We start from the raw sequence: 57384 nt of genomic DNA, 5'->3' as shown, positions 1-57384 counted from the left end.
CTCCCCCCTCGTGGAGATGTCCGGCAGGACAGAGGGGGGCGCGAAGGATCGCGACGGAACATTCCCTCGCATCAAAGGGTCACGCCATGAAAGAAATCTCCTGCAAGCTGCTGGTCATCGGCGCCGGGCCCGGCGGCTACGTCTGCGCTATCCGTGCCGGCCAGCTCGGCATCGATACGGTGATCGTTGAAGCCGGCAAACCGGGCGGCACCTGTCTCAATGTCGGCTGCATCCCGTCCAAGGCGATGATCCATGCGGCGGAAGAGTTCGAGAAGGTCGCGCATATGGCCGGCGGCAGCAGTCCGCTCGGCATCTCGGTAGCAGCGCCCGTGCTCGATCTCGGCAAGACGGTTGCGTGGAAGGACGGCATTGTTAGCCGGCTGACCGGGGGCGTTGCCGGGCTACTGAAGAAGGCCAAGGTCAAGACCGTCTATGGCTGGGCGACGTTCCGCGACGGCAAGACCGTCGCGGTCGAGACCGAGACCGGCACCCAGATCATCCGCGCCGAAACGGTTGTGATCGCCACCGGCTCGGCGACGGTGGAACTGCCGTTCCTGCCGTTCGGCGGCCCGGTGATTTCATCCACAGAAGCGCTGGCTCTCGGCGAGGTGCCGAAAAAGCTCGCCGTGGTCGGCGGCGGCTATATCGGGCTGGAACTCGGCATGGCGTTCGCCAAAATGGGCGCCGCGGTGACCGTGGTCGAGGCGCTGCCGCGCGTGCTGGCGCAGTATGATGCGGAACTGACCCGGCCGGTGGTGAAACGGCTGGCCCAGCTCGGCGTCGAGGTGATGCTTGGCGCCAAGGCCAAGGGGGTCAAGGGCGACGCGCTGCTGGTCGAGACCGCGGACGGCAAGAGCACCAAAATCGCGGCAGACAAGATCCTGGTCACGGTCGGCCGCAAGCCGGTGACGGAGGGCTGGGGCCTCGATCAGATCGATCTCGACATGGCCGGCAAGTTCATCAAGATCGACGACCAGTGCCGCACCTCGATGCGCGGCATCTATGCCATTGGCGACGTCACCGGCGAGCCGATGCTGGCGCACCGGGCGATGGCGCAAGGCGAAATGGTGGCCGAGATCGTCGCCGGCCACAAGCGCAGCTGGGACAAGCGCTCGATCCCGGCCGTCTGCTTCACCGATCCGGAGCTGGTGACGGCAGGGCTAACGCCGGAGGAGGCGAAGGCTTCAGGCGAAATCAAGATCGGCCAGTTCCCCTTCGCCGCCAACGGCCGGGCGATGACGAAACTCGGCGAGGACGGGTTTGTTCGTGTTGTCGCCCGCGCGGACAACCATCTGGTGCTGGGCATCCAGGCGGTCGGGCAAGGCGTGTCGGAACTGGCGGCGGCGTTCGGCCTGGCGCTGGAAATGGGCGCGCGGCTGGAGGATATCGCCGGGACCATCCATGCGCATCCGACGCAAGGCGAAGGCTTCCAGGAAGCGGCGCTGAAGGCGCTGGGCCACGCGCTGCATATTTGAAGTGCGCTTACCCTCCCCCTTGTGGGGAGGGTCGATCGCGGAGCGGAGCAGGGTGGGGGTCCTCGCCGACCGTCGGCGCTCACCCCCACCCCGTCTCGCCATCTCCGCTTCGCTCCGATTGCGCGCCGACCCTCCCCACAAGGGGGAGGGTGAAGTAGCTCAGCTCGCCAGCCGGCTCACCATCTCGTGCTGCGCATAAGCGCGCCCAAAACGATTGGCGAGAAACGCATCCAGCGCGATGTCTTCCTGCTTGACGAAACCGGTCGCCGGCAAGGTGCCGTCGGCCAGCATGTCGAGCACGGCGCAGATGCCGGAGGCGGTGGTGATCTGGATTGCGCTGCGCACCTGGCTGCCGATGCGCTGCGAATAGATCTTGTTGGCGTAGGTTTCCTGCAGCAGGCGGCCATTGCGGCGGCCCGAGACGGTGACGAAGACGATGACCACGTCCTGCAGCGTTGCCGGCAGGGCGCTCTCGAAGATGTCCTTCAGCACGTCGCGGCGGTGGCGCAGGCCGAGATCGTTGAGCAGCGCCTTCATGATCGCCGCGTGGCCGGGATAGCGGATGGTGCGGTAGTTCAGCGTGCGCACCTTGCCCTTCAGCGTCTCGGCCAGCGTGCCGAGACCGCCGGAGGTGTTGAAGGCCTCATAGGTGACGCCGTCGAGCGAGAACTCTTCGCGCTCCTCCAGCGGCGGCACCTCGATCAGCTCGCCCTCGACGATCGCCTCGCAGGGTTCGCAATATTCGTTGATGACGCCGTCGGTGCTCCAGGTCAGATTGTAGTTCAGCGCATTGGACGGGTATTGCGGCAGCGCGCCGACGCGCATGCGAACGCTTTCCAGCGTGTCGAAGCGGCTGGCGAGATCGTTGGCGACGATCGAGATGAAGCCCGGCGCCAGGCCGCATTGCGGAATGAAGGCGCTGTTGCCCGACTTGGCCAGCTCCTTGACGCGGCGGGTCGAGACGACATCCTCGGTCAAATCGAGATAGTGCACGCCGGTGGCGGCGGCCGCTTCGGCGATGCGCGTGGTCAAATGGAAGGGGGCGGCGCTCAGCACGGCGAAGGCGCCGGCAAGGGCGGCCTCGAGTGCGCCCGGCGCTGCGATATCGAGCTCCAGCCCCTCGACGCCGGCGGGAAGTTCGGCCGCGGCAAGCTGCGCCGCCGCGCGGTCGATAACGGTGACGTGGTAGTCGCCGCTGTCGGCGAGCATGCCTGCAATGGTGGAGCCGATCTTGCCGGCGCCGACGACGATGATTTTCTTCATGACCTTGCCCCTCGTGAAAACTCTTTGGCCCAGACCGCCGCGCGGTGGACGCGATGCCTTCAAGAATCGCAGCTTGCCTGTCGAAAGGAAGCGTGGGATCGTTCGAAATGAACCCTGCAATTGAACGATACGCCGACGAGGTTCGTCGAAATGCTCAGTGACGCCGAACAAAAACTGCTTTCCCTGCTGCGCGCCAATGCCCGCGCGTCGACCACTGAGCTGGCGCGCCAGCTCGGCGTTTCGCGCACGACGGTGCAGTGCCGGATCGAGCGGCTGGAACAGCGCGGCATCATCACCGGCTATGGCGTGCGGATGGCGCCGGACTACGAGCAGGGGCTTGTGCGGGCGCATGTGCTGCTCACCGTCACGCCCAAGCTCGCCGACAAGGTGGTGCGGGCGCTGCAGGCGCTGCCGCCGGTACGGACGCTGCACTCGGTGAGCGGCAATTTCGACATGATCGTCATCGTCGACGCGCCGTCGATCAGGGATCTGGATGCGTTGCTGGACGAGATCGGGGCGATGGACGGGGTCGAGCGGACGTCGTCGTCGATTATTTTGTCGACACGGATCGATCGGTAGGTGGAACGCATGAGCCGCTAATCTCCCCCGCAAGGGGGGAGATCAGCCTTCGCCTTGGCTTTCGCCAACCTCCAAATCTGAGCTTGCTCCCTAAGCCCGCCGCCTTTCCGGCCCGCTATCCAGCCACGCCACATCCTCCGCCGACAGCTTGATATCCAGCGCCTTCAAACTGTCCTCCAACTCGTCCAGCGTGCGCGGGCCGATCAACGGCACCGACGGAAAAGGCTGCGCCAGCACATAGGCGAGCGCGATGTGGATCGGACTTTTGCCCAGGCGCTGCGCCAGCTCGATGGCGCGGTCGCGGCGGCCGAAATTTTTCTCGGAATACCAGACCCGCACCAGCTCCTCATTGTCCTGCTTGTCGCGGCCGGCGCGGTCGGTGAAGAAGCCGCGGCCCTGGCTCGACCAGGCGAAGTTGGGCATCTGCCTTTTCGTCAGCCAGGATTTCCAGTCGTCGGTGGACGAGGTGATGCAGCCGGCCCAGATCGGCTCCAGCATCTCGGCCAGCGAGAAATTGTTGGAGAGCACGCCGGGCTTCTGCTTGCCGGTGCGCTCGGCATAGGCAATCGCCTCGTCCATGCGCGCCATCGTCCAGTTCGAGCCGCCGAACGGGCCACGGATGCGGCCGGCCTTGACCTCGGCGTCCATCGCATCGACGAATTCGCCGACCGGCACATCGGGGTTGTCGCGGTGCATGAAATAGAGGTCGACATGGTCGGTCTGCAGCCGGTCCAACGACTGGGCGAGCTGCTTGCCGATGACATCGGGATAACAGAGCGGCGAGTGCGCGCCCTTGGCGATGATCACCGACTGCTCGCGCACGCCGCGATTCCTGAGCCACTGGCCAAGCAGCGTTTCGGTGTAGCCGGCGCCGTAGACATAGCCGGTGTCGAACAGATTGCCGCCGGCCTCGAAGAAGGCGTCGAGCAGGATTGCGCCCGACGAGAAGGTGCGGAAATCCTCGAAGCCGAGCGCCACCACGGAGGCCGGCTTCGACAGGCCCGGAATCTTGCGCTTGCCGATGGCGGTGCCGCCGGTGCGCAGCGGGCGGCCCGAAAGGGTGTTGGTTCGCTTAGCCGGCTTTTCGATTTCATATTCGAGCCCTACGGCAGCGCGCCATTTGTCGAGCACACGCAGCGTGCCGAGACTGTCGGCCCAGCCCATGCCCGGCCAGGCGAATTCCTGTTTGCCGGCCAGGATCGCCTCGCCGGCGGCGTCGACCTCAAAGGAATAGAGATGGCGGGTTTCGTTGAGGCTGATGGTCTCGCGCGTGTCGTCGGCGAGAATTACATCGATCCGGCCAGGGCCGCCATCGCGGTTGCCGCCGCCGGCGAACCAGAAATCCGGCACCTCGATGCGGCCCTTGGTGCCGAGGATGCGCAGGACATTGTCCTGTTTGAGCGAGATGCTGCAGGATACCTCGGCAACGATTCCACCGGGAAAATGCAGCAGCGCCGAGGCCCATTCGTCGACGCCGGACTTGCCGAGATGGGCGGTGCCGACAACCTTGTCCGGCTCGGCGAAGGGTTTGCCTGTGGCAGCGCCCGCGATCAGCCGCACCATGGAGACGGGATAGCCGCCGACGTCGAGAATGCCGCCACCGGCGAGATCGTTGGCGTAGAGCCGGTGCTCGGGCATGAAGCCCGGCATGGCGAAGCCGAAGCTCGACTTGATCAGCCTGACATCGCCAATGACGCCCGACTGGATCACCTCGACCAGCTTCGCCGTCTGCGGGTGCAGGCGGTACATGAAGGCTTCGCCGAGGAAGGTGCCGGCCTTGCGCGCGGCATGGATCATGGCGTCGGCCTCGAAGGCGGTCAGCGCCAGCGGCTTTTCGCACAGCACATGCTTGCCGGCTTCCGCCGCCTTGATTCCCCATTCGGCATGGCCGGGATGCGGGATGGCGATATAGACGGCGTCGACCTCGGGGTCGGCGAGCAGCGCGTCGTAACCGTCGAGGATGCGGGCGCCGGGAAACGTCTCGGCCAGGCCTGCCTTGCCGGGATTGCGGGCGCCGAGCGCCACGATCGTGCCGGTGCGCGAGCCTGCCACGCCGCGGGCGAACGCTTTGGCGATGTCGCCGGGCCCAAGTATCCCCCAGCGGAGGGGCGCGGTTGCAGTCATGATCATTCTCCTTGCAAGGCTGGAAGCGCTCAGCGCAGCCGCTGGCCGTCTTCATCGAACAGATAGGATTTGCGGATGGACACGGTGATCTCCTGGGTGTCGGGGACCTTTGCCGCGTCGCGCTGGATCACCAGGTCTTCGCCATGGGCGGTCCTGGCATAGATGAAGCTGGTGCCGCCGAGATGCTCGACCACGTCGATGCCGACGGTGAGGTCGGCTTCGCCTTCGCCGCCATTGCCGAAATGTTCGGGCCGCACGCCGACAATGACCTTGGCTCCTGTTTCTGGCACGGCGCCGGTCAACGGTTGCATAATGCGGGTCTTTTCCTCGCCCGCCAGCTCGACGGTGACGCTGCTCGTGTTGCGCCCGACGACGCGGCCCTTGATGAAATTCATCTTCGGCGAGCCTACAAAGCCGGCGACGAACTGGTTGTCGGGATTGTGGTAGAGATCGAGCGGCCGGCCGATCTGCTCGACATGGCCACCGCGCAGCACGACGATCCGGTCGGCCAGCGTCATCGCTTCGGTCTGGTCGTGGGTGACATAGATCATCGTCGTACCGAGCTCCTTGTGCAGGCGCGAGATCTCGACCCGCATCTGGACGCGCAGCTCGGCGTCGAGATTGCTCAACGGCTCGTCGAACAGGAAGACTTGCGGTTCGCGCACGATGGCGCGGCCGATGGCAACGCGCTGGCGCTGGCCGCCGGACAATTGCCTCGGCCGCCGCGCCATCAACTCTGTGATGCGCAGGATTTCGGAGGCCCGCTTCACCCGCCGCTCGGTGTCCTCCTTGGGGTTGCCGGTCATCCTGAGGCCAAAGCTCAGATTCTGCTCCACGCTCATGTGCGGGTAGAGCGCGTAGGACTGGAACACCATGGCGATGCCGCGCTCGGCCGGCTCGACATCGTTCATCACCTTGCCGCCAATGGCGATCTCGCCGCCGCTGATATCCTCCAGCCCGGCGATCATCCTGAGCAGCGTCGATTTTCCACAACCCGACGGGCCGACAAAGACGACGAACTCGCCATCGGCGATATCGATGTTGGCGCCATGGATGATCTCATAGACACCGAAGCGTTTTACGACATTGGTGAGGGTGACTGCCGCCATATCGCTGTTGTCCCTACTTGACGGCACCGGCGGCGATGCCGGCGATGAAATGGCGCTGCAGCAGCACGAAGACGACCAGCATCGGTACGGTCAGCATGACGGCGCCGGCCATGATGCCGCCCCATGAGACCTTGGTCAGGCCGATCAGCGTGCCGAGCGCCACAGGGGCCGTCATCGCGCCGGGCTGGCTGTTGATCAAAAGCGGCCAGAGATAATTGTTCCACGAGGCGAGGAACAGGATGATGGCGAGCGCCGCCAGCATCGGCCGCGCCAGCGGCAAAGCGACGAACAGGAAGATACGCCATTCCTTGACGCCCTCGACACGTGCCGCGTCGAAAAGGTCGGCCGGCATCATCGAGAAAGCCTGGCGCATGAACAGCACGCCCAGCGAATTGAACAAGGGTGGCACGATCAGCGCAATCCAGGTGTTGGCGAGCTGGAAGTCGCGCGCCACCATGATGAATTGCGGGATCAGCACCACCGCATAGGGCAGCGTGATGGTGCCGAGGATGATCGCCACCACCGCGCCCTTGCCGAAGAACTGATAGCGGGCGAGCGCCCAGCCGGCCATCGAGGTCAGCAGCACCGAGAAGAAGGTGTAGGTCACCGCCACCGCCACCGAAATGCCGATAGCGCCGACGAAATTGGTGTCGCGCTGCAGGTTGTTGAAATTGTCGACGAAATTGCCGTGCGGCAGAAGCTCGATGCCGGGGCTGAAAATGCCGTTGTCGGGCATGGTCGAAAACACCACCATCATCCACAGCGGAAACAGCCAGATCACCGCCAGCGGTGTCAGGACCAGATGCAGCAGGACGCTGCGGCCGAGCCGGCGTTGCGACAGCGAACTCATTTCGGCTCCCCTCTCATTTCGGCTCTCGTGTCAGCCACAGCTGCACCAGCGTGATGGCGATTGCCAGCCCCGCCATGGTGTAGGCGACGGCCGAGGCGTAGCCGAAATTGAGCGAGCGAAAACCCTGGCGGTAGAGCAGCAGGCCAAGCGTCTCGGTGCCGCCGCCGGGGCCGCCGCGCTCCGTGATCAGGAACGGCTCGGTGAACAGCTGCATCGTGCCGATGATCGACAGCACGGCGCAAAACACGATGACCGGCTTGAGCAGCGGCAGCGTTATGTAGAAGAACTGCTTGAGCTTGCTGACGCGGTCGAGCGTCGCTGCTTCATAGACGTCCTCGGGGATCGACTGCAGGCCGGCGAGCAGGATGATGGCGTTGTAGCCGGCCCAGCGCCAGGTTACCGCGATCATGATCAGCGCCATGGCCGGTGTGACGTTGGAGAACCAGTCGATCTTGGCCAGGCCGACGCCGGCGAGGAGCTTGTTGATGATGCCGAAATCCAGGTTGAACATCAGCCGGAACACGGCGGAATAGGCGACCTCGCCGACCACCACCGGAGCGAAGAAGGCAAAGCGGTAGAGGCCACGTGCTTTCAGCAGCGGCGAGTTCAGCAGCACCGCCATGATGATCGCCAGCGAGATCATCACCGGCACCTGGATGACGAGGATGAGCAGCGTGTTCTTCAGCGCGTTGAAGAAAGCGGGGTCGCCGATCAGGCGGCCCCAGTTGAACGTCGGCGCAAAGCGCCAGGGCACCGTGCGCGTCGCCTGGAAGGAAATCATGAACGAGGAGATGATCGGCCACACCCAGAAGATGGCAAAGATCAGAAGGTAGGGCGTAAGGAAGCGATAGGCCGTGGCGTTCTGGTAGCGCATGGTTTCCTCCTCCTTCCTCTTTCCCGGTTGATATCCGGCGTGTTGTTAGCCGGCGGACGCCGCCGGCAATTGGCGAACTGTTGGGCGAGAGCGTCCCTTTCCCCGCCACTATACGGGGAGAGGATGCCGGCAGGCAGGTGAGGGGCAGCGCCAACAGTCCGGCAAATTGCCCTATATCTGGCCCGCCAGCATCACCGCCTTGGTCACTTGATCGGCAGTCCCGTCGCCGAAGCGATCTGGCTGGCGGCGTCGTCGAGGGCGGCCTTGGCATCGGGATAGCCGCCGCCGAGATATTTGGTCTGCACGGCGCGCATGATGATTTCGGCGTCGCTCTGGAACGGCGTGCCGCGGCTCGGCACCACCTTGGGCAGCGTGGCGAGAATGTCCTTCCACACTGCCTGGCCGCCCCAATAGGGCAGGCCCTGCGAGACGTAGGGGTCGTCGAGGGCCGAGATCAGTGACGGCACCAGGCCGAAATCCCTGAGCATGGTGATCTGGCCTTCATTGGTCTCGAGCGTGTATTTCAGATAGGCGTAGGCGGCCTCCTTGTTCTTCGAGGCTGAGGTGATGGCGAGCGACGAGCCTCCGAGATTGGCGGCGCGCGGGCCGTCGGCGGTCAGGCTCGGCATCAGATAGACACCCCATTTGCCGTTTTCGCCGGCGGATTCGGTGCGGATGGTGCCCTCATACCAGCCGCCATAGACCTGGGTGGCGACGGTGCCGGCGGTGTTGTTGGTGATCTTGGTGCCCCAGTCGGCCGACGAGATGATGCCGGCGTCCTTCATGTCCTTGATCTTGGCCAGCGTGTCGACGCATTTCGGCTGGTTGACGGTGATCGACTGCCCATCGGCGGCGAAATAGCCGCAGCCCTGTTCGTTGGAAATCATGCGGAAGAATTCGGTGTCGCCGTTGAAATCGGCATTGGTCATGGTGACGCCGGGATTGGCGGCCTGGACCTTCTTGCCGGCGGCGATGAAATCGTCCCAGGTCTTGATCGAGGCCGGATCGACGCCGGCCTTCTCGTAGAAGTCGCGGCGGTAGAAGGCGGCTACCGGGCCGGAATCCCACGGCATGGCATAGGCCTTGTCGCCGACCTCCAGTTCGGTGCGCTTGAAGTCCGGGAATTTCTTCTGGTCGTCGGCGGTGTAGCCCAGCGTGTGCAAATCGACGAAGCAATCGGGGAACTGGCTCCAGTAGTTCTCGGCCTCGCCGTTTTCGATCGAGACGATATCGGGCAGGCCGACGCCGCCGGCCGCACAGCCGGCGATCGACTTGTCATAGGTCGGCTGGTTGCCGAGATCCTGAACGGTGACCTTGACGTCGGGATACTGTTTGTTGAAGCCGGCCACCGTAGCCTTCAGCGACGAAGCGGCGATATTCCAGCTCCAGATCGTAATTTCGCCGGACTGCGCCAAAGCCGGGGCTGAGCCCAGGCCAAGCGCCAGCGCGGCACAGATCAGTGTCGTGCGCATTGAAATCCTCCCATTTCATTTGCTCTCTCTTCGCGAGCATGGCTAGACTAGGCGGCGCGGAAGGCTTGTCCCTGACAACGGGAATAAAAGATGGGCGGAAAGTAAGATGCCGGAACGGCCGTTTTACCAGCCTGGCGCCAGCAGCGTCGAAGGCCTGCCGATGGCTTTGCAGATGTTTCACAACCATCCGCTGGTGATGCTGAAGCCGCACTGGCATGCCCAGGTCGAGGTCAATTTCATCGTCCGCGGCAGCGTGCATTACCGCATGAACGAGCACGAGATCTCGCTGTCGGCCGGCGACATGTGCCTGTTCTGGGGCGGGCTGCCGCACCAGATGGACGATCTCTCCGACGACGCCATCTATGCCGGCGCGCATCTGCCGCTGGTGCATTTCTTCCGCCTGCATCTGCCGACGGATGTCCGCCACAGGCTGATGACCGGCGCCACGCTGGTGACATCGGCGACCGACCAGGCCGACCATCACAATTTCGAGCGCTGGAACCGCTATTTCCGCTCGGGCGATGCGGCGATAACCGAGCACGCCGTGAACGAGCTGCTGCTGCGGTTGGAGCGGGTGCGCTTCGAGCCCTACCGGCTGGTGCCGGAAACCGCCATCGGCCAGGAACCCGGCGGCCCGTTCGACCAGCAATCGCTGCGCAATGTCGGTCGCATGTGCGACTTCATCGCCGAGAATTTCCTCTACGACATAGACTGCGTCGACATCGCGGCGGCGGCCGACATCCATCCCAAATACGCCATGAGCATTTTCAAGAAATCGACCGGCATGACGCTCAACGAATATATGAATCTGCTGCGGCTGAGCTACGCGCAGGCGCTGCTGATGCATGAAGACGCCAATGTGCTGCGCGTCGCCATGGATTCAGGCTTCGGCTCGCTCAGCGCCTTCAACAAATCCTTCCGCAAGCTGGCAGGGATGTCGCCCTCGGATTTTCGCCGGGGTGCGGTGGGCCGATAGGTTCAACGATCATCTTGATCAACCCGCAGCCGTTCCGGGTGGAACATGTGCAAGGCTAATCGCGACCGCCTTTGTCGGATGCGATCATCAACTTGGAGAAAGTTGTCAGCGACTTGGCGTTTCATGAGCGCCTTCCCCCACTCCGTCGCTGCTTCGCTCGACGGAGTGGGGTCGACCTGGCTCTGGCGTTGTCATTTCAAGCCGGGACCGGTGCCCTCCGCCCGAGGAAACCCGACAATTACCGCCAGCCCAGGCCGGCGATCCTCCAGCGCAATCGTTGCACCATGCAGGTCGGCGATGGCCCGCACAAGGCTGAGGCCCAGGCCGCTGCCGGGCGTGGTGCGGCTGGAGTCCAGCCGGTAGAGCCGCTGGAACACTTTTTCGCGCTCCTGCGCCGGGATGCCGGGGCCATTGTCGGCGACCTCAGCCAGAATGCGGTCGCCTTGCCGCCGCACCGATAGAAGGATTGCCGTGCCATCGGGGCAATGCCGCAGCGCGTTCTCAACCAGATTGGCAAACAATTGCGTCAGCAGGTCGCGGTCGCCGTGGACCAGGCATGGGGTGCCGTGGACGATCGTGGCCGACAGCGACTTGCCGTCATCCTCGGCGACACCGGCGTAGATTTCGGCAATGGCATCGATGACGCCGGTGAGGTCGAGATCGACAAAGCGCGACTTGCGGGCGCCGGCCTCGATCTGGGCAATACGCAACAGCGCATCGAAAGTATCGTTGATCTGCAGGCTTTCCCCACGTGCCTCCGCCAGCTCATCGGCAACGGCCTCACCCCGCGCGGTCCTGTCGGCCGCAGCTTCCAAAATCATCTGCAGCCGGTTGAGCGGCGTCTTCAGATCATGCGCGATGTCGGCGCTGACCTGGCGCATGCCGTCCACCAGCGCCGCCAGCCGCTCCAGCGCGGCGTTGACCTGGCGCGAGACGCCGTCAATGTCGTCGCCATTGCCGAGCAGTGGAATGCGGGCGTCGAGCCGGCCGTTGGAGACATCGTCCATGGTGGTGGCAATGCCGTCGAGGCGACGCTGCACACGCGACGCCAGCAAGGCGCCGCCAGCCACCGCCAGCCCTGAAATGATCAGGGTGGCCCAGCCGAAGCTCATCAAAACGATGCGTTCCAGCTCCTCGGTTTCGGAGAGCGAGAAGGCGATTGTCAGGCTGTTGGGCCCGACCGAACCGGTCCAGGCGCGGTACATAGTGTCCGGCGCAACGCCTGGCAGGGAAGCGGCAAAATCCGAAAAGCCATCGGGAAGGTCGGCGGCGGTGAAATTCCCGGCCAGGCGATTGCCGGCGGGATCGGTGAGCGAGAACAGCTGTTCCTTGCTCGGGCTGAGCGCGGCGTGGCTGTCGACTGCCGAAACCAGATCCTCCCGGTCGTTTCCGGCATAGGTCACCGCCACGACCGAATAGGTCTCCTTGACCGACTGGTCGAGCTGCTCGGCAAGATCCGCGCTCATCAGCTGGTAGACGATGGCGCCTGACAGGATGAAGGCGAGCACGAACAGCAAGGCGAAGGTCAGGGCCAGCCGAAACGGCGTGCTGCGCAGCAGGCGAGAGCCTGTCTCAGTCATAGTTCGTTTCAGTCATGGCAAGCTTCAGTCATGGCAAGTTTCTGTCATGCCGCGCCTCAGTCGTGAACACTGTAGCCAGTGTTGCGCACGGTGTGGATCAACGCGGTTTCGAACGGCCTGTCGATCTTGGCGCGCAGCCGGCTGATATGGGTTTCGACGACGCTGGTCTTGGGGTCGAAGTGAAAATCCCAGACCCGTTCCAGAAGCATGGTGCGGGTGATGACGCGGCCCTCGCCGCGCATCAGCACTTCGAGCAGGCTGAATTCGCGCGGCTGCAGGTCGATCGCCTGGCCCTGCCTGGTGACGCGGCGCTGGATCAGGTCCATTTCGAGGTCTGCGATGCGCAGCGTCGTCTTCAGCTCCTGCACCGCAGGGCGACGGCCGAGCGCGTTGATGCGGGCGAGCAGTTCGGAAAAGGCGAATGGCTTGACGAGATAGTCGTCGCCGCCGGCCTCGAGCCCTTCAACCCTGTCGTCGACGCCGCCGACCGAGGTCAGAAAGATCGCCGGCGTGCGCACGCCCGCCGCCCGCACCGCCTTGATCATCGACAGGCCGTCGAGGCCGGGCAGCATGCGGTCGACGACGATCACGTCATAGGCGTCGCGTGTCGCGGCAAACAGCGCGTCGCGGCCATCGCGCCTGAGGTCGCAGATATGGCCTGCCTCGCCAAGGCCCTTGACGACATAGTCGGCGGTGCGTGGGTCGTCCTCGACAAGGAGAAGTCGCATCGTTGTTCCGATCGTTGGCGATTGAGCAGTTCCCGGCTCTCGAACCTTATCCGGTTGCGACAACAGGTCGACCACCAAGCACCCAGCCTTGCGGCTTTTTCTTGGCGGCAGATCGCTCCGCTCAGCAGGTTGCTCAAAGGGACATTGACACTCGAAAGCTGCGCTCTAGCGTGCGACACATCCGGTTACGCAATCATTAGGCTAATCGAGTCAGGGGACAAGAAATGACGACGATTGCCGATGTCGCGCGCCATGCCGGAGTGTCGGTCGCAACCGTCTCGCATGTGATGAACCGCACGCGCCATGTCGAGCCTGAGACGGCCGAGCGCGTGCATTCGGCCATCGCCGCCTTGCGCTACAGCCCGAACACGCTGGCGCGCAGCCTGAGGCGCGGCGAGACCAAGACCATCGGCCTGCTGCTGCCGGACAATTCCAACCCGTTCTTCGCCGGCGTGGCGCGCCAGATCGAGGATGCCGGCTTCCTTGCCGGCTATACTGTGATCCTGTGCAACTCCGACGGCAGCGCCGAGAAGGAGGAGCGCTACCTCCAGGTGCTGATGGCCAAGCAGATCGACGGGCTGATCTTCGCCGGCTCGTCGGATCATGCGCGGGTGTTCTCCAGCCTTCTGCCCGGCGTCCCGGCGGTGCTGCTCGACCGCGAGATCCATTCGGTCAATGTCGATTCGGTGCTGGTCGATCACGATCATGGCGGCTATCTCGCCGGCCGCTATCTGGCCGGGCTCGGCCACGAGAAGATCGGCGTCATCGGCGGCCCGCGCGATTCCAGCTCCAGCCCGGCCCGCCTGCGCGGCTTCGCCAGGGCGCTGCAGGAAGCCGGCCTCGACCTGCCGCCGGCCTCGGTGGTGGATTCCGACTACCACTTCGCCGGCGGCCGCACGGCGATGGAGCGGCTGATGGCGCAGGCGCCGGGGATCACGGCGCTGTTTGCCTGCAACGATCTGATGGCCATGGGCGCGCTGACAGTGCTGCGCGGGCGCGGATTGCGGGTCCCCGGCGACATGTCGATGATCGGCTTCGACGACATACCCTATGCCGTCACCACCTGGCCGCCACTGACGACGATCGCACAGCCGGTCGAGAAGATCGGCACGCGGGCGGTCAGCCTGCTGCTCGAGCGGGTTGCCGAGCCGGCGGCGCATTCGCGCCGCGAAGTGCTCACCCCGGTGCTCGTCGAACGGGAGAGCTGCGCGCCGTTGCGCGGCTGAAGCCCCTCAGGCGGCTGCCGGCTGCAGCGCTGCCCTGAGCAGCATGCCGAAGAGGTCGCGCGGCTCGTCGGGATCGGCGAGCAGGTCGAGCTCCTCGTAGAGGCCGGTGGCCTGAAGCTGGTCTCTGATATAGCGCAGTGCGGAAAAATCCTCGGTGGCGAAGCCGACGGAATCGAACAAGGTGATCTGTTCCGCCGTCTTGCGGCCTTCCGCCTTGCCGGTCATCACCTGCCACAACTCGGTCACCGGATGGTCGGCGTGGAGCTGCTGGATTTCGCCCTCGATGCGCGTCTGCGGCGAGAACTCGACGAAGATGTCGGAGCGCAAAAGGATGTCGCGGTGCAGTTCCGTCTTGCCGGGGCAGTCGCCGCCGACCGCGTTGATGTGCACGCCGGAACCGACCATGTTGTCGGTCAGAATGGTGGCGGACAGCTTGTCGGCGGTCACCGTGGTGATGATGTCGACTCCTTCCACAGCATCCTGGCCGGTGGCGCAGATGGTGATGTCAAAGCCTTTGCCGGCGAGGTTGCGGGCGCATTTTTCCGAAGCCGAGCGGTCAATGTCGTAGAGCCGCAGCCGGTCGATGCCGAGCAGCGCTTTGAAGGCGACAGCCTGGAATTCGGACTGGGCGCCATTGCCGATGATGGCCATCGAGCGCGCGCCTTTCGGCGCCAGATATTTGGCCGCGACAGCGGAGGTCGCCGCGGTGCGCAGCGCCGTCAGGATCGTCATTTCGGTGAGCAGCATCGGATAGCCGGAGCCGACATCGGCGAGCACGCCGAAGGCGGTGACGGTCTGGCGCCCCTCGCGCATGTTCTTGGGATGGCCGTTGACATACTTGAAGCCGTATAGCCGGCCGTCGCTGGTCGGCATCAGTTCGATGACGCCGTCATGGCTGTGCGAGGCGATGCGCGGCGTCTTGTCGAACAGCTCCCAGCGGCGAAAATCCTCCTCGATATAGGCGGCGAGTTCGGTGAGGAACCGCTCGACGCCGATGGTCAGCACCAGCTTCATCATGCGGTCGACGCTGACGAAGGGGACGATGGCAAGGCGGGAAGGCTGGGTCATGCAATGCTTCCCGAATGGCTGCGGGTCGGGCGGTCCATGATGCGCCGGCCCATCAGGCTGGCGGCGAGGTCGACAATCAGCGTGGCGGTGCGGCCGCGCTCGTCGAGGAACGGGTTGAGCTCGACCAGATCGAGGCTGGAGACCAGGCCGCTGTCGGACAGCATCTCCATCACCAGATGCGCCTCGCGGAAGGTGGCGCCGCCGGGCACGGTGGTGCCGACGGCCGGCGCGATGGAGGGGTCGAGGAAGTCGACGTCGAGGCTGACATGCAGCAGGCCGTTTTCCTTTTCGACGATGGCCAGGAAGGCGCGCAGCAAAGGTGCAACGCCGTGCTCGTCAATGGTGCGCATGTCGTGCACGGTAACCCCCGCTTCGCTCAGCGCCCGGCGCTCCGCCGGATCGACGCTGCGCAGGCCCATGACGCAGATGTGGGCAGGGTCGACGGCGACAGGCAGGTCCGGGAAATAACCGTTGAAGCCCGGCCGGCCGCTGGCATAGGCGAGCGGCACGCCGTGCAGATTGCCGCTGACGGTGGTATCGAGCGTGTGGAAATCGGGATGTGCGTCGAGCCACAGCACGAAGAGCGGCCGGCCGCGTTCGGCGGCGCGGCGGGCTATGCCCGACACCGTGCCGGCCGATATCGCGTGGTCGCCGCCAAGGAAGATCGGCATGGCGTCTCGCGAAGCCGCATAGGCGGTCTCGGCAATTGCCGCCGTCCAGGCGGAAATCTCCGGCAGGGCCTTCAGCGCGAGATTGCCGTGGACGATTGCGCGCACGGCGGCCGGTTGCACCGCGCCCCAGTCCTCGACGTCATGGCCGAGTTCCGAGAGCACCGAGACAAGCCCGGCCGTTCGCAGCGCGCTCGGCCCCATCTCGCATCCCATCCTGCCGGCGCCGTCCTGCACCGGCGCGCCAACGATCCTGCAGCGCATGGTTCTTGTTGTCCTTGTAAATTGATTGGGCGGTTGATGCGTGGAATGAACCATCCCGGCCCGGCAGTATGAACAGGCGAAATTGGCATTTCGAGAAGAATGATTTATCAATTCGATAAGTCAGTTTGGTCAAAGTGGATAGAATCATGGACTTGCTCGACGAAAGGCTGGTCACGCTGCTCAGGCATGATGCCCGGCGCAGCATCTCCGATCTCGCGGTCGATCTCGGGGTGTCGCGCGCCACGGTCAGGGCGCGCATGGAGCGGCTGGAAAAAACGGGCGAGATCATCGGCTACACGGTGGTGCTGCGCGCCGACGCGGTCGACCAGCGGATACGCGGCGTGATGATGATCGAGATCGAGGGCCATGCCGCCGACCGCGTGGTCCGGGCGCTCGGCGGCCTCGCCGAGGTTTCGACCATTCACACCACCAATGGCCGCTGGGACCTGGTGGTCGAACTCGGAACGGCGTCGCTCACCGATTTCGACGCGGTGCTTAGGCGGATACGGCTCATCCCGGGGATAACCGGCAGCGAGACAAGTCTGCTGCTGGCAACGCCGAGGACGACAAGGGCAAGGTTGGCGTAGCCGTCCTTCCGGCCGGCGTGTTCACGCAAAGCTTTGTGACGGATCTGGCGAATGGGTCGCCTGGCTGACGAATCTCATTGGGGCCGCAGCTATCCTCCACATGACGGAGGAAGCCGGCATGACGCGAGATTGCACCAGCTTCAACGGTGCAAGGACCGGACGCTTGCCACAGGCCAAGGCTGATGGCAGGATAAAAGGCCGCAACGTGCGGCTCTGGCGGCCGTTGTGTTTCGATGGATTATGAAGCATTTTCCCAAGGTGCGGGTTCTCCTCACAATGTGCGGCAGCCTCGTTTCGCCTTGGTCGCCCTTGATTTTTCGCAATGTGCGCTTTGCCTGCCTCAGGCCGCAGGGCATTTAATTCCACGGGGTCAAGCCTCATGACAGAGATTTGTGCTCGGGCCGTCTATCGTCGGCGAAGACAAGGCATGGCGCCACAATCAGCGCCCCTGGCATTCGTGACCTGGTGAAGAATGCCGTTGCGTACCTCTCGCCCCCATGTTTCAAAACAGGTCGATAGACCCGTGAGAATGGTTTCGAAGCCTGCGGGGTTGCCCACGGTCCGGCGAGAATTCTAAAAGACGTTCACAATGACACAGCACGCAAAAGACGCACGAATTCTCATGTACAGCCACGACACGTTCGGGCTCGGCCATTTGCAGCGTTGCCGAACGATCGCTCATTCGCTGGTCGGGGATTTCCGCGGACTTCAGGTGCTAATCATTTCGGGCGCCACCATCGCCGGCGCCTTCGACTACCGCGCCCGCGTCGACTTCGTGAAGATCCCCAGCGTCATCAAGTTGCGCAACGGCGAATACACCTCGCTGGAAAAGGACATCGATCTGCATGAGACGCTCAGGATGCGGCAGTCGATTATTCGCCACACAGCCGAGAGCTTCCGGCCGGATATCTTCATCGTTGACAAGGAACCGCTGGGGCTGCGCGGAGAGATCGAGGATACGCTGTCCTACCTCAAGACGCGGGGCACCACGCTCGTGCTTGGCCTGCGCGAGGTGATGGACGCGCCGCATTTGCTCGAAGCGGAGTGGGCACGCAGGGATGTGATGCGCAAGATTGGCCTGTTCTACGACAAGGTCTGGGTCTATGGCCCGCCGGATTTCTACGATCCGTTGACCGGCCTGGACGTGCCGCCGGCGGTCAGGGCAAAGATGAAGTTCGTCGGTTTCCTGCAACGGAGCCTGCAGCAGAACCAATTGCCCGGCCACCGGCCCGAGGGCGACTATATCCTGGTTACCACCGGTGGCGGTGGTGACGGCGCCGACCTGATCCACAACGTCATCGAGGCCTATCAGCAGGATCCGCGATTGCAGCACAGGGCGCTGATCGTGCTTGGGCCTTACATGCCGGCGCGCAAGCGCAACAAGCTGGTCAGGAAAGGGGCCAAGATCCCCTATGTCAAGATCATCGAATTCGACAACCGCATGGAAGAGCTGATTGCCGGCGCCAAGGCGGTGGTGGCGATGGGCGGTTACAACACCTATTGCGAGATACTGTCTTTCGACAAGCCGGCGCTGATCGTGCCGCGCGTCACGCCGCGCGAGGAACAGCTGATCCGGGCACGGCGCGCAGCCGAACTCGGCCTCATCGAGATGCTTTTGCCCGAGGAGGCCGAGGATGCCCAACGGTTTGCCGATGCGCTGCAGGTTTTGCCGGGCCGGCCCCGCCCATCGCAGAGCAATGCGCATCTGACGCTGGAAGGGCTGCCTCATATTTCCGAAATCGTCGCGGAACTGCTCGACCGCCGGGCCGGCCATCACCTTTCGGTCATTGAAGGCATGAACTGAGTTGCAACACCGCAAGATCGTCGTGGTTCTGAAGGGCTATCCGCGGCTGTCGGAAACCTTCATCGCGCAGGAATTGCTCGGTCTCGAGCGTGCGGGGTTCGACCTGATACTTTTCGCGCTCAGGCGGCCGACCGACGCAAAACGTCATCCCGTGCATGATGAGATCAAGGCCCCCGTCCACTATCTACCGGAATATCTGCACAGAGAGCCGCTGCGCGTGGTTCGATCGCTGTTTGCCTGTCTGCCGCGGCCTGGCTTCTGGCGCGCGCTCAAATCGCTGGCTGCCGATATCCGCCGCGACTTTACCCGCAATCGCGCGCGCCGCTTCGGGCAAGCGCTGGTGCTGGCGGCCGAATGGCCGCAAGACGCGGGCTGGCTGCATGCCCATTTCGCGCACACGCCGGCATCTGTGACGCGCTATGCCAGCCAGCTTCGTGGGTTGCCCTGGAGCTGCTCAGCCCATGCCAAGGACATCTGGACCTCGGCGGACTGGGATCTGGCCGGCAAGCTTTCCTCGGCGCGCTGGACGGTCACGTGCACGAAAACCGGCTTCGACCATCTGAAAAAACTCGCCAACGGCAGTTCGTCCGTGCATCTGAGCTATCATGGGCTCGACCTTGACCGCTTCGGCAGTTTCGGCCAGGCGCGAAAACAGCGTGACGGCTCGGCGCCGGCCGAACCTGTCATCATCCTGAGCGTCGGACGCGCCGTTGAAAAGAAAGGCTACGATACGTTGCTCGAGGCTCTTGCCCTCTTGCCTGGCGATCTGGCGTGGTGTTTCGAGCATATCGGTGGCGGCGAGGAACTAAAACGGCTGAAGGCGCTGGCGCAAAGGCTCGGACTGGAGGGTCGCGTCTCCTGGAAAGGCGCGCTGGCGCAGGAGGAGGTGCTTGAGCACTACCGCAGCGCCGACATCTTCGCTTTGGCCTGTAGGATCACCGCGGATGGCGACAGGGACGGCCTGCCGAATGTTCTGGTGGAGGCGGCCAGCCAGCGCCTTGCCTGCGTGTCGACCGATATTTCCGGCGTGCCGGAGCTTTTATCGTCGGATGAAACCGGGCTGCTGATTCCCTCGGAAAACCCGACTGCCCTGGCACAGGCGCTGGAGCGCCTGATCCGCGATCCCGTCCTGCGCGCCCGCCTCGGCGACGCCGCGGAGCGGCGCGTGCGAAGCAATTTCGACCATGTGGCAGGCATTGGACAGCTCAAGGAACTGTTCGAGCGGGAGTGGCGGGTCGCCGAATGAAGCGGCTGCGCGCTTTCTTCTATGTTCAGCACCTGCTCGGCATCGGCCATCTCGCGCGCGCCAGCCGCATTGCGGCGGCTCTGGTCGATGACGGGTTCGACGTCACCGTCGTGACCGGCGGAGCGCCGATCGCGGGATTTCCGGGATCGGGTGTAAAATCCGTGACCCTGCCGCCTGTCACCTCCGGTGACGAAGGATTTTCCGGACTTGTCGACCTGCAGGGCAAAGCCATCGACGATGATTTCAAGAGGCGGCGCTCAGAGATGCTGCTGCAGGCTTTCCGGGACTACAGGCCCGACATCGTCATTATCGAGGCGTTTCCCTTTGGACGCCGGCAGATGCGTTTCGAACTCCTGCCGCTGATCGAGGCCATCGAAGCGACATCGCCCAGACCGCTGCTGGCGGCGTCCGTCCGCGACATCCTTCAGGAGCGCGTGAAGCCGAGCCGAAACGAAGAAACGGTCGATCTCGTCAACAGGCATTTCGATCTTGTCATGGTCCATGGCGATCCGGCTTTCGCAACCATCGACAAGACATTTCCGCTGGCTGGGGCGATCAGGGCCGAGGTCGCCTACACCGGGCTCGTTGCCGCGCCGCCGGCGCAAGCGGCCTCAGAGCGCTTCGACGTTCTGGTGTCGGTTGGCGGCGGGGCGGCCGGAAAGAGCCTTGTCAGATCCACCGTCGCGGCGGCGCGAAATGCCGATAACGCCTGGACATGGTGTTTGATCACCGGCCCAAACCTGCCGAAGGACGAGTTTGACGCGATTTCACGCGATGCCTCCCCACGCCTGTCCATCTTCCGGTTCCGCGAGGATTTCGCCAGCCTGCTGACCGGCGCCCGCCTGTCGGTCTCGCAGGCGGGTTACAACACGGTCTGCGATGTCATGCGCGCGGGGTGTCGCTCGCTGCTCGTTCCATTTGCAGCCGGCGGGGAAACCGAGCAGACGCGTCGCGCTCTGATGCTCGAAGAGCTCGGTCTTGCAACGGTGCTGACGGAACAGGACCTGACGCCTGAAGGTCTGGCGCATGCGATCGAGCAGGCGCTTGCCGGACCGCCGCCAGCCGCGCATCGTCTCGATCTGGAAGGGGCGCGGCGCTCGGCGCAAATCCTGTGCGAGCGCTTCAAACAGCTCCGATCAGCATGAAGCGTGTATAATTTTTTGTCGGCAATTCGCCGGAGAACCTGATCTGCCGCAGCGCCGCCATGGCTTCGAAGGCTGCAAGTGACGCCACGCAGTTGATGTGCGTCGGCTCGCTGAAATAATCGTTCGACTGCAGCAGCACGTTCGTACCCCGCGGAAGCAGGGCAAGCCAGGCGCTGAGATCGGCTATGTGTTCGCAGCTCGTATTGACCACCAGGTCAGGCCCGCCGGCGGCATAGTCGAGTGTGTACATATCTGCCGTCAGCGCTTGAAACCGCTCGCCGGCTTGCCGGTTGAGTGTCCGGGCGACCGCGCCGACTTCGGGATCGATGTCGATGCTGTCGATCGCCCCGATGTCGAAGCGGGCGTCATTGAAAAGCATCGCCGGCAATACGCCGTACCATCCACCCAGAACCCATATGCGCTCGAACCGGCCGCCGCAGCTTTCGAACAGCCTGTCGAGCGCCCACATCTTGCAGGCGACCTGCTTGTGGTTGAAGGCATTGGCGATATCGGCCTGCGGATGCTTGGCGATGACGCGCGCCAGCCCGGCCACGAGAGGGTGGTCGACATAGGCGGCAATTCCCCGCGTGAGGTCCAGGGCTTGCTCATGCCCACCCATGCCGGCATTGCGTGGTTGCGTGACATCCATCATATTCGTCTTCTATGTTGGGATTTCCGGCGACACAACGCAATCTTGCCTCTTGCCTGTTCGACTTGCGGACGCGACTGTGCCGCAAGCCGTTTCGCCATTGCCCGGAGGAGGCCGATTGAATTTGTCCGGACCATCGGCGCCCATCCGTCTGGCGCGCAGCTGCCGCTTCGAACTGGTCGATGGCAGCGAAGACATGGCCGATACACCATTCGCCAGCAGGTGCCTTTACATTCTGCATCCTTCAAACTGACAATCGCATATGGAAACCAGCCTAGCCCGCTATATCTGGACGCACACCAGGAAGCAGCAGCTCTGGATATTGATGATCGTCGTGCTTTCGATGGTCCCGTATTTCATGTCGTTCGACCTGCCGAAGCTGATCGTCAACGGCCCGATCCAGGGCAAGGGGTTCGAGCAACCGGGCGCGACCCTGCCATTCATGAGGTTGCACTATAACCTGCCGTTCATCGGCGAGGTGCAGTTCTTCTCCGGTTTTCAGCTCGACCGCACGTCGACGCTGCTTGCGCTCAGCCTTGTTTTCCTCTTGCTGGTCGTCATCAACGGCTTGTTCAAGCTCTACATCAACACTTACAAGGGCCGGCTCGGCGAACGCATGCTGCGGCGTATTCGTTTCGATCTGGTCGATCGTGTGCTGCGGTTTCCGCCGGTTTACTTCAAGCGGGTGAAATCCGCCGAAGTGGCGACCATGGTGAAGGACGAGGTGGAGCCGCTGGGCGGCTTCATTGGCGATGCCTTCCTGCAGCCGGTGCTGCTCGGCGGCCAGGCGCTGACGGCCATGCTGTTCATCATGGTCCAGAACGTCTGGCTCGGAATGATAGCGGTCGTGATCGTGGCGATCCAGATCGTGCTTATCCCGCGAATGCGGCGGCGGCTGCTCGTGCTCGGGCGCCAGCGGCAGTTGACGGCGCGCGCGCTTTCAGGCCGGGTTGGCGAAATCGTCGACGGCATCGGCGCGGTTCACGTCCACGATACGTCGAACTACGAGCGCGCCGACATAGCAGCCCGGCTCGGGCTCATCTTCAAAATCCGCTTCGATCTTTACCAATGGAAATTCATGGTAAAGTTCCTCAACAATTTTCTCGCGCAGCTCACGCCCTTTCTGTTTTACATGATCGGTGGCTATCTGGTCATCCAGGGGAGGTTGGATGTCGGCCAGCTCGTGGCCGTGATCGGCGCTTACAAGGACTTGCCCGGACCGATGAAGGAACTGATCGACTGGGATCAGGACCGGCAGGATGTCCAGGTCAAATATCAGCAGGTCGTCGAACAGTTCACCGTCGAGAATATCATCGCGCCGGAAATCGGAGCACTGACGGTCGACGATCCCGATCCGATGACCAAGCCGCTGTCGGCGGTCAGCCTGTCGATAGCAGACGATGGCGGCGCAATGCTCCTCAATCGCATCTCGCTCGAGGTCAAGCCGGGTGAGACGGTGGCTCTGGTCAGCACCGCAACAGGGGGAGCGGAGGCGCTTGCGGAAGCCTTTGCGCGGCTGACCTGGCCGGACAGCGGAAGGATCGTTTCGGGCTCCGATGACTTGCTTGATCTCCCCGAAGCCGTGACCGGCCGGCGCATGTCCTACGCTTCGTCGGATGTTTTCCTGTTCCAGGCAAGCCTGCGCGACAATTTGCTCTACGGTTTGAAGCATGCGCCGCTGACATCGGTGACATATGACGGCGCAGCGGCGGACCAGCACCGTTGGAATATCGACGAGGCGCGCCGGTCGGGCAATCCGGATCTCGATATCCGCAGCGACTGGATCAACTATGCCTCCGCCGGCGCCACCGGCCCGCACGACCTCTTCGAAGCCGTGCGCCGGGTGCTCGACGCGGTTCTTCTGTCGCGCGACATTCTGGATCTTGGCTTGCGCTCTTCGGCCGACCTCAAGCGCCACACGAAGCTTGCCGAGCGGATCGTCGAATTGCGTGCGGCGCTGCGAACCCGGTTGGAGGAAGAAGGCCTGAGCGCGCTGGTGGTTCCTTTTGAACCGGGCGCCTACAACAAGGAAGCGACGATCGGCCAGAACCTGCTCTTCGGCGCCGCGGCCGGCCCCGAACTGGCTCACAAGGCACTGGCGTCCAATCCCTATTTTGCTTCCGTGCTGAAGCAAGCCGGCCTCGACCGCACGCTCTACGAAATGGGCATGGAGATCGCCGAACAGGCGATCGAGCTGTTTGCCGACCTGCCGCCCGAACACCAGTTCTTCCAGCAGCTCGCCTTCATGAGCGCCGAGGAGATACCCGCCTACGAAACCTTGCTGCAACGGCTCAAGAATCGCCCCTACGATGCGGTTTCGGAGAACGACCGCGCCATGATGGTCACCTTAAGCTTTGCCTATATCGAGCCCCGGCATCGCTTCGGCCTGTTGACCGACGAGCTGATGAGCAAGATCATCGCTGCACGCAACCAGTTCTATGAAAACCTGCCGGCCGAGCTGGAGAAAGCTGTCGAACGGTTTGATCCTGCCAAATACATCGCCGCGGCCACCGTCATGGACAACGTCCTGTTCGGGCGTGTCGGCAACAACCATCCCGACGCGCCGGACCGTATTCGCTCCATCGTCTATGATATTCTTGACGAACTGGGACTTTATGCCGAGCTTCTGGATGTCGGCCTGGACTTCAACGTCGGCGCCGCCGGCAGGCGGCTGACCGGCGGACAGCGACAGAAGCTCGATGTTGCCCGCGCCTTGCTCAAGCGTCCCGATTTCCTCATTCTCAATCGGCCGCTGTCGGCGCTCGACCAGCGCGTGCAGGACAAAGTGTTGCGGAATGTGCTCGACGAAGCCAGACGCGACGGCCATTCGCCGGCAATTGTGTGGGTGGTGACGAATCCGGCAATGGCGGCGATGTTCGATCGGGTTGTGGTCTTTGACTCAGGCCAATTGGTGGAAGACGGAACACACGAGACACTCTTGGCGGGAAACGGTATCTTCAAGGAACTTGTGTCATAGTCTGGCAAACGCGAATTCAGGAAGGTTTGCGACAATGCTGCTCAAGGATGAAGTTGGAATGCTGCAACGCGTTCCCTTGTTCTCTGGCATCGAGCCGACAAAGCTCAAGCTGCTCGCGTTCACGTCCGATCGCGTGAACTACAGTGCCGGCCAGATTCTTTTCCGGCAGGGCGACGAGGCAGACGCCGCCTATGTCATCCTTTCGGGCAGCGCGGATATTCTGGTCGATTCCGACAATGGGCCGATCAAAGTTGCTGAATTGCTGCCAAATTCGATCGTTGGCGAGATTGCCATATTGTGCAACAGCTCCCGTACTGCCACCGTCAAAGCGGCAAGTGAGCTGGAGGCCTTGAGAATCCGCAAGGACCATTTCCTGAGGCTTATGAAGGAGTTTCCCGAAATGACCATCGAGATATTGCGGGTTCTTGCCGATAGGCTAAGCAGTACGACCGCGGACCTGATCGACGCACGAACGGCCGAGAGCGATTCACAGTTGCACTGAAGCGGCGAGCCGCTCTGTTTCTTTGTTTTGATGCAGTTTCCGGAACCGTGTCACACCTTTCCTGGAACGACTCTGGCAGCAGTTGGTTGGCTACGATGGGCGAAAGGGTGCATGGACGACGATTTCTTCCTTGTCAGGTTTTGGGGCGTGCGCGGCAGCATTGCGGTGTCGGGGCCAGAATTTGCTCGCTATGGCGGCAACACGATCTGCATCGAGATGCAATGCGGCAAGCATACGCTTCTGTTCGACGCGGGCTCCGGCTTGCGGCCTGCCGGCAGGACGCTTCGGGCGGCGGGCGTCACCGATTTCGACCTGTTTTTCACCCATTGCCATTACGATCACATCATCGGGCTGCCGGCTTTCAAGCCTATTTATGAACGAGGCATCAAAGTTACGCTTTGGTCCGGGCATCTGGCTGGACGCATGACGACGCGGCAGATGGTCGATGAATTCATTCGGCCGCCATGGTTTCCGGTGACACTCGGTGTCTGCAAGGCGAGCCTCGACTGCCGCGATTTCGCATCCGGAGACCTGCTTCGGCCACGCGAAGGAGTTGTTGTACGAACCGGTAGTCTTACCCATCCGGGCGGCTGCATCGGCTACCGGGTCGAATGGGGGGGCCGCGTCGTGGCGGTCATCACAGACACCGAGCACGAGCCGGGCAAACTCGACCAGGCGGTGCTCGGCCTGATCAGAGATGCCGACCTCGTCATTTACGACTGCACCTACACCGAGGAGGAAATGGAGCGCTACCGCGGCAACGGGCACTCGACATGGCAACAGGGCGTCAAGCTCTGCGAGGCGGCCGGCGCGCGCGGGCTTGCGCTGTTTCACCACGATCCGGCACGCACCGACGATGAGCTGGACGAGATGGAGAAACTGGCCAAGGACAGGTTTGCCGGCGCTTTTGCGGCGCGGGATGGCCAGACGCTCACATTCCCAACTTCAGTGAACAAAAAGCGCTGAGCTATTTTCCGGCGCTGCGTTCGGTCAATGTGCTGATCGGAAGCCATGCGCAGGCTTCGGTCCGCGCGGTGATCGTGAACAGCCGTTCGAGGAAAAGCCATGCCGATTCATCATGGACGAGATGGTGGGTGAGCAGGCCGACCGGTTCGCCGCCGTCGAATGCACGCTGCAATTGCGCGACGATGGCCTGAACCAACAGACCATGATCGCGGCAGCCGCGCGTGCCATGCCAATCCATGATGTCGACATTGCTGTTGATGACCGCCAAGGAAGCCGGCCTTGGCGGCCCGAACACCGACAATGCCGCAAATCCTATCGATCCGAGGTCGGGTACCAGGCCGGCGTCGATCCGGTTCCAGGGCGGCACCAGCATCGGAACCGCACGTGCGCCGTGCAGGCCTGTTACGCGCGACAGCCCGCCGGCCAGCTCATCCAGCACCACCTCGCGTGGCCGATGCGCGCCGAGCTCCTGCTTTTTTTGACCCTCGGGCGCATGATTTCGGTGCGCCCAGCCATGAATGGCGACCGTGGCATGCGGCGCCGCGTCAAGCCGGACGACAAGCGTCCCGTCGGTCCGGGCCGGAATGACGGCCAGAGTGACCGGCACCCCGAAGTCACCGGTGAGGTCGAGCAACCGATCGAGCGCCGGCGTCGGATCCACGGCGTCATCGTCGCGCAGCCAGAACTCTGCCTTGCGGCCCGCCCGTTGCCGGTGCGCCAGCTCGTCCACCAGGGGCTGCCAAATCGGGTCGGATGTCATGACAACGGGATCATCTTGAGAAGTTCCGCCAGACGGGCCTTTGCAGCACCGAGAGAGCGTTCTTCGAGAACGAAACGTCTGGCCTCTGCAGCCATGACGGTTCTTTCGTCATTGTTGGCCAGAAGCCTTGCAATTGCGGAAGCGAACGCCGCTACATCGCCTGGCGGGGTGAGAAACCCGGTCTGGCCATGCCGCACGACCTCCGGCACGCCGGCAATGTCCTGAGCCACCACCGGAAGGCCGGCGGCCTGTGCTTCAAGATAGGCAATGCCATAGGCCTCGCCGTAACCCGGCCAGACGTAGATTCCCCCGCGATAGAGGACATCCGGCACGGCGACCGGCTCAATAGCGCCAAGCCATTCGATACGGTCGGCGGGCAAGCCGGCGAATTGCGCCTTTACCTCGTCACGGGCAGGTCCGTCCCCGACGACCGACAGCGTCCAGGGGAGATGGCCGATCAACCCGAGCGCCTGCGCCAGCATGCGATAGCTCAAGACCTTGTCGCCCGGGCGCATCATGGCGACGGTCACGAGGCGCGTCGGATAATCCAGTACCGGCATTTCGTGGAATGCCGATGTGTCGATGAAGGGTGAAAGCATACCGAGAGCGGCGTGGGGAACAGCATCCGCCAGCCCCTGGCGATCCCTTTGCGTGAAGCAGATGTTCAGCGCCGCCTGCTCGATGGCTCGCGCCACCAATGCCTGGCTATCGGCCCACGAACCGGCGTTGCGCCGTTCGGAATAGGAGGCTTCGGCCGTCACATAGGGGATGGCAAAGGCCAACGCCAGCTCGGGCCCGATCAGGTCGGGCGCCTTGTAGTAGGGATGATAGGAGAACCAGAGATCGGGCTTGCCGTCACGGTCCCAAAGCCTTGTCAGTCGCGCGGCTTCGTCCCGGGCCTCGATCATGAGCGCATCGAAACTTTTCGGTTCCGGCTGGCGTAGATAGAAGCGCAACTCCGATGCCAGTTCGACGCTATGCCCGCCATGCTGCAGCGCCTGGACCAGCATCCGTGCCATCTGGCGGTCGCCGGAGACAACGGGATGATTGGGCGACTTCAGCGGGGCGTAGAAGGCAATTCGCATCGCGCGATCCTATCATCGCAAAGCCTGCCCAAGTCAATTTCGAGGCATGATCGACTTCACCTTCAAGCGCTGGAATGTGCTATCTGATGCTTATGGAAACAGCTGTCGCGTCCGACCCGTTCGTCGCTTCTTTGCCGGTCTTCGCAAAGTTCGAAAGCGTTGCCGATATCGACAACTATCGGCCTCTCCCCGATGGCTGGGCGCTGGCCACCGCCGACATCGTCGGCTCGACCAAGGCGATCGAGGCCGGGCGCTACAAAACCGTCAATATGGCCGGCGCCAGCGTCATTTCGGCGCTGCTCAATGCACTGGGCCGGCAAGATCTTCCCTTCGTCTTCGGCGGCGACGGCGCGCTCGTGGCGTTTCCCGGCTCGGCGCTGGAGATCGCCCGTAACGCGCTGGCTTCTGTCCAGAGATGGGTGGCGGACGAACTGGACCTGACCTTGCGTGCCGCAATCGTGCCGATAAAGGACATAAGAGCGCAAGGCCTCGACGTTCGCGTGGCGAGGTTCCAGGCCTCCGAAGCAGCCTTCTATGCCATGTTCGCCGGCGGCGGCGGCAGTTGGGCGGAAGCCGAAATGAAAGCCGGGCGCTACCGCGTCGACCCCGCCCCGGCCGGCGCGCGGCCGGATCTGACCGGCCTCTCCTGCCGCTGGAACCCGATCGAAGCCCGGCATGGCGAAATTGTCTCGATCATAGCCGTGCCCGGGGCATCGCGCGACTTGCGTGGTTTCCAGTTTCTGGCTTCCGACATCATCACCCTTGCCGGCAGGCAGGAGCGCGATGGCCACCCGGTGCCGGTGGACGGTCCGGCCTATAGTCTCTTGCCCGCCGGTCTCGATGTCGAGGCACGGGCCACGGCGCCGCCGGGGCGGCGGTGGCTGGCCAAGCTGTGGGTGATCTTCCTGATGACGCTTACGGCCGTCACCGACAAATTGGGCTGGACGATCGGCGGTTTCGATCCGAAGGTCTACAAGCGCGAGGTGGCCAGCAATTCGGATTTCCGCAAGTTCGACGACGGCTTAAAGATGACCATCGACGTCGACGCGGATGTGTTGCAGCGGATCGAGAACCGGCTGAAACAAGCGGAAGAGGCCGGCATCTGCAACTATGGCCTGCACCGCCAGAAGTCGGCCTTGATGACATGCCTCGTCATCTCGCCGCTGCAGCGCGATCATGTTCACTTCATCGATGGCGCCGCCGGCGGCTATGCAATGGCTGCCGCAAGCCTGAAGGCGAAGGCGCCGGTCTGATGACGGCTTGGGGAATCGATTTTCCGCAATGCGCCGCGGCCATGGTTCTTGGGACCCGGCGAGCCCAACGGTGCCTGAGCCGACCAATTATTTGCGCGATGTCAGGATCGGGATTGCACTTCGCCGGCAGCCTCGCCACATAGTGTTGCAGGTGATTTGTGCGGTCGACGTCTGCTTGCTTCCTGCAAGGACAGTCATTCGGGATATTCTTCGCCGGCTTCTGCCCCCGAAGCCGGCTTCATTGACTTCGAGAATTTTGCGGATCAAAGGAGATGGCTCGTCTTCGACGGGTTTCGAGATAGCATGAGCACAGCGCAAGCAGAAATTTCCAACATTCTCATGGATAAGGTTGCCGATTGGCTGACCCAATCGGCGCTGGCGGGCGACGACCTGGAAACATTGGTCAAGGGTTTTTGTGAACGGCTGGCTGCTGCCGGCCTGCCGCTGAAGCGGGTGCATTTGAGCTTTTCGATGCTGCATCCGCTTTATGACGCGCTCGGTTTCACCTGGATTCGCGGCCAAGGCCTGGAAGTGGAAGGCTTCCGGAGTGAGAACGGCGTCCATTCCGACAGATTCCTGACCAGCCCATACTACCATCTGCTCAGCAACAAGCTCGACCATCTGCGGCGCCGGCTCGACCCGTCGGTGCGGTCGGAGTTTCCTGTTTTCGATGAGCTCAGGCTTATGGGCGTCACCGATTACATGGCTTTCGTCCATCCCTTCAACGGCGATACAAGTCAGGGCATGTTGGGGTCCTGGTCCACCGACAGTGCTTCAGGCTTCAGCGACAGCATGATTTCGGCGCTGCTGCGGATCCAGAACCATCTCGCTATAGCAAGCAAGATGGCGGTGCTCACCAAGCTCGCCGACAACATGATGACCACGTATCTCGGCGGTGACGCCGGCAGGCGCGTGCTGGACGGCCAGATCAAGCGCGGCGAGGGCGATACAATCCGGGCCGCGCTGGTGATGGGCGATATGCGCGGGTCGACAAGGCTCGCCGAAACCTCCGGCCGCGAAGTCTATATCGATACGCTGAACCAGTTTTTCGATGCCATCGCAGCACCTTTCAATCGCAAAGGCGGGCAGATCATGAGTTTCCTGGGGGATGGATTCATTGCCGTCTACCCCTGCGAAAGGCACCGCGCGCAGTCAGAGATCGCCTGCCAGGCTGCTCTTGCGGCTGCGCACAAGGCCAGCATGCGCATGATGGAGCTCAATCTGCGCAGAAAAGAGCAAGGACTGGGCGACATAAAATTTGGTATCGGCCTGCATGTCGGCAATGTGATGTTCGGCAATGTCGGGCTTACCGACCGACTCACATTCTCCGTCTTCGGCTCGGCTGTAAACGAGGTCCAGCGTCTCCAGACCCTGACTAAGAAATATCCGCACAGCGTTCTCGCCAGCAAGGACTTCGCCGGCTATTGCGGGGCCAACAGCTGGCTGACGCTCGGCGAGGAGGAACTGGCGGGCAGCAAGCAGAAGCTGACGGTGCTTTCACCCGATCTGTCGGGTGCTCTCGCACTCGATGAAGACGCTGCGCTGCAGCCGTTTCACGATCGGATATCGGACGCCGAGCAGGTCATGCTACTTCATCGCGATGCCGCGCGGCTGTCGGCGGGCGACCGGAGGAAGCTCCAGTAGTCACCACCATCCGATCTGGACGCCCTGGTATGCTGTCCGGCCGCCGGTCGCCGGGGAATTCGTTTCGAATCCAAGTTGCTCTGCGCTGACAATGCGCTAGTCTTGCTTTTTGGGGCCGGTCGGGAGGCGCCAGATTGGGGCTGGTGTGGGAATGGATGCAGGCGTTGATCTGCTGCGGATCGAGGATGTTGGCATCTCTTTTGCCATTGTCGGGGGACCGTTGCATGCCGTCAGGCGGGCAAATCTTCGCGTCCTGCCCGGCAAGGTCACCGCGCTTGTCGGTGAGTCCGGTTCCGGAAAATCGGTTCTCAGCCAGGCCGTGATGGGCATTTTGCCGAACACGGCCCATGTTCGCGGCCGTATCCTGTTTTCCGATCCCAAAAAGCCCGGCACGACGCAGGATATCCTGCAGATGCCGCGAGACGGACCCGAAATCCGGGCGTTGAGAGGCAGCCGCATCGGCAAGATCTTTCAGGAGCCGATGACATCGCTGTCGCCGCTGCACACGATCGGCAACCAGGTCAGCGAATCCCTGCAGATTCATACGCACATGGACCGGACGGAGCGCAAGGCACGGACCGAGGAAATGCTCGGCCTCGTCGGGTTTCCCAATCCCAAGCGCGCCTACGACATGTATCCGTTCGAACTTTCGGGAGGATTGCGGCAACGCGCTATGATCGCCATGGCGCTTATCTGCCGGCCCGCTCTGTTGATCGCCGATGAGCCGACGACGGCGTTGGACGTCACCATCCAGGCGCAAATCCTGCAATTGCTTCGTGGACTCCAGACCAAGCTCAACATGGCAATGCTGCTGATCACACACGACCTCGGCGTGGTTGCCAATGTCGCCGACGAGGTGGTGGTCATGTACCATGGCGAGATCATGGAAGCGGGCCCTGTGGAGGCAATATTCCGCCGGCCAGGCCACCCTTACCTGAAGGGCCTGATGGCAGCCGTCCCGCATTTCGACCTGAAACCTGGCGAAAGGCTGAAGGCGCTCCGCGAGGTGCCGGTGAATGTCGGGACCCTGCTGGGCAAGCAGACGGCGCCGGAAGCGAAGGGGCCGGACGACATTCTGCTGTCGGTCAGGGATCTGAAAAAGGTCTACACCATCCGCAACTCCGGATGGTTCGGCGGGAGCCATCAGACCTCAGTTCGCGCCGTGGACGGCGTCAGCTTCGACATCAGGCGAGGTGAGTGCCTGGGCCTGGTTGGCGAAAGCGGCTGCGGCAAAACCACCGTCAGCAAGATCCTGATGCGGGCCGTCACCCCTACCGGCGGCTCCGTGATCTTCAACGGCCGCGACGGACCGATCGACGTCCTGGAAGCCGAGGGAGACGCTCTGCGCTTGCTGCGCGCGAAACTCCAGATGGTCTTCCAGGATCCGGTTTCGTCGCTTTCGCCTCGCATGACGGTGGAAAACATCTTGAGCGAGCCCCTGGAAATCCATCAACGTGGCAATGCCGCGTCCCGGCTAGCCACGGTCAAGAGCCTGATGCAGGCAATCGGGCTCGATCCGCGCTTCATCCAGCGTTATCCCCACAGCTTCTCCGGCGGGCAGCGTCAGCGTATCGGCATCGCGCGCGCGTTGGCGCTGGGGCCTGAACTGCTGATCTGCGACGAGCCGGTTTCGGCGCTCGATGTCTCCGTGCAGGCGCAGATCCTGAACCTTCTGAAGGACCTGCAGAAGGAACTGGGCCTGACCTACCTGTTCATATCCCACAATCTGGCGGTGGTGGACTACATGGCGGACCGCATCGCTGTGATGTGCGGCGGGCGTATCGTCGAGCTTGCGCCGCGCGAAATTCTGCTCAGGAAACCGATCCACCCCTACACGCGCTCACTGCTCGCCGCAGTCCCTTTCCCCGATCTCGACCGGCCCATGGATTTCAAGACGCTGAAGCTCGGCGGCGCTTCCGACACCAGCGCATGGGGCCCGCAATTCCGCGACGAGGGCGAAGAGGATATGCTGTCGCCGCTCGATCTCGGCGGCGGCCATCTCGTGCTGGCCCGACGTTCGGCCGATGTCAGCGAGTTACGCCATTGATCAGCCGCCGCATTGTCCTTGGTCTCATGGCTTCGGCATTTCTGCCGGGCACGGCGCGCGCCGGCGATCTGGAGCCGGATTTTCTTCAGCCGCAGCTGAAAGCCAGGGCTCTGCCGCCACTCGCGGAGCGCCTGCCCAAGAGCCCGCGCGCGTTGAACCTCGCGGCGATGGGCCGGCAGCCCGGCCAGTATGGCGGCACGCTGCGTACGATCATCGGCAGCCAGAAAGATATCCGGATGATGACGATCTACGGGTATTCCCGGCTGGTCGGCTATGACGAAAAGCTTAACTTTCAGGCCGACATTCTCGAAAGTTTCGACGTAAAGGATGATCGCGTCTTCACGTTCAAGATTCGTGAAGGCCATAAATGGTCAGACGGCAGCCTGCTGACGCCGGAGGATTTTCGTTATTGCTGGGAAGATGTCTGGCTGAACGATGAGCTTTCGCAAGGGGGGCTCGCCCCTGCCCTGCTGGCGGACGGCAAGCCGCCACGTTTCGAGATCGTCGATCCGTTGACGGTCCGCTACAGTTGGGACGCGCCCAATCCCGACTTCCTGCCCAAACTTGCCGCTGCTTCGCCGACACCGCTTGTTTTGCCAGCCGCCTATCTCAAGCAGTTCCACAAGAAATATCAGGATCCATTCCGGCTCGCCGGCCTGATGAAGGAGAACCGGACCGCAAAATGGACGCTGCTGCACATCCGCATGTCGCGGCAGTATCGCCCGGAGAACCCGGATCTGCCGACACTCGACCCCTGGCAGAACCGGACCAAGCCGCCGGCCGAGCAGTTCATCTTCGAGCGCAACCCGTTCTTTCATCGAACAGACGAGAACGGCCGGCAACTGCCCTATGTCGACCGGATCATCATGAATGTCAGCTCGTCGGCGATCATCTCCGCCAAGACCGGTGCGGGCGAGAGCGACCTGCAATGCATGGGAATCGACTTCAGCGATTACTCCTTCCTGAAGGACGCGGAGAAGCGCTACCCGGTGAAGATGCATCTGTGGAAACGCACACAGGGTTCGCGGCTGGCGCTCATGCCCAATCTGAATTGTGCCGACCCGGTGTGGCGTGGCCTTTTGCGTGACGTGCGCGTGCGCCGCGCACTTTCGCTCGCTGTGGACCGGCGCGAGATCAACATGGCCGTCTTCTACGGATTGGCGCAGGAAAGCGCCGATACGGTCTTGCCGGAGAGCCCGCTCTACCGGCCGGAATTCGCGAAAGCCTGGGTCGCCCACGATCCCGACCAGGCCAATGCACTGCTTGACGAGGTCGGGCTTCAGGCCCGTGACGACGACGGCCTGCGGCTACTTCCCGATGGACGCCCGGCGCAGATCATCGTGGAAACGGCCGGCGAAAGCACGCTGGAAACCGATGCGCTCGAACTCATCACCGATCACTGGCGCAAGATAGGCATCGCTTTGTTCATCCGGACTTCGCAGCGCGACATCTTCCGCAGCCGCGCGCTTGGCGGCCAGATCCTGATGTCGATGTCGTCGGGCATCGACAATGGCGTGCCGACCGCCGACATGAATCCATACCAGCTGGCCCCCACCATCGACGACCAGCTGCAATGGCCGCTCTGGGGCGCTTACTATCTGTCGCATGGCAAGATGGGTGAGGCGCCCGATGTTCCTGAAGTGGTCGAGTTGATGGCCTTGCTCAAGCGCTGGAACGGGTCGACCGAATCCAGCGAGCGCGCCGAAATCTGGAACTCGATGCTGTCGATCTACACCGATCAGGTGTTCTCTATCGGTACGGTGAACGAAACACTTCAGCCGATTCTGGTATCCTCGCGGCTGCGCAACCTGCCTGACAAAGCACTCTACGGCTACGACCCGACCTCCTATTTCGGTGTCTATTTGCTGGACACATTCTGGCTTGGAGGCTCCTGAGCGTGCTTCGATATCTTGTCTGGCGCATCGCCGTGATGGTTCCAACGCTGCTGGTCATATCGGCGCTGGTGTTCACCATCATCGAACTTCCACCGGGCGATTATTTCGACAGCTATGTCGCCGAGCTTCGGGCCCAGGGCGAAGCGGTGGATTCCGACCGCATCCAGATGATGCGCAAGGAATATGGTTTCGACCAGCCGCCGGTCATTCGCTACTTCTACTGGGTGGGCGGGATGCTGCACGGCGATTTCGGCTATTCCTTCGAATATGAGCTGCCGGTTCGCGACGTCGTCGGCGACCGAATGTGGCTGACCGTGCTGGTTTCCTTCGTCACGATCATCTTCACCTGGCTCATCGCCTTTCCGATCGGCATGTACTCCGCCACGCATCAATACAGCTGGGGCGACTACGGCCTGACTTTCTTCGGCCTTCTCGGCCTTGCCGTTCCGAATTTCATGCTGGCGCTGATCCTGATGTATTTCGCCAACATCTGGTTCGGCACCTCCATCGGCCATCTCATGGACCAGCAATATCTCGGCGAGCCGATGAGCTGGGCCAAGGCGAAGTCGATCCTCGCCCATCTCTGGATCCCGGTCCTGATCATCGGCACCGGCGGCACGGCGAGCATGATCCGGCGGCTGCGCGCCAATCTGCTCGACGAACTGCACAAGCAATATGTCGTGACGGCGCGCGCCAAGGGCCTTCATCCGTTCAAGGCGCTGGTCAAATATCCGCTGCGCATGGCGCTCAACTTCTTCATTTCCGACATCGGCTCGATCCTGCCGGCCATCATCTCCGGCGCTGAGATCACGGCTATCGTTCTGTCTTTGGAAACGACCGGGCCGATGCTGATCAAGGCGCTGCAAAGCCAGGATATGTATCTGGCAGGGTCATTCCTGATGTTCCTCGCCTTCCTGACGGTTATCGGCGTGCTGATTTCCGACCTGGCGCTGGCGCTGCTTGATCCACGAATTCGTTTGCAGGGTGGCAGCACCAAATGAAGCAGGACTCGCCGCTGCCCGCTCCGGGTGCTCCACTGCAACACTACATTTGCAGCGCGCCCTTCGATCTGCAGTCGGTCGAGGCGATGACGCCGGAGCAATCGAAGGTCTTTCAGGCATCGCAGTTGCGGCTGATGTGGTGGAAATTCCGCAAACACCGGCTTGCGCTTATATCCGGCATATTCCTGGCAGTGCTGTATTTAGGGATACTGATCTGCGAGTTTCTGGCGCCCTACAATCTGCACTCGCGCAACATGGACTACATCTATGCGCCGCCGCAGCACGTGCACCTGTTCCACAATGGCGAGTTCGTCGGGCCGTTCGTCTATGGCCGCCAGATGACGCTGGATATGGACACGCTCAAGCGGAACTACATCGAGAACCACGACGACGTTCAGCGGCTCCGTTTCTTCTGCCAGGGCGACACTTATCGGTTCTGGGGCCTGATCGAAGGTGACAGGCATTTTGTCTGTCCTGCCGAAAACGGGCAGCTGTTTCTGGCCGGCACCGACAGGCTGGGGCGCGACGTGCTCTCGCGCATGATCTATGGCGCACGCATTTCACTGACTATCGGCCTCGTCGGCATCAGTTTCAGCTTCCTGCTCGGCATCGTCATCGGCGGGCTGGCCGGCTATCACGGCGGTATCTTCGACCTGATCGTCCAACGGATAATCGAAGTCCTGCAATCGATTCCCAGCATTCCGCTATGGCTGGCCCTGGCGGCGATCATGCCGATAACCTGGAGTCCGATCCTGATCTATTTCGGCATCACCGTCATCCTCGGGCTGCTCGACTGGACCGGACTGGCGCGGGCCGTGCGTTCAAAGCTTCTGGCCTTGCGCGAGGAGGATTACGTTCTGGCCGCGCAGTTGATGGGCGCCGGGAGCAGCCGCATCATCAGGCGGCATCTCATTCCCGGCTTCATGTCGCATCTGATCGCGACGGCGACGCTCTCCATCCCTGGCATGATCCTGGGCGAAACGGCGCTGAGCTTCCTCGGGCTCGGCCTGAGGGCGCCGATAACCAGCTGGGGCATCCTGCTCACCGAGGCGCGCAGCGTCAGCGTGATCGCGTTCTATCCATGGCTGCTTTTGCCGATGCTGCCGGTCATCCTCGTCATCATGGCGTTCAACTTCCTCGGCGACGGCTTGCGGGACGCCGCAGACCCCTACAAGTGATATCGCTGTTCCACCGCGCGGCCTGCCGAACACTCCACCCGGTATGACGCTTGTCGGCGGCCGGTTGCGTTATTGCAGGGTTCGTCGTTCGCCTTTATATGCAGCAAGCCTCGATCGGGGCTGCTGGTTCAGGACACACAATCGCATATGAGTCGCCTCGATAATTTCATCAGCAGGATGACCGCGCAGCGCGACATTCTCAATCGAATCTGCCCCGAGGTGGCGAAGATGGAGGGGCTTGTGCTTGAGCTCGGCCTCGGCAATGGCCGGACATTCCACCATCTGCGCGAGCTTCTGCCCGGGCGCCGGATCGTGGTGTTCGACCGCGAAGTTGGCGCGCACACTAGCTCAATTCCCGAAGCTGAAAACCTAGTGCTCGGCGAAATACGCGAGACGGGCCGCAAGTTCATTGGCATCGAAGCCGCCCTTGTTCATGCCGACATTGGCACCGGCTATGACGATCGCGATGCAGTGACCGCTACCTGGCTTCCCGATCTGATTGCGAGCCTGCTTCGCGTCGGCGGCTTCGCGGTCAGTGGCACGCCGCTCGATCACCCGCTGCTGCAACACCTCCCGGCGCCCACTTCGGAGCCCGCCGACCGTTATTTCCTCTGCAAGCGCGTGTGAGCGGTAGAGAACTCTTCAGGGGATCGTATAAACCGCAATCTCCCGCTCGATGCCGCGCAGCGAGACCTCGTGCGGCACGGGCGTCAGCGCGTTCCTGTGCAACAGATCGGCGGTGAGATTATCGTCGACCACCGCACGCGTGGCGAAGATCGCCTGTGCGTTGGCGAGGTTCTGGACCCGCGAAGCAATGTTGACCGTCTGGCCGAAATAATCCTGCCGCTCGTTCATGGACACGGCTATGCAGGGGCCGGCATGAACACCGATCTTGAGCAGAAGGTCCTCGCGCCCGCTTTTGTCATTGAGCGCCCGCATGGCGTCGCGCATCCGCAGCGCCGCGGCAATCGCACGGTCAGGCGTCGCGAAGGTCGCCATCACCGCATCGCCGATCGTCTTCACAACCGCGCCTGCCTCCGCCGCGACGATCTCGTGCAGAACCTGGAAATGCTCGCGCACGAGATCGAAGGCTGAAAGATCGCCCACCCGCTCGTAAAGCTCGGTCGATCCGCGCAGATCGGTGAACAGGAAGGTCAGGCTGGTGATCTTCAGGCGCTGGTTGATATCGAGCGTATCCGTGCGATAGAGATCCCGGAACGTCTGGTTGGTGAGCAGGCGCTTGGCGGTCACGAAGGGCCGGCGCTTGCCCAGGAAATCATGCAATACCGGGCAGGCGATGAAGACCGTCGGCAGCACGCGCGTGTCGGTCCTGTTTTCCAGCGAAATGCGCAATGGGCCGGGTTGCATCTCCAGCGTCTGGCTCTGGACATGGTCGCGGTCGAAGGCCAGAGAGAGGTTTCGCCGCTCTTTTGCCGGTTCGCCCTTCGCGTCGATGAACTGGGCCGAATGCGTGACCGGCTCGAAGATGATGATGAATTGGGGCGGAAGCTGGATGTGCAGAACCGCCTTTTCACCGGGCGCAAGCTCGATATCTTCCAGCGAGAACGCTTCCATCTTTTCCGCCAGATCCTCGTCCGGCAGATCGGCCCCGGACGCCCAGTAGATCTGGCGGTAATATTCCACCAACGGCAGTTCGTGTGGATTGTGGGCGGCAATCCTGCGCACGCGGGGACTGACGGTGAATGTCACCTCGACCATCTCGTCGAGGGTCGGCGAATAGCCCTGGGAGCACAGCGCGCAGGTGTATTCGTCCTTCTGCATGGTTTTCAGCGTGGCGTTGGTGTCGAGCACGCCGCCACAGCCGGGGCACAGAACATTCCAGGAAATGTCGAAGATGCCCACCCGCGCTGCATGGAGAAAGGCGCTTATGGTGCGTTCCTCGTCGAGGCCATGCTTGCTGGCGAAGGCCAGCGCATTGATGCGGCAAAGTTCGCGGTCCTTGCCCTCGGCGATGGTTTGCCGGATTGCGTCGATTGCCTGCGGATCGACATCGGTCGATTGCCGCAGAAGCGAGAACAGATCCTGAGCTTCGGTCATCGTGCAGGCTCCGGAAATTGCGCCGCTAGAGCATGATGCCGAAAGGTGTGAAGCGGTTTTCGGACGACATCATGCTCTTCCTGATTCAGAGGCGGATTCAGATTTCAGGTCGGACAGACCTGAAATCATCCGGCTCTAGGCGTGTTGGCCGGACCGATCTTCGACCCGAACGCTCCATCATACTGCTAAACGGACCGGACGGCCATTCGAATGGACAAGCCTGGTGACAGGTCAATTTCCATTTGTTGAATTCCAAACTATGATAGCCCATGGGGCATTCATCTCTGGGGTTTTCTCCATGCCGACACGCGACAACCCGCCATTTCCGGCGGCCCTGCGCCTTTTCTCGGCGGGGGTCATCATCGTCCTGATCGTCGGGGCCGGCCTGTTTTTCGCGCCTGCGCTGGTCAAGCCGCGCTGGCCCTGGGCCGTCACGCCGTTCAATGCCCGCTTCCTCGGCGGCTTCTACACCGCCGAAATGGCAGTGATGGCGGCGCTGCTGGTCTGGAATCGCTGGTCGCCCGGCAGGCTCGTGCTGGTCATGGCCTTCATCTTCACCGTCATCGTGTCGGCGGCTTCGTTCATCAATCTCGGTTATTTCAACTTCGAGCGCAAAGCCCCCTGGCTCTGGTTTCTGGTCTATCTTGCGTCAGCCGCGGTATCCGGGCTGTTCCTGTGGCGGGCAAGGGCCCGCCCTTCTGCAAAAGGCGTGATCTTGAACCCCGCATGGCGCGCCTACCTACCGGTGGAAATGACGATCCTCGGGGCCTACGGCGTCGGCCTGTTGCTGTTTCCCCTGACATTCGGTGGCTTCTGGCCATGGCCGATCGATGCTTTTCACGCCCAGGTCTACAGCGCCATCTTCCTCGCGGGTGCAGGCGGCACCTATCTCGTCTGGAGAAGTGCGCCGCGTGAGGAATTGCTGGTGCTCGGCCTGGCGCAGTTTCTGGTTGGCCTGCTTGCCGTCCTTGGCCTCGTCATCACCGACGCCGCCGTGCACCGGATCGACTGGACGGCGGCCGGGACATTGTGCTGGCTCGCCCTTTTCGGCTGGATCGGCGTCAGCGGTATCCTCAAACTCTACGCCGCCCCCCGGCATTTTGCCGCGCAATCGGCATAGGTCGCAGAGACGGCTGGATTTTCAGGTGACGTCCGGTGCATCGTTCCGGGCATATTGCCTCTGTCCTTTGTTCTGACGCAATTCCGGACGGAAAACCGCTCACACTTTTCCTGGAATTGCTGTAGCCGGAAAAGCCATGACCAGCACGCCACCCCTAGAGAAAATCCAGCCGCAGCTCCGGGCCGTCCGGCCAAGCGATGCCGAGGCGCTTTGCGCTATCTTCAATATGCCGGGCTTCCGCTGGGGCACGCTCAGGATGCCGTTCGAGATGGTGGAGCAGGTGGAGCGGCGCATCGCCAAGTCCGGCCCGGAAACCACCTGGATCGTTGCCGAGTTGGACGGCAAGGTTGTCGGCCACGGCAGCCTGGTCGCGCAGGGTTCGCCGCGCCGCTCGCATATCGGCGAGATCAATATCGGCCTCGACGATGGCTTTGTCGGCAGAGGCATCGGCTCTGCCATCCTTGGCGCGCTGCTCGACGTGGCCGACAATTGGCGCGCCCTGAAGCGGGTCGAATTGAGCGTCTATGCCGACAACGAACCGGCCATCCGTCTCTACACAAGCCATGGCTTCGAGGTCGAAGGCCGGCATGTGAAGGCCGGTTTTACAGACGGGCAGTACCACGACCTCCTGAGCATGGCCCGGCTGCGGTTCTGATGACCACCGTCCCTGCCCTTGCCCCTCCGGTGGACATTTTGGCCGTGCTGTCGCTGCTCTGCCCGGAGGTCGTGCGTGACATCGAGCAGAACTGGAATGCACCGGTTTCCGATTATGCCCGCCATCTGTGGCGGCCGGTGGCAAGGCCTGGATCGGCCCCGTCGATCGCTGCCCGCTCGATCCTGCGCGACGTCCTGCAGCAGCGCCTCGGTGCGATCATGCAGCCTGAAGCGATCGGCAAGGCCCTCAACGAATTCGACCACAGACCGGTTATCCAGTCCGGCCTGCACTGCCTGCTTCTGATGGATCGCATCACCTTCGATGCCCTGCTGCTTGCCTGGCTCGGCGCGGTCGAAAACAGGCTGTCGGCTTTTTTCGGCTTCATGGGAACGACCATGACCATGGAGACAACCGGCCGGGAGGGGCCGGGATGGCTCGATGTCGGCGACGACAAGGTCAATTTGTTTGGCATGGGGCGCCACAAACTGTGCCGCAAAAGCGCCTGCGCGGCCGGTCCCGTCGCCCTCAACGGGCGCGCGCTCGAAACGGTGGGCAATGAGACGGATGCCAGAAGCTGGCTGGGCACGCTGCTTGCCAGCCAGGACAAGGTGTTTGCAACCGCCGCCGATGCGCTGACAGAACTCAACGAGGATCTGGTCGCCGATTGGGATCGTTCCGGCATGGCTCGGCCGGTTTTCATCGATGATAGGCTGGCCGCGACTGTCGTGTCGCGGCATCTGGAAGATGAAGGCAGCCTTCTTTCCAGGCTGCTCCTCGAGCCCGCAAGGCGCCGGCGTCTCGACCATGCCTTGCAAGAAGCCGCATCGGGCCCATTTGGCAGGTTCCTGCCCAATGCCACGGACTATTTCTGGGGCATCCGCGAGCAGCGCGTGCGCAAGCTCGTCCTCGAGAACGGGCGGCTGATCGAGCCTGACAGGCCGCATGGTCTTTCCATCCCGTTCGAGCGGCCGCATCTCCAGCAGGCACTGCTGGACGGCCTGCTTTTGCCGGACTTGTTCCTGATGTTCCTTGCCCTTGCCATATTGCCGCGCGTGCGGGTTGTGGGCGGCCTGAGACAGATTGGCTATGTCGCGCTTTTCCACTCGATCCTGCTGGCTGCGCTTGATGAAAACGCGCCAGAAGAGCGCGATCTGGCCGCCGAGCTGCAGGTTCGGGAAAATGCCTGGGGCATGCGGGTCATCGATGAAAAGATCTCGGTCCGCGAGCAGCTTGCCGGACTGCCGGAAGGGGCGCTGTTCCCGGACCTGCTGCGGCAATACCGGTTGCGGACATTTGCCGAGACGACCGATGACCTGAAACCGGTTCGCGAAAACGCCCGATGGCGCAAGATCGGCCGGGCCTCGGGCCTCTGATCCGGCCGGGCTTTAGCCCGTCATTGCACCACGCCGGCCTTGCGGAGCCCCTCTACCATCAGTTCGAAATCGGCAGGGTTCTTGTAAGGCAAGACCTTGCGACGGTGTTCCAGCGAATAGGCGGGATTGACGCGAAGCAGGTCCTGCCATGCCGTATGGGCCTCCTCCAAACGGCCCAGATGGCCGTAGCATGCGGCCAGAAGCGCACGCGAGACGTCGGTGACAGCGTTGCGAGCCAGCCGTTGCAGCAAGAGGTCGACGGCCTCTTCGTACCTTCCCAGTTGAAACGATGCCAAAGCCTGGAAGTGCAGAAGCACATCCGGAAAGTATGGATTCAAGGTCTTTCCCCGGGCGAAACTCTCTAGCGCCTCCGCGGGTCTACCCGAATAATACAGCGCCTCGCCGCGGGCGACGTGCGCTTCGGCGAAGTTCGGATTGAGAGCTATCGCGCGCTCGACCTCGCCGATGGCCTCATCGTGCCGTCGTGTGTAAAGCTTGGCCGATGCCAGCGCCCAGTGCGCCCAGGGATTGCTGTCATCCAGCGTTACCGCTCGCGTTGCTGCCTCTTCCGCTTGCGCCATCGAGTCCGACGCACCCCACCTGTTGAGGTAATCGAGCCCGTGCGTGAGGGCTAGGAAAGCGTGGGCAGAGGCAAATTTCGGGTCCAGTTCGATGGCCCGCTGCAAGAGCTCGCGGGCCGCGACGTTCGTGTCCTTCGTCAGCCGGTGCCACAGCTCCCGGCCCCGCAGGAAACAGTCATACGCCTCCGGATTGCGCTGGTGTTCGGGCGCCAGCCGCAGACGGTCATCGTCGGTCAGATTGAGCGCCAGCGCACCGACGATGTGCTGCGTCACGTCATCCTGCACGGCGAATATGTCGGTCAGATCGCGATCGAACCGCTCCGCCCAAAGATGGCCGCCTGAAATTGCATCGATGAGCTGCGCGGTGATGCGTACCTTGTTCCCCGACTTGCGTACGCTGCCTTCAAGGACATAGCGCACGCCGAGCTTCGTGCCGACATCCTGCACATGGACGTTCTGGCCCTTGAAGATGAAGGACGAATTGCGAGCGATGACGAAGAGCTGTGACAGTTTGGACAGCGCCGTGATGATGTCTTCGGAGATGCCGTCGGCGAAGTAGTCCTGTTCGGCATCACCGCTCATATTGGCGAACGGCAGCACGGCGATCGACAGTTTCGGCGGCGCTGCCGCAGCCGGAGGGCTCGTCGGGGTTTGCGAGGTCGCGGCCACCTTGGCCCCGGCGCCGACTTGCAGCGAATACACCCGGATCGGCTCGGCGATGTTCTTGAGCTGTGTGCTGCCGAGATCGCTGACCGAGAGGTCAAGCCTGGCCTTGACCTGGCGATAGGCATCCTCGGACAGGCAGATGGCGCCGGGCGCCGCAACGCCCTCCAGACGCGAGGCGATGTTGACGCCGTCACCCATCAGGTCGCCATCGCTCTCTTCGACCACGTCGCCCAGATGGATGCCTATCCTGAACTCGATGCGGCGCTCCTGCGGTACGCCGGCATTGCGCTCAACCATACCGTTTTGAATCTCAACGGCGCAGCGCACGGCATCGACCACACTGCGAAACTCAACCAGCGCCCCATCTCCGGTACGCTTGATAACCCGCCCGTGGTGCACTGCAATGATCGGATCGATCAGGTCGCTGCGCAGTGCCCGCAACCGCGCCAAGGTACGATCTTCGTCCGCGCTCGCGAGCCGGCTGTATCCGACCACATCTGCAGCCAGGATTGCGGCCAGCTTACGGTTCTCGCTCATGGGTCGCCTCCTCATCTCCATCATAGCAGGAAGACGGCGGGACGAGGGAATTTTCGCAAATCACGGCCACGCAGCCGCGCTACCGGCAGCGCTCTGACACCAGCCCACGCGGATGCCCATTTGCGCTGCCGCACCGACCAGTTCGGCGTTTATCCGAGCACGGCCTCCACAGTGGCGACAAAGTCATCGAGCGAGCGGTCGCCGCGAATCTCGATGCGCGGAAGGTCGATGAGATCGCTATCGAGGTCCGCCGGCCCGTGCCTGCGGCCGAAGCCTACTCGATAGCCGCACTCCCTGGCCAGCGGGCCAAGCCGTCGGTCGGTGACGGAGAAGGGTGCCGCGAACGCCGTGGTTGGACGGCCGGTCCAGCGTTCGATGAACAGACGAGAGCGCAGGAGCTCGGCGGCCAGGTCAGCGCTCGACAGACCATCGATGGCGCGATGCGTCGCCATGTGGCTGCCGAAGAAGGCGCCTTCGGCAGCGAGGCGTCGCACCGTCCCGGCGCCCATAAGCGGCGTCGGCGGACCGATGTCGGTGTCCCACTTTGCACTTTCGCCCACCAGGTCCGTCACCAGGAACACTTCCGCGGTCAGGTCGTTGGCGCGCAAGATCGGCCAGGCATGGTCGGCGAAGTTCTGGAAGCCGTCATCGAAGGTGATGAGCACCGGGCGGCCGACGAAAGGCTGACGGTTGGTGATGAACTGCTCCAACTGCTCGGAGCCAATGGCGTGAAAGCCATTGGCGCGCAGCCATCCCATCTGGCTGGCGAATGCGGCGGGCGTGAGCCGAAAGCGAGCGAGCGCGGCCGGACCTTCATCGGCAACGCCGTGATACATGAGGACAGGGATATGCTGGCGCTGCTCGTTACGTGCGACGTCGCGGCGCAAGGCTCGCGCCCCACCCCAGACGATATTTCGCGCGACGCCGATTTCGATGGGCGCGCGGATCGGCACATGATCGATCACCGGGTCCGTCGCCACATCGCCCGGCGATAGGCGGCGGAAGCGGTCTATGCGGTAGAGCTCGGTCTGGATCGATTGCTCGAAGACGAGGCCTTCGGTCGCCGCCAGCGTCTCGGAGATCGCCTGGGCACCGAATGTGTTCCAGTCGAAGCCCGTCTTTTCGACATTGTCACGCAACACGAATGCGTGTGCGCTGATGAAGCTGCCGCCAGGCGCCAACGCCTCGGCGAATTTCCTGGCGATGCGCCGTAGCTCGGCGAGGTCATCCAAGTAGTAGAGCACTTCCGAACAGACGATCAGATCCATCTCACCCGGCAGCGTGTCGGCAGCGAAATCGAGTACGCCGAACTCGACATTCGGCTGATCGTTGCATCGGGCGCGGGCTCGCTCGACGGCTATGGCGGAAATGTCGGTTGCGGTCAAATGGCCGACGCGAGGCGCCAGCTGCCGCGTGAAGTGGCCCTCCGCGCAGGCCAACTCGAGCGCCCGCCCGATGGGACCGGGAGGCAGGATTTCGAGCTGGCGCTCGTATTTTTCCTGCTCATAGGACGAACCGTAGTTCCACGGATCCTCGGTCGCGAAATAGCTGTTCCAGAACGCCGTGCGATCCCTGTCGTGCTTGTCCGCGACCCGTGCCCGGCGCGGCGCAACAGGCTCTGACGGTTCAGCGCTCGACCGAACCAGGTCGCGCGCCTGTGCGGCCAATTGCGCGAGTTTGCCGAAGTGGCTGTCCGGATCGGGCTCGCTTCCCGCCATGGTCAACGATGCCTCGGCTGCAGGCGTGTTTGACGTGGTCGCGCCGGCGCCCTTTTGCGGTGCAGGCGATCCTCCCGCAAGCCGCTCAGCAGGCACTACATCCAGGATCAATTCAATCCAATGATCGCTCGTCACAGTCCCGAGTGCACCGAACTGCACTACAGCCTCGATCCGGCCATCCAGCATCAGATGGGCATAAATCTGATCGATGCCTTCCGGCAGTTCGGTCGCGGTCGGATTGCGAGCGTCGACGCGAACTCCGAGCGTTCGCGCCAGCCTGCGCGGCGCGGCAAGATCGTCGGCTTCGAGAAGCATTTGCTCAAGCTGGTACTGGACGCGGCGAGCTGCTGCGGGATTGTCCCAGATCTTGCCGAGTTCGATGATCAACGCGGTGGTTGCGCTGCCGAAGCTGTCCCACCGGGCAGCCAGTTGCCCCGGCACCGAAAGGCTTCCTGCCATGAGGCCATCGAAGATTACCTTGGCAATCTCATGCGCCCACTTGCGTCCCGCCGGGAGCGCGCGCAGGGGCTGCGGGTCGACCAAGCGCGAGCCTGAGCCGCATTCGGACGCGGCGTTCCGCAACGCCAGCCAAGCAAGCGCTTCGGATGCGGTGCCGCCTTTCGCCGAAATTGAACCCGAGGGATTGTGCGCCACGCCGTCTTACCTGCGCCTGGTTCTGAGGGAGAACAAGTGTCCCGCAACGCGCTTACATCGCCGGTCTGGAAAAAGCAAAAGGCGCCCCGAAAGGCGCCTCTTCATCGCTTGATTCCCCTAGAGGAAACTGGAGCGGGTGAAGCGATTCGAACGCTCGACCCCAACCTTGGCAAGGTTGTGCTCTACCCCTGAGCTACACCCGCTCACACGGCCCTTTGGCCGCAAGCCGGGCCTATATGGCTGAAGAGCGCGGCGATTGCAACAGGGAAATGACGGGCTTTTTGGTCGCGCCAAATCGCTTGGCCGAACCTTGTCGGCCACGCGGGTGGTTCATCGACTTCCCGCATGACGGTCTTGTCTCGGCGGCATCATTGGCCGTAAACGGCTTTGCCGCGCGCCGATACAGGGGAAGACCACCAATGCCGAAGACCGAAGCCGAGCTTTTCGCCTTTCTTGCCGATCTCGGCATACCAGTGTCGACCGTGCGCCATCCGCCGCTCTATACGGTCGCCGATTCGCAGTCGCTGCGCGGCGAGATACCGGGCGGGCACACGAAAAATCTGTTTCTCAAGGACAAGAAGGACAATTTCTTCCTGGTCAGCGTCGGCGAGGAGGCGGTCGTCGACCTGAAGCAGATCCACACGATCATCGGCGCCGCCGGCCGGGTGTCGTTCGGCAAGCCGGAGATGCTGATGGAACTGCTCGGCGTCATCCCGGGCGCCGTCACCGTGTTCGGGCTGATCAACGACACCGAAAGACGGGTCAAGGTGGTGCTCGACCAGGATTTGATGGCACATGCGACAGTCAACGCGCATCCGCTGACCAATGAGGCGACGGCGTCAATCGCGTCCGCGGACCTCATCAGATTCGTCGAGGCAACCGGACATGATGCTGCTATCTTGAAAGTCTCGGCTTGATCGCCACATGGATGGCGAAAACTGACCTCTAGTTAAGGACGTCGCGCTGCTCCGCTGGGCGCGATCGGAAGGGCGACGACATGAGCGACAACAACAATCCGTTTGGCGGCCAATTCGGCGGCAATTCTGGCCAGTACACCACGTCCGTGCAATATGGCGGCGCCGAGCCGGCCAAGTCGGCACTTGGCCCGACACCCGGCGCAGCACCTGCCGCTGGCGAGCTGATCAAGGACACCACGACCGCCACTTTCGCCGCCGACGTCATCCAGGAATCGCGCAAACAGCCGGTACTGGTCGATTTCTGGGCGCCGTGGTGCGGGCCCTGCAAGCAGCTCACGCCGCTTCTGGAAAAGGCGGTCGAGGCCGCCGGCGGCAAGGTCAAGCTGGTCAAGATGAACATTGACGATCATCCCTCGATCGCCGGCCAGCTCGGCATCCAATCGATCCCGGCGGTCATCGCCTTCAAGGACGGCCAGCCTGTCGACGGCTTCATGGGCGCCATCCCCGAGAGCCAGATTGCCGAGTTCATCACCAAGGTCGGCGGCAAGGGCAATGGCGCGCCGCCCGTCGCCGAAGCACTGGCCGCGGCGGCGGAAGCGCATGCGGCGGGCGATGCGCAGACCGCAGCCGACATTTACGACGCCATCCTGGCGCAGGCGCCGGAGACGATCGAGGCGATTGCCGGGCTGGGCGAGCTTCTGTTCGAGGCCGGCGACAGCGACGGCGCCGAGGCGCTGCTGGCAACGGCGCCGGAGGCCAAGAAGAATGCGCCGGCACTTGCCGCGCTGCGTGCCAAGATGACGCTGGCTGCGGAAGCGGCAGCACTTGGCAATCCAGCTGAATTCGAGCAGCGACTGGCCGCCAATCCCGGCGACCACCAGGCGCGTTTCGACCTCGCCATGATCCAGAACGCCAAGGGCGAGCGCCATGCGGCGGCCGACAATCTTCTGGCGATTATAAAAGCCGACCGGACGTGGAACGAGGACGGCGCCAGGGCGCAGTTGCTGAAACTGTTCGAGGCCTGGGGCATGACCGACGAGGCGACGCTGGCGGCACGGCGCAAATTGTCGTCGCTGCTGTTTTCCTGAGCCGTTTGCCGGCCAAATTGCCGGGGCGTGGCTGTCGGGCCTTGCGGTCGGCGGCCGCCGCGCCAGATTAGGCCGATAACATCGCGCCCGAAGCGGGTCGGAGGAGTGAAGGTGCAGGTCGGAAACGCATTTTACCGGGTCGGCAAGGATCTGCCGGCAACCATTCCGGTGTTTCCGCTTGCCGGCGCGCTGCTGCTGCCGGGCGGGCGCATGCCGCTCAACATCTTCGAGCCGCGCTATCTGCAGATGGTGGATGAGGCGATCGCCGGCGCGCGGCTGATCGGCATCGTCCAGCCCAGCCTCAATGGCGCGTTGCGCGCCGACGGCGAGCCGGAACTGTGCAATGTCGGCTGCGCCGGGCGCATCATCTCGATGGCCGAGAGCGGCGACGGCCGCTATCTGGTTTCGCTGCAGGGCGTCTGCCGTTTCCGCATCACCAGCGAATTGCCGGTGAAGACGCCTTTCCGGCAATGCAAGCTGGCGCCGTTCCTCACCGATCTTGCCGAAGACCAGGCGGCAAGCGAGGTCGACCGGCCGGCGCTGTTGAAAGCGTTTCGCGCCTATCTGCAGGCCAACGATCTCGAAGCCGATTGGGAAAGCGTCAGCCGCGCCGAGAACACCATGCTGGTCAATGCGCTGTCGATGATGGCGCCCTACGGACCGGCCGAGAAACAGGCGCTGCTGGAGGCGCCCGACCTGAAAGCCCGCGCGGAGACGCTGATCGCCATCACCGAAATGGCGCTGGCGCGCGAGAATGAGGACTTTGGCTCCAGCCTGCAATAAGGGCTGAGCCGATGGCTGAAGGGGGATCCAATGGCTGCGGATGGGCGTGACGGCAAGTCGGTCAATGTCGATCCAAAATTGCTGGAGCTGCTGGCCTGCCCGCTGACCAAGGGGCCGCTGGCCTGGGACCCGGTGCGCGGCGAGTTGATCTCGCGGCTTGCCAAGCTCGCTTATCCCGTGCGCGACGGCATCCCGATCATGCTGCCCTCGGAGGCGCGGACTATTTCGGCGGAAGACGTGCTGTCGCCGCCGCGATTGGGTGGGCCGGGCTGAAGGGCCAGGGGTGGTTCAAACGGACCTCAGCCTAAGAAGCCATTCTGTTGGCGATCCTTGCGCCCCCCTCTGCCCTTGCCGGCATTAATGTCATGGGCTCCCGACCGCCCTGCACTTGCCTACTGAAAATTCCGCCCCTTGGGCATGACCCTTTCAGCTTTGTCCGAGAGGGTGGCAATGTCGGGCCGGGCAGCCGGCGTCATCTCTTCCAGCAGCACCGTCAGCCACGGCGTCAAATCCTCGATCTTCTCGGCGACGATGTGGATGACGTCGGATTCCGACTGCAGCTTGCCGGTGACCTTGACGAAGCGCGCGCCCATGACGATGGGCCGGAAACGGGTAAAGGTCCGCTCCCAGAAAATGACGTTGGCGACGGCCTTGTCGTCTTCCAGCGTCAGGAAGATCGCATTGCCCTTGCCGGGCCGCTGCCGCACCAGCACCAGGCCGGCGACCGAGACCCGCCTGCCGTCGCGCACCGAGCCGAGATTGGCATTGGGAATGACGCCGGCGCGGTCGAGCCGCTCGCGCAGGAAGGCGACCGGATGCGCCTTCAGCGACAGGCCGAGCGCGCGGTAGTCGTGGATGACGTGCTCGCCGAGCGGCATTGTCGGCAGTTTTGTCTCGGGCTCGAGTTCGCGCAGCCGGATCGCCGGCTGGTCGAACAGCGGCAGCCGTTCGGCGGCGCTCTTGCCATCCAGCGCGCGCACCGCCCACAAGGCTTCACGACGGTCGAGGCCGAGCGAGCGGAAGGCGTCAGCCTGCGCCAGTCTTTCGATTTCGCCGACATCGAGGCCCGAGCGCAGCCAGACATCCCTGACGCTTGTATAGCCGGCGCCGCGCCGCGCGGTGAAAGCTTCCATACGCTTCTCGGCCAAGCCCTTGATCTGACGGAAGCCAAGCCGGACGGCGCACCGGGTCTTGATGACACCGCGCATTTCGGCATGGCGCGCAAGGATGCGGCCCGGATCGAATTGGGCTTTCTCCAGGGTGCAGTCCCAGTCGGAAAAATTGACGTCGACGTCGCGGATATCGACGCCATGGTCGCGCGCGTCGCGCACCAGCTGGGCCGGCTGGTAAAACCCCATCGGCTGCGAATTCAGGATCGCGGCGCAGAACACGTCGGGATAAAAGGTCTTGAACCAGCAGGAGGCATAGACGAGCAAAGCGAAGGAGGCGGCGTGGCTTTCGGGAAAGCCGTATTCGCCGAAGCCTTCGATCTGCTTGAAGCAGCGCTCGGCGAAGTCTTTGGTGTATCCCTTGCCGACCATGCCGTCGATCATGCGCTGGCGGTAATTGCCGATGGTGCCGGTGCGCTTGAAGGTGGCCATGGCGCGGCGTAGTTCGTCGGCTTCGCCGGGTTTGAAACCACCGGCGACGATTGCAATATTCATCGCCTGTTCCTGAAACAGCGGCACGCCGAGTGTCTTCTTGAGAATAGCCTCCAGCTCTGGCTTTTGATATTCAGCCGCTTCCTTGCCCTGCCGACGGCGCAGATAGGGGTGCACCATGTCGCCCTGGATCGGGCCGGGCCGCACGATCGCCACCTCGATGACCAGGTCGTAGAATTCGCGCGGGCGTAGACGCGGCAGCATCGACATCTGCGCGCGCGATTCGATCTGGAAGACGCCGAGCGTGTCGGCGCGGCAGATCATGTCGTACACGTCGTTCTCTTCCGGCGGCAGGGTGGCCAGCACATAGGGTCGGCCGTAATCATCCCGGGCCTTCGGATAATGGTCGGTGAGCAAGGTGAAGGCGCGCTTCAGGCAGGTCAGCATGCCAAGCGCCAGAATATCCACCTTCAGGATCTTCACCGCGTCGAGATCGTCCTTATCCCACTCGACCATCTTGCGCGCCTCCATCGCCGTCTTGACGATGGGGACGATCTCGTCGAGCCGGTCGCGGGTAATGACGAAGCCGCCGACATGCTGCGACAGATGCCGGGGAAAGCCCATGATCTCGTTGGCGTGGGCGATCACGTGACGGGTCGAGGTCTCGTTGCGGTCGAGGCCGCCGGCATGCGCCTCCTTCTCGCCGAGCTCCGAGGTCGACCAGCCCCAGATCGAACTGGAGAGCGCAATGCGGACATCGTCCGATAGGCCCATGGCCTTGGCCACCTCGCGCAGCGCCGAGCGGCCGCGATAGCTGATGACGGCGGCAGCCAGCGCGGTGCGCTTGGCGCTGTATTTGGAGTAGATGTACTGGATCACCTCCTCACGCCGCTCATGCTCGAAATCGACGTCGATGTCGGGCGGCTCGTTGCGCTCCTCGGAAATGAAGCGCTCGAACAACGTGTCGATGCGCTCGGGGCCGACCTCGGTGATGCCGATGCAGTAGCAGACGATCGAGTTGGCGGCCGAGCCTCTGCCCTGGCACAGAATGCCCTCATTGCGGGCGAACTGGACGATGTCGTAAACGGTCAGGAAATAGCGCGCATAATTCAGACGCTCGATCAGAGCGAGCTCCTCACTGATGCGCTGCAAGACGGAAGCGGGGACGCCCGCCGGATAGCGCGTGGCGGCCCCCTCCCTGGCCAGACGCTCTAGCTCGGCCTGCGGCCCAAGCCCTGATTGCGTCGGCTCGTCGGGATAATTGTACTGGAGGTCGCTGAGCGAGAAGGTCAGTTCGCCGGCAAAGCGCAGCGTCTCGGCCAGCGCCGGTGGATGGCGGCGGAAGAGACGGGCCATTTCCAGCGGCGGCTTCAGATGGCGCTCGGCGTTGGCCGTCAGCTCCAGCCCGACCTCGGCGACCGGCAAATTGAGGCGGATGGCGGTGAGCACATCTTGCAGCGAGCGGCGCTCGGCGCTGTGATAAAGCACGTCGTTGGTCGCCATCAGCGGCACGCCGGCGATGTCCGCCATGCCCGCCGCCTGCTCGATGCGGAAACGGTCATTGCCGCGATAATCCGGCGCCATGCCTAGCCGCAAATTAGCGCCGAAACGGTCTTTCAGTTGACGGACCAATGCCAGGGGATCGTCGGCATTCGCCGAGAGATCCGGCAGCACCGCCAGCGACAGCAGGTCGCCCCATTCGAGCAGGTCGCTGCGCTGGAGAAGGGTCGCGCCCTTCTCGTTTTCATCGCGCAAATTGGCTTGCGTCAGCATGCGGCAGAGATGGCCCCAGCCCTTGCGGTTCTGCGGATAGGCGAGAATGTCCGGCGTGCCGTCGCCGAACACCAGGCGGCAACCGGGGTGATAGGCGAGCTTCTCGACCTTGGCCTGCTGCCAGGCGCGCACGACGCCGGCCACCGTGTTGCGGTCTGCCAGTCCGATCGAGGAAAAGCCGAGGAATTTGGCCGCCACCACCAGCTCCTCCGGCTTGGAGGCGCCGCGCAGGAAGGAGAAGTTCGACTGGATGCCGAATTCCGCATAGGGGATGACGGTCAGCGCGTTCATGCGAAGACCCCATGCATGAACCAGCGCGGCGGCACCTGCGGGTTGCCATAGAGGCCTTGCCGGTAGAGCCAGTAGCGGCGGCCGTCGGCATCCTCGATCCGGAAATAGTCACGCGTCGATGTGAGCGGATCGCTTGACGTTTCACGCCACCATTCCGGCGCGATGCGTTCCGGCCCCTCGGCGCGCGCGACCCGGTAGAGCGCGCGGCGCCAGCGGAAATTCATCGGCGGACCCTCAGGCATTTCGGTGGCCGGCACCTCGATCGGCTCGGGCGAACGGAACAGCCGGATCGGCCGTTCCGGCGGGAAGATGGTTGCGCGCGGCGCGTCTTTCGAGCCCGGCTTCCTGAGCGGTGTTTTGCGTTGTGGCGCTTCCGAGAACGGGATGGTGGCGATGGCGCGCTCCGGCAGATGGCTCTCGAGGGCGACCGGTTTCAGCACCGCACTGTCGCCGAGCCTGGCGCGGATGCGGTCGGCAAAGAGTGCCATGTCGGCGCCGTCATCCTCGGTCTCGCCGGTCAAATCGGCCTGCTGCATGTCGAAGCCGGCGGCCGCCAGCACCGAAAGCCGCACCAGGTCGAAGCCGTAGCCGGCATCGATGTCCTGTTCGAGCGCGGCCAGCCGCTCATGGAACAGGCGCTGGATAAGCTTGGGTTCGCGCAACGGTCGCGAGGTACCGACAGCGATGCGGCTGACGGCGCCGTCGACGCGAAACAAAAGCAGCGCCAGCATCCTTGCGCCCTCGCCGCGGCGTTCGAGATCGGCCTTCAGCGTCACCGCCAGCAAGAGCACCAGCCGTTCGATCTCGGCGGTCAGCACGACCGGCTCGGCCAGGTGGCGTTCGACCGAAAGCGGGGCCACGGGCAGGCGCGGCGATACCGCCTCGTCGAGGCGGCCGAGCGCCTGGTCGAGCCGCAACAGCAAGGTCGCGCCGAAGCGACGGGCGAGCGGCGCGCGCGGCGCTGCCATGACCGCGCCGGCGGTCCGCAGGCCGACGCTTTCCAAGCTGGCGCGGATATCGGCCTCGATGCGCAGTGCCGCCAGCGGCAAGGGGGCGAGCAGCGCTTCCTCCTCGCCGGAGACAACGATGCGGTTGCCGCAGAAGCGCGCCGCCGCCCAGGCTGCACCCGGCGTCGCGGCCAACCCTGCGCGGACATCGAAACCCTGCTGGAAAAACCGCGCAAGGATGTCGTCCAGCATGGCGCGCTCGCCGCCGAACAGATGCGTGCAGCCGGTGACGTCGAGATAAAGGCCATCAGTACCGTCGAGCGCCACCAGCGGCGTATAGCGATCGCACCAGTCGGCGAGGCCTTCGAGCAGCCGGCGATCGGCGTCCGGATCGGCCTCGACGATGTCGATCGAGGGATGCATGGCGCGCGCATCGGCAATGCCCATGCCAGGCTTCAGATGCAGCGCCTCAGCCCGCTCGTCGAGGGCCGATATGCGCTGGGCGTTGCGGTCGCGATGGCTGATCACGAGCGGTGGGTGAGATGGCGGCAGATGATCCGAAGGCCGGGAACGCCACGACCGTCCCAGGCGCTGGCGCAGGATCCGTTCTGCCGCCAGATGCGGGAACCACAGCGACAGAATTCTCTGCCCGTTTTTCGCGGGGCTTTCTTTCTTCGAATGCGTGTTCATCGGGGTTCCACTCCAGTGTGAATTGTCCAGGCAGAGCGGTGCGGCTCTTGCCGATGCTGACGGTGAAGGCAGGCCGGCCGATCGAGCCGGCGAGCGACCCGGCGATCGTCCGGCGGCTCGCCGCTGGTGCAGCCGACACGATGAGGCGCACCGGGGCGGCGGTCGGCTCGGCTTCGCCGGCCTGGCGCAGCAGGAACACCGGCCGGCCGGCGTTTTGGGCGCGCGCGTGCAGCCGGCGCGTCGCGGTGAGGTCGAGCCGCTGCGGGCTGCCACGGATTTCGAGGATGATTGCGGCGAGCGCCGTCATCTTCGCGGCCTCCTCGGCTACCCACAGCGCATCGGTGAGTTTCGGCGCCTCGGAAAACAGCAATTGCTCCGGGGCGATACCGAACATGCCCTGCAATCCCCTGGCATAGGGAAAGCCGGCCTCGCGAAAAATCTCCGATGTGCCGATCCACAGCACGGGCAAGGGCTGGCCCCTGAGGATCAGGCTGACCAGCGACAGCACAAAGCCGGCGACGGCCCCGGCATTGCGGGTCTCAAGGCCATGGATTTCGCTCAAGGCGGCTTTGGGAAGGCCGCCGCTCAGCGCCGCATCGAGGCGCTCGACGCCGGTGGCCAGGAAAGCATCCGGCGAAGCCACGGCAAGCCCGCGCCGGATGATGGTGACATCGGCATCGGGTTCAGGCGCGGCGTCGAGGCCAGGACCCGCGCGCAGCCCCTCGCCAGCCGGCGCGGCCAGGCGCTCGGGCAGCGTTCCCTCGATCTTCGCGATCTGGCGGCGCAGGGCAAAAACAGTCTCCCGCGCCACGGCTGATGTCGCCATGACGGTCAATTTCTCTCATAATTGTTCCTGTTATGTTCCTATAGATTCCAGAGGGTGCCGAAAGAGTCAAGCGGAGTCAGAAGGAATTTATTCCTCTATAGCCATTGACGTCATGGAATTACCGCTTCATTGCCGAGTCCGGAGGGAAAGCATATATGCGGGATCAAAGGACAAAGCATGGCCCGCATCTACAAGACCCGCACCTGGCATGACGAACTCTCGCCCTCGATCGAGGAGATGGAGTTTCTGGCGCTGGAGGCGTACGCGCATCTGCCGGACGATTTTCGCAAGCTGACCGGCGAGATCGTCATCATGATCGCCGAATTCCCGACCGACGAGATCATGGACGATCTGTCGCTGGAGACGCCGTTCGACCTGCTTGGCCTGTTCGAGGGCCGCGGCATCGCCGAGCGCTGGAACCCGCAGACCGGCGAAGGCCCGAACCGCATCACCCTCTACCGCCGCGCCATCCTCGACTACTGGGCCGAGAATGAGGAGACGCTGGGCGACATCGTCACCCACGTGCTGATCCACGAGATCGGCCACCATTTCGGCCTGTCGGACGACGATATGGAGAAGCTCGAAGAGGCGGCGGAGTAAGGCTGCGCCGATATTCAGGTGAAGCCGGCCTGCGAACGGCAGCTTCCTGCGCTTCCGGTGCTCGCGTACTTCAAGTACGCTCCGCTCCGGTTCTCGGAAACCACTGTTCTCGGCTCGGCCTGACCTGAATCTCGACACAGCCTGCGTCCGTGCCTGGCAAAGCCTACCAGTCGCTCAGCTTGGTATCCGGCCCGTATTCCTGGCCGTCGATATCCTTCACCACCGCCTGGCCGCAGCGCATCGATTTGGTCTTCTTGTCGTAGGCGTAGGTCGGCGAGCCGTACAGGTGCCAGCCCTTGTTCAGCGCCGCGGTCACCTTGTGGCAGAAGGTTGAATCGTCGGGGGCGGACAAAAAGCGGTAAAGTCTCATGGGTCAGATCCTGTCGTGAGTTCGTCTTTTCGGGGCGGATCATGCGCCGATGGCGGCGGCCTTCGCCAGCAATTTCTCGGCCTGCGCCAGGTGCAGCCGCTCGACCATCCTGCCGTTCAGAGCAATCACGCCCTTGCCGGCATTTTCCGGCAAGGCGAAGGCATGCTTCACCGCGCGCGCCTCGGCGAGAGCTTCGGGCGCGGGTGCAAAGGCGCGGTTGGCGGTTTCGATCTGGGCGGGGTGGATCAGCGTCTTGCCATCGAACCCCATGGCAGCGGCTTCCGTGCATTCGCGCGCAAACGCGTCGAGGTCGCGAAAATCGTTGGAGACGCCGTCGAGCATGTCGATGCCGCCGGCCCGCGCCGCCAGCACCATCTGCATCAGCCAGGCCACAAGATAGCGGCGGTCGGGCGTCGCCAGAATGCCGGTTTCCTTGACCAGATCGTTCGTTCCGGCCACGAAACAAGCTAGGCGCGAGGCCGGGTCGCGGCCGAGTTCGGCAATGGCGCCGATGTTGAGCATGGCCTTGGGCGTCTCGATCATCGCCCAGAGCTTGACGCTGTCGGGGGCAAAATTGTCGTCGAGCACGTCGCCGACTTCGAGGATATCGCGCGGCGTGGCGACCTTGGACAACAGGATGCCGTCGGGCTCGAATTTTGCCGCGGCGAGCAGGTCTTCAGTGCCCCATTCGCTGGACAGCGCGTTGACGCGCACGATCATCTCGCAGCGGCGTTTCGGTCGGCTGGCGAAAATGCCGGCCAGTTTGTCCCGCGCGGCGACCTTGTCGGCGGGCGCGACGGCGTCTTCGAGGTCGATGATCACGGCATCGCAGGCCAGCGTCGCGATCTTGGCCAGCGCCTTGTCGTTGGAGGCGGGGACGTAAAGCACCGAGCGGCGCGGGCGGTAAGGTTCGCTTGTCATGGCCGATCTATGCCGCGTGGGGGCGGGTGAGGCAAGCGTCCGACCGGTACCTGATGACGAGCCAACTGCGAAAGCTTGCGCTGCCCCGCCCGTCCCGCAGCAGTTGCGGAAGGGGGGCCTTTCCTCTCCCCCGTCGATCGGGGGAGAGGTGTGGAGCGGAGCGCGGCGGGGTGGGGGTTGGGCCTTGGGGGCCACGCGCGCCATGGGCGCAGTGGCCGTG

Annotated in this window: 47 protein-coding genes and 1 tRNA gene; 26 read left to right on the top strand and 22 right to left on the bottom strand. The window is 63.2% G+C overall.

Going from position 1 to position 57384, the window contains the following annotated elements; genetic code table 11:
* The first annotated feature begins 86 nt into the window (after window positions 1–86).
* Entirely contained in the window at window positions 87–1475 is a 1389-nt protein-coding gene (gene lpdA, locus NKJ80_RS29545) for a dihydrolipoyl dehydrogenase (protein ID WP_352498845.1), read from the top strand.
* Between the two features lie 159 nt (window positions 1476–1634).
* Here the strand turns inward: lpdA and NKJ80_RS29540 are convergent, their stop codons facing one another.
* Window positions 1635–2738 (bottom strand): saccharopine dehydrogenase family protein, encoded by a 1104-nt coding sequence (locus NKJ80_RS29540; RefSeq protein WP_352498844.1) that lies wholly within the window; start codon window positions 2736–2738, stop codon window positions 1635–1637.
* Window positions 2739–2888: 150 nt separating this feature from the next.
* Here NKJ80_RS29540 and NKJ80_RS29535 point away from each other — a divergent pair, with 150 nt between their 5' ends.
* Complete coding sequence (locus NKJ80_RS29535; protein WP_352498847.1) at window positions 2889–3317, top strand: Lrp/AsnC family transcriptional regulator; 429 nt, start codon at window positions 2889–2891, stop codon at window positions 3315–3317.
* Window positions 3318–3407: 90 nt separating this feature from the next.
* Here NKJ80_RS29535 and NKJ80_RS29530 read toward each other — a convergent pair whose 3' ends face one another.
* The 5 genes from NKJ80_RS29530 to NKJ80_RS29510 form a co-directional block, all read right to left on the bottom strand.
* Window positions 3408–5441, bottom strand: coding sequence for an aldo/keto reductase (locus NKJ80_RS29530; RefSeq protein WP_023698108.1), 2034 nt, complete (start codon window positions 5439–5441; stop codon window positions 3408–3410).
* Window positions 5442–5470: 29 nt separating this feature from the next.
* Window positions 5471–6550, bottom strand: coding sequence for an ABC transporter ATP-binding protein (locus NKJ80_RS29525; protein ID WP_023715719.1), 1080 nt, complete (start codon window positions 6548–6550; stop codon window positions 5471–5473).
* A 13-nt stretch (window positions 6551–6563) separates the two neighbouring features.
* Entirely contained in the window at window positions 6564–7400 is an 837-nt protein-coding gene (locus tag NKJ80_RS29520; protein ID WP_023672164.1) for a carbohydrate ABC transporter permease, read from the bottom strand.
* 13 nt (window positions 7401–7413) lie between these two features.
* Window positions 7414–8274, bottom strand: coding sequence for a carbohydrate ABC transporter permease (locus NKJ80_RS29515; RefSeq protein ID WP_023672163.1), 861 nt, complete (start codon window positions 8272–8274; stop codon window positions 7414–7416).
* Window positions 8275–8477: 203 nt separating this feature from the next.
* Window positions 8478–9746, bottom strand: a complete 1269-nt coding sequence (locus NKJ80_RS29510; RefSeq protein ID WP_023726709.1) for an ABC transporter substrate-binding protein — start codon at window positions 9744–9746, stop codon at window positions 8478–8480.
* A 106-nt stretch (window positions 9747–9852) separates the two neighbouring features.
* On the opposite strand from NKJ80_RS29510, the gene NKJ80_RS29505 reads away from it, so the two are divergent.
* Window positions 9853–10722 (top strand): helix-turn-helix domain-containing protein, encoded by an 870-nt coding sequence (locus tag NKJ80_RS29505; RefSeq protein ID WP_023672161.1) that lies wholly within the window; start codon window positions 9853–9855, stop codon window positions 10720–10722.
* 191 nt (window positions 10723–10913) lie between these two features.
* Here the strand turns inward: NKJ80_RS29505 and NKJ80_RS29500 are convergent, their stop codons facing one another.
* Both NKJ80_RS29500 and NKJ80_RS29495 read right to left on the bottom strand, forming a co-directional pair.
* On the bottom strand, window positions 10914–12302 hold the full coding sequence (locus tag NKJ80_RS29500; protein WP_023692904.1) for a HAMP domain-containing sensor histidine kinase: 1389 nt from the start codon (window positions 12300–12302) through the stop codon (window positions 10914–10916).
* 56 nt (window positions 12303–12358) lie between these two features.
* The gene (locus NKJ80_RS29495) at window positions 12359–13030 is read right to left on the bottom strand and encodes a winged helix-turn-helix domain-containing protein (protein ID WP_023827407.1); all 672 of its coding nucleotides are present in this window, start codon (window positions 13028–13030) and stop codon (window positions 12359–12361) included.
* Between the two features lie 224 nt (window positions 13031–13254).
* On the opposite strand from NKJ80_RS29495, the gene NKJ80_RS29490 reads away from it, so the two are divergent.
* Window positions 13255–14256, top strand: coding sequence for a LacI family DNA-binding transcriptional regulator (locus NKJ80_RS29490; protein WP_023687616.1), 1002 nt, complete (start codon window positions 13255–13257; stop codon window positions 14254–14256).
* Between the two features lie 6 nt (window positions 14257–14262).
* Here the strand turns inward: NKJ80_RS29490 and ocd are convergent, their stop codons facing one another.
* Together ocd and rocF are read right to left on the bottom strand one after the other, a co-directional pair.
* Window positions 14263–15324, bottom strand: a complete 1062-nt coding sequence (ocd, locus tag NKJ80_RS29485; protein WP_023692901.1) for an ornithine cyclodeaminase — start codon at window positions 15322–15324, stop codon at window positions 14263–14265.
* On the bottom strand, window positions 15321–16256 hold the full coding sequence (rocF, locus tag NKJ80_RS29480) for an arginase (RefSeq protein WP_023816116.1): 936 nt from the start codon (window positions 16254–16256) through the stop codon (window positions 15321–15323). Before rocF ends, ocd begins: the two co-directional genes overlap by 4 nt.
* A 146-nt stretch (window positions 16257–16402) precedes the next feature.
* Here rocF and NKJ80_RS29475 point away from each other — a divergent pair, with 146 nt between their 5' ends.
* The 4 genes from NKJ80_RS29475 to NKJ80_RS29460 all read left to right on the top strand — a co-directional run bounded on the left by NKJ80_RS29475 (window position 16403) and on the right by NKJ80_RS29460 (window position 21038).
* A complete protein-coding gene (locus tag NKJ80_RS29475; protein WP_023685065.1) occupies window positions 16403–16843 on the top strand; it encodes an Lrp/AsnC family transcriptional regulator in 441 nt (146 codons plus the stop codon).
* Window positions 16844–17432: 589 nt separating this feature from the next.
* Window positions 17433–18647 carry a glycosyltransferase family protein gene (locus tag NKJ80_RS29470; RefSeq protein WP_023752843.1) on the top strand — a complete coding sequence of 405 codons (1215 nt, stop codon included), beginning with the start codon at window positions 17433–17435 and terminating at the stop codon, window positions 18645–18647.
* A 1-nt stretch (window position 18648) separates the two neighbouring features.
* On the top strand, window positions 18649–19893 hold the full coding sequence (locus NKJ80_RS29465) for a glycosyltransferase (protein ID WP_352498843.1): 1245 nt from the start codon (window positions 18649–18651) through the stop codon (window positions 19891–19893).
* Window positions 19890–21038 (top strand): glycosyltransferase family protein, encoded by a 1149-nt coding sequence (locus tag NKJ80_RS29460; RefSeq protein WP_352498842.1) that lies wholly within the window; start codon window positions 19890–19892, stop codon window positions 21036–21038. The genes NKJ80_RS29465 and NKJ80_RS29460 overlap by 4 nt, the downstream gene beginning before the upstream one ends.
* Here NKJ80_RS29460 and NKJ80_RS29455 read toward each other — a convergent pair.
* Window positions 21016–21687, bottom strand: a complete 672-nt coding sequence (locus NKJ80_RS29455) for a class I SAM-dependent methyltransferase (RefSeq protein WP_081726163.1) — start codon at window positions 21685–21687, stop codon at window positions 21016–21018. The genes NKJ80_RS29460 and NKJ80_RS29455 overlap by 23 nt on opposite strands.
* Window positions 21688–21949: 262 nt before the next feature.
* Between NKJ80_RS29455 and NKJ80_RS29450 the strand changes: the two genes are divergently transcribed.
* The 3 genes from NKJ80_RS29450 (at window position 21950) to NKJ80_RS29440 (ending at window position 26132) form a co-directional block, all read left to right on the top strand.
* Window positions 21950–24664: an ABC transporter transmembrane domain-containing protein gene (locus NKJ80_RS29450; RefSeq protein ID WP_023706793.1), complete on the top strand. Its 2715-nt coding sequence runs from the start codon at window positions 21950–21952 to the stop codon at window positions 24662–24664.
* A gap of 34 nt (window positions 24665–24698) precedes the next feature.
* Complete coding sequence (locus NKJ80_RS29445; RefSeq protein ID WP_023672144.1) at window positions 24699–25166, top strand: cyclic nucleotide-binding domain-containing protein; 468 nt, start codon at window positions 24699–24701, stop codon at window positions 25164–25166.
* A gap of 111 nt (window positions 25167–25277) precedes the next feature.
* Complete coding sequence (locus NKJ80_RS29440; protein ID WP_023692895.1) at window positions 25278–26132, top strand: MBL fold metallo-hydrolase; 855 nt, start codon at window positions 25278–25280, stop codon at window positions 26130–26132.
* Between the two features lies 1 nt (window position 26133).
* Here the strand turns inward: NKJ80_RS29440 and NKJ80_RS29435 are convergent, their stop codons facing one another.
* Both NKJ80_RS29435 and NKJ80_RS29430 read right to left on the bottom strand, forming a co-directional pair.
* Complete coding sequence (locus tag NKJ80_RS29435; protein WP_352498841.1) at window positions 26134–26892, bottom strand: polysaccharide deacetylase family protein; 759 nt, start codon at window positions 26890–26892, stop codon at window positions 26134–26136.
* Window positions 26889–27977 carry a glycosyltransferase family 4 protein gene (locus NKJ80_RS29430; protein WP_352498840.1) on the bottom strand — a complete coding sequence of 363 codons (1089 nt, stop codon included), beginning with the start codon at window positions 27975–27977 and terminating at the stop codon, window positions 26889–26891. Before NKJ80_RS29430 ends, NKJ80_RS29435 begins: the two co-directional genes overlap by 4 nt.
* 74 nt (window positions 27978–28051) lie before the next feature.
* Here NKJ80_RS29430 and NKJ80_RS29425 point away from each other — a divergent pair, with 74 nt between their 5' ends.
* The 7 genes from NKJ80_RS29425 to NKJ80_RS29395 all read left to right on the top strand — a co-directional run bounded on the left by NKJ80_RS29425 (window position 28052) and on the right by NKJ80_RS29395 (window position 37622).
* A complete protein-coding gene (locus NKJ80_RS29425; protein WP_027050460.1) occupies window positions 28052–29230 on the top strand; it encodes a DUF3095 domain-containing protein in 1179 nt (392 codons plus the stop codon).
* Window positions 29231–29533: 303 nt separating this feature from the next.
* Window positions 29534–30874, top strand: a complete 1341-nt coding sequence (locus tag NKJ80_RS29420; RefSeq protein ID WP_023672139.1) for an adenylate/guanylate cyclase domain-containing protein — start codon at window positions 29534–29536, stop codon at window positions 30872–30874.
* A gap of 151 nt (window positions 30875–31025) precedes the next feature.
* On the top strand, window positions 31026–32921 hold the full coding sequence (locus NKJ80_RS29415) for an ABC transporter ATP-binding protein (protein WP_023710305.1): 1896 nt from the start codon (window positions 31026–31028) through the stop codon (window positions 32919–32921).
* Window positions 32918–34816: an ABC transporter substrate-binding protein gene (locus tag NKJ80_RS29410; protein ID WP_352498839.1), complete on the top strand. Its 1899-nt coding sequence runs from the start codon at window positions 32918–32920 to the stop codon at window positions 34814–34816. The genes NKJ80_RS29415 and NKJ80_RS29410 overlap by 4 nt, the downstream gene beginning before the upstream one ends.
* A 2-nt stretch (window positions 34817–34818) precedes the next feature.
* Window positions 34819–35817, top strand: a complete 999-nt coding sequence (locus tag NKJ80_RS29405) for an ABC transporter permease (protein ID WP_352498838.1) — start codon at window positions 34819–34821, stop codon at window positions 35815–35817.
* Window positions 35814–36995 (top strand): ABC transporter permease, encoded by a 1182-nt coding sequence (locus tag NKJ80_RS29400; RefSeq protein WP_352498837.1) that lies wholly within the window; start codon window positions 35814–35816, stop codon window positions 36993–36995. Before NKJ80_RS29405 ends, NKJ80_RS29400 begins: the two co-directional genes overlap by 4 nt.
* Before the next feature lie 147 nt (window positions 36996–37142).
* A complete protein-coding gene (locus NKJ80_RS29395; RefSeq protein WP_023672134.1) occupies window positions 37143–37622 on the top strand; it encodes a class I SAM-dependent methyltransferase in 480 nt (159 codons plus the stop codon).
* 15 nt (window positions 37623–37637) lie between these two features.
* On the opposite strand, the gene NKJ80_RS29390 is transcribed toward NKJ80_RS29395, so the two are convergent.
* Entirely contained in the window at window positions 37638–39053 is a 1416-nt protein-coding gene (locus NKJ80_RS29390) for an adenylate/guanylate cyclase domain-containing protein (protein ID WP_023698120.1), read from the bottom strand.
* A gap of 298 nt (window positions 39054–39351) precedes the next feature.
* On the opposite strand from NKJ80_RS29390, the gene NKJ80_RS29385 reads away from it, so the two are divergent.
* The 3 genes from NKJ80_RS29385 (at window position 39352) to NKJ80_RS29375 (ending at window position 42201) form a co-directional block, all read left to right on the top strand.
* Window positions 39352–40173 carry a hypothetical protein gene (locus NKJ80_RS29385; RefSeq protein ID WP_023706798.1) on the top strand — a complete coding sequence of 274 codons (822 nt, stop codon included), beginning with the start codon at window positions 39352–39354 and terminating at the stop codon, window positions 40171–40173.
* Window positions 40174–40309: 136 nt separating this feature from the next.
* Window positions 40310–40828: a GNAT family N-acetyltransferase gene (locus NKJ80_RS29380; protein WP_023698122.1), complete on the top strand. Its 519-nt coding sequence runs from the start codon at window positions 40310–40312 to the stop codon at window positions 40826–40828.
* On the top strand, window positions 40828–42201 hold the full coding sequence (locus NKJ80_RS29375; RefSeq protein WP_031195611.1) for a hypothetical protein: 1374 nt from the start codon (window positions 40828–40830) through the stop codon (window positions 42199–42201). Before NKJ80_RS29380 ends, NKJ80_RS29375 begins: the two co-directional genes overlap by 1 nt.
* 20 nt (window positions 42202–42221) lie before the next feature.
* Here the strand turns inward: NKJ80_RS29375 and NKJ80_RS29370 are convergent, their stop codons facing one another.
* The 3 genes from NKJ80_RS29370 to NKJ80_RS29360 form a co-directional block, all read right to left on the bottom strand.
* Window positions 42222–43985: an adenylate/guanylate cyclase domain-containing protein gene (locus tag NKJ80_RS29370; RefSeq protein ID WP_023685082.1), complete on the bottom strand. Its 1764-nt coding sequence runs from the start codon at window positions 43983–43985 to the stop codon at window positions 42222–42224.
* A 149-nt stretch (window positions 43986–44134) separates the two neighbouring features.
* Window positions 44135–46162, bottom strand: coding sequence for an SAM-dependent methyltransferase (locus tag NKJ80_RS29365; protein WP_352498836.1), 2028 nt, complete (start codon window positions 46160–46162; stop codon window positions 44135–44137).
* 323 nt (window positions 46163–46485) lie between these two features.
* Window positions 46486–46560, bottom strand: a tRNA-Gly gene (locus NKJ80_RS29360).
* 216 nt (window positions 46561–46776) lie between these two features.
* Here NKJ80_RS29360 and NKJ80_RS29355 point away from each other — a divergent pair.
* The 4 genes from NKJ80_RS29355 to NKJ80_RS29340 all read left to right on the top strand — a co-directional run bounded on the left by NKJ80_RS29355 (window position 46777) and on the right by NKJ80_RS29340 (window position 49418).
* The gene (locus NKJ80_RS29355) at window positions 46777–47274 is read left to right on the top strand and encodes a prolyl-tRNA synthetase associated domain-containing protein (RefSeq protein ID WP_352498835.1); all 498 of its coding nucleotides are present in this window, start codon (window positions 46777–46779) and stop codon (window positions 47272–47274) included.
* Window positions 47275–47354: 80 nt separating this feature from the next.
* Entirely contained in the window at window positions 47355–48362 is a 1008-nt protein-coding gene (trxA, locus tag NKJ80_RS29350; protein ID WP_352498834.1) for a thioredoxin, read from the top strand.
* Window positions 48363–48473: 111 nt separating this feature from the next.
* Complete coding sequence (locus tag NKJ80_RS29345; protein ID WP_023685086.1) at window positions 48474–49145, top strand: LON peptidase substrate-binding domain-containing protein; 672 nt, start codon at window positions 48474–48476, stop codon at window positions 49143–49145.
* 30 nt (window positions 49146–49175) lie between these two features.
* The gene (locus tag NKJ80_RS29340; RefSeq protein WP_023672122.1) at window positions 49176–49418 is read left to right on the top strand and encodes a Trm112 family protein; all 243 of its coding nucleotides are present in this window, start codon (window positions 49176–49178) and stop codon (window positions 49416–49418) included.
* 119 nt (window positions 49419–49537) lie between these two features.
* Here the strand turns inward: NKJ80_RS29340 and NKJ80_RS29335 are convergent, their stop codons facing one another.
* Genes NKJ80_RS29335 through NKJ80_RS29325 form a run of 3 tightly spaced genes read right to left on the bottom strand, consistent with a single transcriptional unit; the run spans window position 49538 to window position 55273 of the window.
* On the bottom strand, window positions 49538–52810 hold the full coding sequence (locus NKJ80_RS29335) for an error-prone DNA polymerase (protein WP_352498833.1): 3273 nt from the start codon (window positions 52808–52810) through the stop codon (window positions 49538–49540).
* Entirely contained in the window at window positions 52807–54285 is a 1479-nt protein-coding gene (locus NKJ80_RS29330) for a DUF6504 family protein (RefSeq protein ID WP_023816098.1), read from the bottom strand. Before NKJ80_RS29330 ends, NKJ80_RS29335 begins: the two co-directional genes overlap by 4 nt.
* Window positions 54227–55273, bottom strand: a complete 1047-nt coding sequence (locus NKJ80_RS29325) for an ImuA family protein (protein ID WP_352498832.1) — start codon at window positions 55271–55273, stop codon at window positions 54227–54229. Before NKJ80_RS29325 ends, NKJ80_RS29330 begins: the two co-directional genes overlap by 59 nt.
* Before the next feature lie 177 nt (window positions 55274–55450).
* Between NKJ80_RS29325 and NKJ80_RS29320 the strand changes: the two genes are divergently transcribed.
* Window positions 55451–55873, top strand: coding sequence for a metallopeptidase family protein (locus tag NKJ80_RS29320; RefSeq protein WP_023699282.1), 423 nt, complete (start codon window positions 55451–55453; stop codon window positions 55871–55873).
* A 163-nt stretch (window positions 55874–56036) separates the two neighbouring features.
* Here NKJ80_RS29320 and NKJ80_RS29315 read toward each other — a convergent pair whose 3' ends face one another.
* Together NKJ80_RS29315 and NKJ80_RS29310 are read right to left on the bottom strand one after the other, a co-directional pair.
* A complete protein-coding gene (locus NKJ80_RS29315) occupies window positions 56037–56243 on the bottom strand; it encodes a DUF1737 domain-containing protein (RefSeq protein ID WP_023673921.1) in 207 nt (68 codons plus the stop codon).
* A 39-nt stretch (window positions 56244–56282) separates the two neighbouring features.
* The gene (locus tag NKJ80_RS29310; RefSeq protein ID WP_352498831.1) at window positions 56283–57164 is read right to left on the bottom strand and encodes an HpcH/HpaI aldolase/citrate lyase family protein; all 882 of its coding nucleotides are present in this window, start codon (window positions 57162–57164) and stop codon (window positions 56283–56285) included.
* Window positions 57165–57384 lie beyond the last annotated feature (220 nt).

The organism is Mesorhizobium sp. M0030 (assembly GCF_040323695.1).
GTDB lineage: Bacteria > Pseudomonadota > Alphaproteobacteria > Rhizobiales > Rhizobiaceae > Mesorhizobium.
Note: the sequence above shows the minus strand (reverse complement) of the source record. Positions and strands in the feature narration are given on the sequence as shown.

Excerpts from the sequence above, each read along its gene's own strand:
- NKJ80_RS29515 (WP_023672163.1), bottom strand. The coding sequence starts at position 8,274 with ATGCGCTACCAGAACGCCACGGCCTATCGCTTCCTTACGCCCTACCTT.
- NKJ80_RS29420 (WP_023672139.1), top strand. The coding sequence starts at position 29,534 with ATGAGCACAGCGCAAGCAGAAATTTCCAACATTCTCATGGATAAGGTT.
- NKJ80_RS29395 (WP_023672134.1), top strand. The coding sequence starts at position 37,143 with ATGAGTCGCCTCGATAATTTCATCAGCAGGATGACCGCGCAGCGCGAC.
- NKJ80_RS29430 (WP_352498840.1), bottom strand. The coding sequence starts at position 27,977 with ATGCGAATTGCCTTCTACGCCCCGCTGAAGTCGCCCAATCATCCCGTT.
- NKJ80_RS29505 (WP_023672161.1), top strand. The coding sequence starts at position 9,853 with ATGCCGGAACGGCCGTTTTACCAGCCTGGCGCCAGCAGCGTCGAAGGC.
- NKJ80_RS29525 (WP_023715719.1), bottom strand. The coding sequence starts at position 6,550 with ATGGCGGCAGTCACCCTCACCAATGTCGTAAAACGCTTCGGTGTCTAT.
- NKJ80_RS29335 (WP_352498833.1), bottom strand. The coding sequence starts at position 52,810 with ATGAACGCGCTGACCGTCATCCCCTATGCGGAATTCGGCATCCAGTCG.
- NKJ80_RS29370 (WP_023685082.1), bottom strand. The coding sequence starts at position 43,985 with ATGAGCGAGAACCGTAAGCTGGCCGCAATCCTGGCTGCAGATGTGGTC.
- NKJ80_RS29470 (WP_023752843.1), top strand. The coding sequence starts at position 17,433 with ATGACACAGCACGCAAAAGACGCACGAATTCTCATGTACAGCCACGAC.
- NKJ80_RS29520 (WP_023672164.1), bottom strand. The coding sequence starts at position 7,400 with ATGAGTTCGCTGTCGCAACGCCGGCTCGGCCGCAGCGTCCTGCTGCAT.
- rocF (WP_023816116.1), bottom strand. The coding sequence starts at position 16,256 with ATGCGCTGCAGGATCGTTGGCGCGCCGGTGCAGGACGGCGCCGGCAGG.
- NKJ80_RS29530 (WP_023698108.1), bottom strand. The coding sequence starts at position 5,441 with ATGACTGCAACCGCGCCCCTCCGCTGGGGGATACTTGGGCCCGGCGAC.
- trxA (WP_352498834.1), top strand. The coding sequence starts at position 47,355 with ATGAGCGACAACAACAATCCGTTTGGCGGCCAATTCGGCGGCAATTCT.
- NKJ80_RS29500 (WP_023692904.1), bottom strand. The coding sequence starts at position 12,302 with ATGACTGAGACAGGCTCTCGCCTGCTGCGCAGCACGCCGTTTCGGCTG.
- NKJ80_RS29320 (WP_023699282.1), top strand. The coding sequence starts at position 55,451 with ATGGCCCGCATCTACAAGACCCGCACCTGGCATGACGAACTCTCGCCC.
- lpdA (WP_352498845.1), top strand. The coding sequence starts at position 87 with ATGAAAGAAATCTCCTGCAAGCTGCTGGTCATCGGCGCCGGGCCCGGC.
- NKJ80_RS29535 (WP_352498847.1), top strand. The coding sequence starts at position 2,889 with ATGCTCAGTGACGCCGAACAAAAACTGCTTTCCCTGCTGCGCGCCAAT.
- NKJ80_RS29385 (WP_023706798.1), top strand. The coding sequence starts at position 39,352 with ATGCCGACACGCGACAACCCGCCATTTCCGGCGGCCCTGCGCCTTTTC.
- ocd (WP_023692901.1), bottom strand. The coding sequence starts at position 15,324 with ATGACCCAGCCTTCCCGCCTTGCCATCGTCCCCTTCGTCAGCGTCGAC.
- NKJ80_RS29400 (WP_352498837.1), top strand. The coding sequence starts at position 35,814 with ATGAAGCAGGACTCGCCGCTGCCCGCTCCGGGTGCTCCACTGCAACAC.
- NKJ80_RS29355 (WP_352498835.1), top strand. The coding sequence starts at position 46,777 with ATGCCGAAGACCGAAGCCGAGCTTTTCGCCTTTCTTGCCGATCTCGGC.
- NKJ80_RS29425 (WP_027050460.1), top strand. The coding sequence starts at position 28,052 with ATGTGCTATCTGATGCTTATGGAAACAGCTGTCGCGTCCGACCCGTTC.
- NKJ80_RS29455 (WP_081726163.1), bottom strand. The coding sequence starts at position 21,687 with ATGGATGTCACGCAACCACGCAATGCCGGCATGGGTGGGCATGAGCAA.
- NKJ80_RS29365 (WP_352498836.1), bottom strand. The coding sequence starts at position 46,162 with ATGGCAGGAAGCCTTTCGGTGCCGGGGCAACTGGCTGCCCGGTGGGAC.
- NKJ80_RS29450 (WP_023706793.1), top strand. The coding sequence starts at position 21,950 with ATGGAAACCAGCCTAGCCCGCTATATCTGGACGCACACCAGGAAGCAG.
- NKJ80_RS29375 (WP_031195611.1), top strand. The coding sequence starts at position 40,828 with ATGACCACCGTCCCTGCCCTTGCCCCTCCGGTGGACATTTTGGCCGTG.
- NKJ80_RS29340 (WP_023672122.1), top strand. The coding sequence starts at position 49,176 with ATGGCTGCGGATGGGCGTGACGGCAAGTCGGTCAATGTCGATCCAAAA.
- NKJ80_RS29310 (WP_352498831.1), bottom strand. The coding sequence starts at position 57,164 with ATGACAAGCGAACCTTACCGCCCGCGCCGCTCGGTGCTTTACGTCCCC.
- NKJ80_RS29390 (WP_023698120.1), bottom strand. The coding sequence starts at position 39,053 with ATGACCGAAGCTCAGGATCTGTTCTCGCTTCTGCGGCAATCGACCGAT.
- NKJ80_RS29440 (WP_023692895.1), top strand. The coding sequence starts at position 25,278 with ATGGACGACGATTTCTTCCTTGTCAGGTTTTGGGGCGTGCGCGGCAGC.
- NKJ80_RS29315 (WP_023673921.1), bottom strand. The coding sequence starts at position 56,243 with ATGAGACTTTACCGCTTTTTGTCCGCCCCCGACGATTCAACCTTCTGC.
- NKJ80_RS29540 (WP_352498844.1), bottom strand. The coding sequence starts at position 2,738 with ATGAAGAAAATCATCGTCGTCGGCGCCGGCAAGATCGGCTCCACCATT.
- NKJ80_RS29435 (WP_352498841.1), bottom strand. The coding sequence starts at position 26,892 with ATGACATCCGACCCGATTTGGCAGCCCCTGGTGGACGAGCTGGCGCAC.
- NKJ80_RS29495 (WP_023827407.1), bottom strand. The coding sequence starts at position 13,030 with ATGCGACTTCTCCTTGTCGAGGACGACCCACGCACCGCCGACTATGTC.
- NKJ80_RS29460 (WP_352498842.1), top strand. The coding sequence starts at position 19,890 with ATGAAGCGGCTGCGCGCTTTCTTCTATGTTCAGCACCTGCTCGGCATC.
- NKJ80_RS29490 (WP_023687616.1), top strand. The coding sequence starts at position 13,255 with ATGACGACGATTGCCGATGTCGCGCGCCATGCCGGAGTGTCGGTCGCA.
- NKJ80_RS29380 (WP_023698122.1), top strand. The coding sequence starts at position 40,310 with ATGACCAGCACGCCACCCCTAGAGAAAATCCAGCCGCAGCTCCGGGCC.
- NKJ80_RS29325 (WP_352498832.1), bottom strand. The coding sequence starts at position 55,273 with ATGGCGACATCAGCCGTGGCGCGGGAGACTGTTTTTGCCCTGCGCCGC.
- NKJ80_RS29445 (WP_023672144.1), top strand. The coding sequence starts at position 24,699 with ATGCTGCTCAAGGATGAAGTTGGAATGCTGCAACGCGTTCCCTTGTTC.
- NKJ80_RS29475 (WP_023685065.1), top strand. The coding sequence starts at position 16,403 with ATGGACTTGCTCGACGAAAGGCTGGTCACGCTGCTCAGGCATGATGCC.
- NKJ80_RS29415 (WP_023710305.1), top strand. The coding sequence starts at position 31,026 with ATGGATGCAGGCGTTGATCTGCTGCGGATCGAGGATGTTGGCATCTCT.
- NKJ80_RS29510 (WP_023726709.1), bottom strand. The coding sequence starts at position 9,746 with ATGCGCACGACACTGATCTGTGCCGCGCTGGCGCTTGGCCTGGGCTCA.